67 protein-coding genes and 1 tRNA gene (3 of these 68 running past the window's edge) are annotated in these 53,748 nt (G+C 66.0%); 50 read left to right on the top strand and 18 right to left on the bottom strand.

From position 1 onward, the window contains the following. Positions 1–3, top strand: the 3' end of a protein-coding gene (locus ASE58_RS15865; protein WP_235513650.1) for a glutathione S-transferase family protein. It extends 663 nt beyond the left edge of the window; only the last 3 of its 666 coding nucleotides appear in the window; its start codon lies beyond the left edge, outside the window; the stop codon is at positions 1–3. Beyond that, positions 1–950 carry the 3' portion of a diaminopimelate epimerase gene (gene dapF, locus ASE58_RS15860; protein ID WP_055823384.1) on the top strand. It extends 1 nt beyond the left edge of the window, so the window shows 950 of its 951 coding nt (coding positions 2–951); its start codon straddles the left edge of the window (only 2 of its three bases are visible, at positions 1–2); its stop codon occupies positions 948–950. The genes ASE58_RS15865 and dapF overlap by 4 nt, the downstream gene beginning before the upstream one ends. A 70-nt stretch (positions 951–1,020) precedes the next feature. On the opposite strand, the gene ASE58_RS15855 is transcribed toward dapF, so the two are convergent. Together ASE58_RS15855 and ASE58_RS18235 are read right to left on the bottom strand one after the other, a co-directional pair. Next, on the bottom strand, positions 1,021–1,359 hold the full coding sequence (locus ASE58_RS15855) for a hypothetical protein (protein WP_235511920.1): 339 nt from the start codon (positions 1,357–1,359) through the stop codon (positions 1,021–1,023). Then, positions 1,356–1,526: a hypothetical protein gene (locus ASE58_RS18235; protein WP_200909385.1), complete on the bottom strand. Its 171-nt coding sequence runs from the start codon at positions 1,524–1,526 to the stop codon at positions 1,356–1,358. Before ASE58_RS18235 ends, ASE58_RS15855 begins: the two co-directional genes overlap by 4 nt. 259 nt (positions 1,527–1,785) lie before the next feature. Between ASE58_RS18235 and ASE58_RS15850 the strand changes: the two genes are divergently transcribed. The 3 genes from ASE58_RS15850 (at position 1,786) to ASE58_RS15840 (ending at position 5,030) form a co-directional block, all read left to right on the top strand. Continuing rightward, the gene (locus ASE58_RS15850; RefSeq protein WP_055823380.1) at positions 1,786–2,274 is read left to right on the top strand and encodes a hypothetical protein; all 489 of its coding nucleotides are present in this window, start codon (positions 1,786–1,788) and stop codon (positions 2,272–2,274) included. Then, a complete protein-coding gene (locus ASE58_RS15845) occupies positions 2,271–3,578 on the top strand; it encodes a DNA-packaging protein (RefSeq protein ID WP_055823377.1) in 1,308 nt (435 codons plus the stop codon). The genes ASE58_RS15850 and ASE58_RS15845 overlap by 4 nt, the downstream gene beginning before the upstream one ends. A 330-nt stretch (positions 3,579–3,908) precedes the next feature. Beyond that, positions 3,909–5,030 (top strand): phage portal protein, encoded by a 1,122-nt coding sequence (locus ASE58_RS15840; RefSeq protein ID WP_055762715.1) that lies wholly within the window; start codon positions 3,909–3,911, stop codon positions 5,028–5,030. Between the two features lie 129 nt (positions 5,031–5,159). Here ASE58_RS15840 and ASE58_RS18035 read toward each other — a convergent pair whose 3' ends face one another. Beyond that, positions 5,160–5,312, bottom strand: a complete 153-nt coding sequence (locus ASE58_RS18035) for a hypothetical protein (RefSeq protein WP_156347778.1) — start codon at positions 5,310–5,312, stop codon at positions 5,160–5,162. Positions 5,313–5,351: 39 nt separating this feature from the next. Between ASE58_RS18035 and ASE58_RS15835 the strand changes: the two genes are divergently transcribed. From ASE58_RS15835 to ASE58_RS15755, 16 genes are all read left to right on the top strand, one after another. Continuing rightward, entirely contained in the window at positions 5,352–5,660 is a 309-nt protein-coding gene (locus tag ASE58_RS15835) for a DUF6127 family protein (RefSeq protein ID WP_055762712.1), read from the top strand. Next, positions 5,648–6,025 carry an HK97 family phage prohead protease gene (locus ASE58_RS15830; RefSeq protein WP_200909384.1) on the top strand — a complete coding sequence of 126 codons (378 nt, stop codon included), beginning with the start codon at positions 5,648–5,650 and terminating at the stop codon, positions 6,023–6,025. The genes ASE58_RS15835 and ASE58_RS15830 overlap by 13 nt, the downstream gene beginning before the upstream one ends. Positions 6,026–6,104: 79 nt before the next feature. Next, positions 6,105–7,136: a phage major capsid protein gene (locus ASE58_RS15825; RefSeq protein WP_200909383.1), complete on the top strand. Its 1,032-nt coding sequence runs from the start codon at positions 6,105–6,107 to the stop codon at positions 7,134–7,136. Positions 7,137–7,192: 56 nt separating this feature from the next. Further along, positions 7,193–7,687, top strand: a complete 495-nt coding sequence (locus tag ASE58_RS15820) for a hypothetical protein (RefSeq protein ID WP_055823374.1) — start codon at positions 7,193–7,195, stop codon at positions 7,685–7,687. Continuing rightward, positions 7,684–7,887 (top strand): hypothetical protein, encoded by a 204-nt coding sequence (locus ASE58_RS15815; RefSeq protein ID WP_055823369.1) that lies wholly within the window; start codon positions 7,684–7,686, stop codon positions 7,885–7,887. Before ASE58_RS15820 ends, ASE58_RS15815 begins: the two co-directional genes overlap by 4 nt. Then, entirely contained in the window at positions 7,884–8,264 is a 381-nt protein-coding gene (locus ASE58_RS15810) for a DUF3168 domain-containing protein (protein ID WP_235513654.1), read from the top strand. Before ASE58_RS15815 ends, ASE58_RS15810 begins: the two co-directional genes overlap by 4 nt. A gap of 79 nt (positions 8,265–8,343) precedes the next feature. After that, positions 8,344–8,751 (top strand): phage major tail protein, TP901-1 family, encoded by a 408-nt coding sequence (locus tag ASE58_RS15805; RefSeq protein WP_055823364.1) that lies wholly within the window; start codon positions 8,344–8,346, stop codon positions 8,749–8,751. Next, positions 8,748–9,053: a gene transfer agent family protein gene (locus tag ASE58_RS15800; protein WP_055823361.1), complete on the top strand. Its 306-nt coding sequence runs from the start codon at positions 8,748–8,750 to the stop codon at positions 9,051–9,053. The genes ASE58_RS15805 and ASE58_RS15800 overlap by 4 nt, the downstream gene beginning before the upstream one ends. Next, a complete protein-coding gene (locus tag ASE58_RS15795; protein ID WP_055762693.1) occupies positions 9,050–9,241 on the top strand; it encodes a phage tail assembly chaperone in 192 nt (63 codons plus the stop codon). The genes ASE58_RS15800 and ASE58_RS15795 overlap by 4 nt, the downstream gene beginning before the upstream one ends. Beyond that, positions 9,234–9,779 (top strand): hypothetical protein, encoded by a 546-nt coding sequence (locus tag ASE58_RS15790; RefSeq protein ID WP_055762691.1) that lies wholly within the window; start codon positions 9,234–9,236, stop codon positions 9,777–9,779. Before ASE58_RS15795 ends, ASE58_RS15790 begins: the two co-directional genes overlap by 8 nt. Positions 9,780–9,782: 3 nt before the next feature. After that, positions 9,783–12,071, top strand: coding sequence for a DUF2460 domain-containing protein (locus tag ASE58_RS15785; RefSeq protein ID WP_055823358.1), 2,289 nt, complete (start codon positions 9,783–9,785; stop codon positions 12,069–12,071). Beyond that, positions 12,068–12,850 (top strand): DUF2163 domain-containing protein, encoded by a 783-nt coding sequence (locus tag ASE58_RS15780; protein WP_055762685.1) that lies wholly within the window; start codon positions 12,068–12,070, stop codon positions 12,848–12,850. Before ASE58_RS15785 ends, ASE58_RS15780 begins: the two co-directional genes overlap by 4 nt. Positions 12,851–13,213: 363 nt before the next feature. Next, entirely contained in the window at positions 13,214–15,340 is a 2,127-nt protein-coding gene (locus ASE58_RS15770; RefSeq protein ID WP_055823355.1) for a GTA baseplate fiber-binding domain-containing protein, read from the top strand. Then, a complete protein-coding gene (locus ASE58_RS15765; protein WP_055823352.1) occupies positions 15,337–15,837 on the top strand; it encodes a DUF2793 domain-containing protein in 501 nt (166 codons plus the stop codon). The genes ASE58_RS15770 and ASE58_RS15765 overlap by 4 nt, the downstream gene beginning before the upstream one ends. Before the next feature lie 107 nt (positions 15,838–15,944). Then, positions 15,945–17,063, top strand: a complete 1,119-nt coding sequence (locus ASE58_RS15760; RefSeq protein ID WP_055823349.1) for an OmpA family protein — start codon at positions 15,945–15,947, stop codon at positions 17,061–17,063. A gap of 104 nt (positions 17,064–17,167) precedes the next feature. Beyond that, complete coding sequence (locus tag ASE58_RS15755) at positions 17,168–17,983, top strand: APH(3')-I family aminoglycoside O-phosphotransferase (protein ID WP_055823613.1); 816 nt, start codon at positions 17,168–17,170, stop codon at positions 17,981–17,983. A gap of 51 nt (positions 17,984–18,034) precedes the next feature. On the opposite strand, the gene ASE58_RS15750 is transcribed toward ASE58_RS15755, so the two are convergent. Then, positions 18,035–18,127 (bottom strand) — tRNA-Ser (locus tag ASE58_RS15750). A gap of 165 nt (positions 18,128–18,292) precedes the next feature. Between ASE58_RS15750 and ASE58_RS15745 the strand changes: the two genes are divergently transcribed. Continuing rightward, a complete protein-coding gene (locus ASE58_RS15745; RefSeq protein WP_082468127.1) occupies positions 18,293–19,021 on the top strand; it encodes a DUF1134 domain-containing protein in 729 nt (242 codons plus the stop codon). A gap of 159 nt (positions 19,022–19,180) precedes the next feature. Here the strand turns inward: ASE58_RS15745 and ASE58_RS15740 are convergent, their stop codons facing one another. After that, positions 19,181–20,512, bottom strand: a complete 1,332-nt coding sequence (locus tag ASE58_RS15740) for a dihydroorotase (RefSeq protein WP_055823344.1) — start codon at positions 20,510–20,512, stop codon at positions 19,181–19,183. Positions 20,513–20,557: 45 nt separating this feature from the next. Here ASE58_RS15740 and ygfZ point away from each other — a divergent pair, with 45 nt between their 5' ends. From ygfZ to ASE58_RS15700, 8 genes are all read left to right on the top strand, one after another. Then, positions 20,558–21,301, top strand: a complete 744-nt coding sequence (ygfZ, locus tag ASE58_RS15735; RefSeq protein WP_055823341.1) for a CAF17-like 4Fe-4S cluster assembly/insertion protein YgfZ — start codon at positions 20,558–20,560, stop codon at positions 21,299–21,301. Between the two features lie 44 nt (positions 21,302–21,345). Next, on the top strand, positions 21,346–22,569 hold the full coding sequence (locus ASE58_RS15730) for a threonine synthase (RefSeq protein WP_055823338.1): 1,224 nt from the start codon (positions 21,346–21,348) through the stop codon (positions 22,567–22,569). A 115-nt stretch (positions 22,570–22,684) separates the two neighbouring features. Then, positions 22,685–24,025: a GntT/GntP/DsdX family permease gene (locus ASE58_RS15725; RefSeq protein WP_055823335.1), complete on the top strand. Its 1,341-nt coding sequence runs from the start codon at positions 22,685–22,687 to the stop codon at positions 24,023–24,025. After that, positions 24,022–25,296: an MFS transporter gene (locus tag ASE58_RS15720; protein WP_055823331.1), complete on the top strand. Its 1,275-nt coding sequence runs from the start codon at positions 24,022–24,024 to the stop codon at positions 25,294–25,296. Before ASE58_RS15725 ends, ASE58_RS15720 begins: the two co-directional genes overlap by 4 nt. Before the next feature lie 29 nt (positions 25,297–25,325). Next, positions 25,326–26,375 carry a LacI family DNA-binding transcriptional regulator gene (locus ASE58_RS15715; protein ID WP_162233536.1) on the top strand — a complete coding sequence of 350 codons (1,050 nt, stop codon included), beginning with the start codon at positions 25,326–25,328 and terminating at the stop codon, positions 26,373–26,375. 192 nt (positions 26,376–26,567) lie between these two features. Further along, entirely contained in the window at positions 26,568–29,054 is a 2,487-nt protein-coding gene (locus ASE58_RS15710) for a TonB-dependent siderophore receptor (protein WP_082468119.1), read from the top strand. Then, the gene (locus ASE58_RS15705; RefSeq protein WP_055823321.1) at positions 29,054–31,063 is read left to right on the top strand and encodes a glycoside hydrolase family 97 protein; all 2,010 of its coding nucleotides are present in this window, start codon (positions 29,054–29,056) and stop codon (positions 31,061–31,063) included. Before ASE58_RS15710 ends, ASE58_RS15705 begins: the two co-directional genes overlap by 1 nt. A gap of 116 nt (positions 31,064–31,179) precedes the next feature. Next, the gene (locus ASE58_RS15700) at positions 31,180–32,262 is read left to right on the top strand and encodes a hypothetical protein (RefSeq protein WP_156347775.1); all 1,083 of its coding nucleotides are present in this window, start codon (positions 31,180–31,182) and stop codon (positions 32,260–32,262) included. Positions 32,263–32,287: 25 nt separating this feature from the next. Here the strand turns inward: ASE58_RS15700 and ASE58_RS15695 are convergent, their stop codons facing one another. Both ASE58_RS15695 and ASE58_RS17625 read right to left on the bottom strand, forming a co-directional pair. Then, positions 32,288–32,578, bottom strand: coding sequence for a hypothetical protein (locus tag ASE58_RS15695; RefSeq protein WP_055823315.1), 291 nt, complete (start codon positions 32,576–32,578; stop codon positions 32,288–32,290). Between the two features lie 346 nt (positions 32,579–32,924). Next, the gene (locus ASE58_RS17625) at positions 32,925–34,445 is read right to left on the bottom strand and encodes a DUF6538 domain-containing protein (RefSeq protein ID WP_082468920.1); all 1,521 of its coding nucleotides are present in this window, start codon (positions 34,443–34,445) and stop codon (positions 32,925–32,927) included. 140 nt (positions 34,446–34,585) lie between these two features. Between ASE58_RS17625 and ASE58_RS15690 the strand changes: the two genes are divergently transcribed. The 8 genes from ASE58_RS15690 (at position 34,586) to ASE58_RS15665 (ending at position 40,331) form a co-directional block, all read left to right on the top strand. Next, on the top strand, positions 34,586–35,812 hold the full coding sequence (locus tag ASE58_RS15690) for a tyrosine-type recombinase/integrase (protein ID WP_055823311.1): 1,227 nt from the start codon (positions 34,586–34,588) through the stop codon (positions 35,810–35,812). Further along, positions 35,809–36,564 carry a hypothetical protein gene (locus tag ASE58_RS18025; RefSeq protein ID WP_156347774.1) on the top strand — a complete coding sequence of 252 codons (756 nt, stop codon included), beginning with the start codon at positions 35,809–35,811 and terminating at the stop codon, positions 36,562–36,564. Before ASE58_RS15690 ends, ASE58_RS18025 begins: the two co-directional genes overlap by 4 nt. A gap of 95 nt (positions 36,565–36,659) precedes the next feature. Continuing rightward, entirely contained in the window at positions 36,660–36,830 is a 171-nt protein-coding gene (locus ASE58_RS18155; protein ID WP_162233534.1) for a helix-turn-helix domain-containing protein, read from the top strand. Between the two features lie 203 nt (positions 36,831–37,033). Continuing rightward, a complete protein-coding gene (locus ASE58_RS15685; RefSeq protein ID WP_055823308.1) occupies positions 37,034–37,228 on the top strand; it encodes a hypothetical protein in 195 nt (64 codons plus the stop codon). An 80-nt stretch (positions 37,229–37,308) separates the two neighbouring features. Further along, positions 37,309–37,554: a hypothetical protein gene (locus tag ASE58_RS15680; RefSeq protein ID WP_235513647.1), complete on the top strand. Its 246-nt coding sequence runs from the start codon at positions 37,309–37,311 to the stop codon at positions 37,552–37,554. Beyond that, positions 37,551–38,081, top strand: a complete 531-nt coding sequence (locus ASE58_RS15675; RefSeq protein ID WP_055823301.1) for a hypothetical protein — start codon at positions 37,551–37,553, stop codon at positions 38,079–38,081. Before ASE58_RS15680 ends, ASE58_RS15675 begins: the two co-directional genes overlap by 4 nt. Then, positions 38,071–39,063, top strand: a complete 993-nt coding sequence (locus tag ASE58_RS15670; protein WP_055823298.1) for a DUF7146 domain-containing protein — start codon at positions 38,071–38,073, stop codon at positions 39,061–39,063. Before ASE58_RS15675 ends, ASE58_RS15670 begins: the two co-directional genes overlap by 11 nt. Further along, positions 39,060–40,331, top strand: coding sequence for an AAA family ATPase (locus tag ASE58_RS15665; RefSeq protein WP_055823295.1), 1,272 nt, complete (start codon positions 39,060–39,062; stop codon positions 40,329–40,331). Before ASE58_RS15670 ends, ASE58_RS15665 begins: the two co-directional genes overlap by 4 nt. A gap of 506 nt (positions 40,332–40,837) precedes the next feature. Here ASE58_RS15665 and ASE58_RS18595 read toward each other — a convergent pair. Continuing rightward, positions 40,838–41,134, bottom strand: a complete 297-nt coding sequence (locus ASE58_RS18595) for a hypothetical protein (protein WP_443024675.1) — start codon at positions 41,132–41,134, stop codon at positions 40,838–40,840. Between the two features lie 4 nt (positions 41,135–41,138). Between ASE58_RS18595 and ASE58_RS18590 the strand changes: the two genes are divergently transcribed. Together ASE58_RS18590 and ASE58_RS18015 are read left to right on the top strand one after the other, a co-directional pair. Then, the gene (locus ASE58_RS18590) at positions 41,139–41,396 is read left to right on the top strand and encodes an HGGxSTG domain-containing protein (protein WP_082468115.1); all 258 of its coding nucleotides are present in this window, start codon (positions 41,139–41,141) and stop codon (positions 41,394–41,396) included. 159 nt (positions 41,397–41,555) lie between these two features. Then, positions 41,556–41,840, top strand: a complete 285-nt coding sequence (locus ASE58_RS18015; RefSeq protein WP_156347773.1) for a hypothetical protein — start codon at positions 41,556–41,558, stop codon at positions 41,838–41,840. Positions 41,841–41,888: 48 nt separating this feature from the next. On the opposite strand, the gene ASE58_RS15655 is transcribed toward ASE58_RS18015, so the two are convergent. Continuing rightward, positions 41,889–42,161, bottom strand: a complete 273-nt coding sequence (locus ASE58_RS15655; RefSeq protein ID WP_055823289.1) for a DUF1488 family protein — start codon at positions 42,159–42,161, stop codon at positions 41,889–41,891. Positions 42,162–42,429: 268 nt separating this feature from the next. Between ASE58_RS15655 and ASE58_RS15650 the strand changes: the two genes are divergently transcribed. Both ASE58_RS15650 and ASE58_RS15645 read left to right on the top strand, forming a co-directional pair. Then, entirely contained in the window at positions 42,430–43,548 is a 1,119-nt protein-coding gene (locus ASE58_RS15650) for an alpha/beta hydrolase (protein ID WP_055823286.1), read from the top strand. A gap of 107 nt (positions 43,549–43,655) precedes the next feature. Beyond that, the gene (locus ASE58_RS15645; protein ID WP_055823284.1) at positions 43,656–44,282 is read left to right on the top strand and encodes an SOS response-associated peptidase family protein; all 627 of its coding nucleotides are present in this window, start codon (positions 43,656–43,658) and stop codon (positions 44,280–44,282) included. Between the two features lie 26 nt (positions 44,283–44,308). On the opposite strand, the gene ASE58_RS15640 is transcribed toward ASE58_RS15645, so the two are convergent. The 6 genes from ASE58_RS15640 to ASE58_RS15630 form a co-directional block, all read right to left on the bottom strand. Further along, positions 44,309–44,797 (bottom strand): ImmA/IrrE family metallo-endopeptidase, encoded by a 489-nt coding sequence (locus ASE58_RS15640; RefSeq protein ID WP_055823282.1) that lies wholly within the window; start codon positions 44,795–44,797, stop codon positions 44,309–44,311. Beyond that, the gene (locus ASE58_RS18010; protein ID WP_156347771.1) at positions 44,784–45,095 is read right to left on the bottom strand and encodes a hypothetical protein; all 312 of its coding nucleotides are present in this window, start codon (positions 45,093–45,095) and stop codon (positions 44,784–44,786) included. The genes ASE58_RS15640 and ASE58_RS18010 overlap by 14 nt, the downstream gene beginning before the upstream one ends. Before the next feature lie 226 nt (positions 45,096–45,321). After that, positions 45,322–45,462 carry a hypothetical protein gene (locus ASE58_RS18005; protein WP_156347770.1) on the bottom strand — a complete coding sequence of 47 codons (141 nt, stop codon included), beginning with the start codon at positions 45,460–45,462 and terminating at the stop codon, positions 45,322–45,324. Beyond that, on the bottom strand, positions 45,459–46,187 hold the full coding sequence (locus ASE58_RS15635) for a Crp/Fnr family transcriptional regulator (protein WP_235513646.1): 729 nt from the start codon (positions 46,185–46,187) through the stop codon (positions 45,459–45,461). Before ASE58_RS15635 ends, ASE58_RS18005 begins: the two co-directional genes overlap by 4 nt. Before the next feature lie 147 nt (positions 46,188–46,334). Beyond that, positions 46,335–46,628, bottom strand: coding sequence for a hypothetical protein (locus ASE58_RS18000; RefSeq protein ID WP_156347769.1), 294 nt, complete (start codon positions 46,626–46,628; stop codon positions 46,335–46,337). Then, complete coding sequence (locus tag ASE58_RS15630) at positions 46,625–46,834, bottom strand: hypothetical protein (RefSeq protein ID WP_055823280.1); 210 nt, start codon at positions 46,832–46,834, stop codon at positions 46,625–46,627. The genes ASE58_RS18000 and ASE58_RS15630 overlap by 4 nt, the downstream gene beginning before the upstream one ends. A 158-nt stretch (positions 46,835–46,992) precedes the next feature. Between ASE58_RS15630 and ASE58_RS15625 the strand changes: the two genes are divergently transcribed. The 3 genes from ASE58_RS15625 (at position 46,993) to ASE58_RS15615 (ending at position 48,840) form a co-directional block, all read left to right on the top strand. Next, the gene (locus ASE58_RS15625; protein WP_156347768.1) at positions 46,993–47,418 is read left to right on the top strand and encodes a hypothetical protein; all 426 of its coding nucleotides are present in this window, start codon (positions 46,993–46,995) and stop codon (positions 47,416–47,418) included. Between the two features lie 191 nt (positions 47,419–47,609). After that, the gene (locus ASE58_RS15620) at positions 47,610–48,179 is read left to right on the top strand and encodes a sigma-70 family RNA polymerase sigma factor (RefSeq protein WP_055823273.1); all 570 of its coding nucleotides are present in this window, start codon (positions 47,610–47,612) and stop codon (positions 48,177–48,179) included. Continuing rightward, the gene (locus ASE58_RS15615) at positions 48,169–48,840 is read left to right on the top strand and encodes an anti-sigma factor (protein WP_156347767.1); all 672 of its coding nucleotides are present in this window, start codon (positions 48,169–48,171) and stop codon (positions 48,838–48,840) included. The genes ASE58_RS15620 and ASE58_RS15615 overlap by 11 nt, the downstream gene beginning before the upstream one ends. A 141-nt stretch (positions 48,841–48,981) precedes the next feature. Here the strand turns inward: ASE58_RS15615 and ASE58_RS15610 are convergent, their stop codons facing one another. Beyond that, entirely contained in the window at positions 48,982–49,608 is a 627-nt protein-coding gene (locus ASE58_RS15610; protein ID WP_055823266.1) for a PAS-domain containing protein, read from the bottom strand. A gap of 303 nt (positions 49,609–49,911) precedes the next feature. Next, entirely contained in the window at positions 49,912–50,295 is a 384-nt protein-coding gene (locus ASE58_RS15605; RefSeq protein ID WP_199860592.1) for a VOC family protein, read from the bottom strand. Between the two features lie 324 nt (positions 50,296–50,619). On the opposite strand from ASE58_RS15605, the gene ASE58_RS18230 reads away from it, so the two are divergent. Next, positions 50,620–50,958: a hypothetical protein gene (locus ASE58_RS18230; RefSeq protein WP_055823264.1), complete on the top strand. Its 339-nt coding sequence runs from the start codon at positions 50,620–50,622 to the stop codon at positions 50,956–50,958. Here ASE58_RS18230 and ASE58_RS15595 read toward each other — a convergent pair. Then, the gene (locus ASE58_RS15595) at positions 50,955–51,446 is read right to left on the bottom strand and encodes a response regulator (RefSeq protein WP_235513645.1); all 492 of its coding nucleotides are present in this window, start codon (positions 51,444–51,446) and stop codon (positions 50,955–50,957) included. The genes ASE58_RS18230 and ASE58_RS15595 overlap by 4 nt on opposite strands. A gap of 62 nt (positions 51,447–51,508) precedes the next feature. Between ASE58_RS15595 and ASE58_RS18225 the strand changes: the two genes are divergently transcribed. The 4 genes from ASE58_RS18225 to ASE58_RS15580 all read left to right on the top strand — a co-directional run. Further along, the gene (locus ASE58_RS18225) at positions 51,509–51,679 is read left to right on the top strand and encodes a hypothetical protein (RefSeq protein ID WP_200909382.1); all 171 of its coding nucleotides are present in this window, start codon (positions 51,509–51,511) and stop codon (positions 51,677–51,679) included. 984 nt (positions 51,680–52,663) lie between these two features. Next, on the top strand, positions 52,664–53,245 hold the full coding sequence (locus tag ASE58_RS15590) for a GTA-gp10 family protein (RefSeq protein WP_055823257.1): 582 nt from the start codon (positions 52,664–52,666) through the stop codon (positions 53,243–53,245). A 17-nt stretch (positions 53,246–53,262) separates the two neighbouring features. Beyond that, positions 53,263–53,640, top strand: coding sequence for an HK97 gp10 family phage protein (locus ASE58_RS15585; RefSeq protein WP_162233533.1), 378 nt, complete (start codon positions 53,263–53,265; stop codon positions 53,638–53,640). Positions 53,641–53,643: 3 nt separating this feature from the next. Then, on the top strand, positions 53,644–53,748 hold the 5' end (the start) of the coding sequence (locus ASE58_RS15580; protein ID WP_055823251.1) for a tape measure protein. The gene runs 2,727 nt beyond the window's last position; 105 of the gene's 2,832 nt are visible here — the first part of the coding sequence; it begins with the start codon at positions 53,644–53,646; its stop codon lies off the right edge, out of view.

Genomic DNA, 53,748 nt, shown 5'->3' with positions numbered 1-53,748 from the left:
TGAAACTGTCTTTTGTGAAGTGTCATGGGTCGGGGAACGACTTTCCGCTGATCGATGCGCGGGCGATCGCGCTGGACGATGCGGCGTGGGCGCGGGTTGCGCGGGTGCTGGCGGATCGGGCGGGGGATGTCGGTGGCGATGGGCTTTTACTGCTAACTGCTTCAGATGCCGAGAATATTTTCGGGATGCGGATGTTCAATCCCGATGGGTCGGAGGCGGAGACGTGCCTGAATGGGCTGCGCTGTACCGCGCGGTTGGGGTTCGAGGTGACCGGGACCGCGCAGGGGCAGGTGCGGTTGAAGACCAGCGTCGCGCAGGCGCGGGTGGTGGCCGAAATCGCCGCCGGCGTCGCCACGATCGAGACGAAGGTCGGGCCGGTGTCGCTCGATCCCGGCGATGTCGGGCTGACCGTTGGCGACGCGCCGTTCGTCGAGGCGGTGATCCCCGGTCTGCCGAGCGAGCGGCGCTTTACCGCGGTCGCGATGCCCAACCCGCATCTGGTCGCGTTCGTGGAGGCAGTGGACGAGGGCGAGCTGGTGCGGCTGGGCGACTGGTGCGAGAGCGCGCCGGCGCTGATCCCGACGCGGGCGAATGTCAGCTTCGTCGAGCTGCGCGAGGCGGATCATGCGCCCGCGCTGTTCGTGCGGACCTATGAACGCGGCGTCGGGCTGACCAACAGCTGCGGCAGCGCGATGGCGGCGTCGACCCATGCGGCGGCGCGGACGGGGCGGATCGGCTGGGGCGTGGAGACGCGGGTCTTCAATCGCGGCGGCATGGTGCGGGCGAAGGCCGACGCCGATGGCGTGGTGACCATCGCCGGCAACGCCACGTTCGAATGGGATGGCGAGATCGAGGTCGATCCGGCGACCGGCGTTGCGGGTCCGCTGCGGATCGTGGGGCGGCGCGACGGGGAAGTCGCGGCGTGGGAGGCGATGCTGGCAGGGTTGTGAGGTTCGCGTCTGTCGGGAACGGGTGGGTTCTCGACAGACGCTTGATGGCCGGCTCAAGGTCGGGGGAGCGTTACTTCCCCCGTGCGACCATCGCCGCCTCGACCAGCGCCAGTCCTTCGGCACTGGCGATCGCCAGGTCGAGCGGGCGGCCGCCGAGGGTTTCGTCGTGGTCGTTGAGGAACGCCATCGCCGCGTCGCGCCCGCCGAAGTGGCGGAAGGCGCCGGTCGCGACCTGTCCCTGGCGGGTGGCCTGATCCGGGGTGAGGCGGACGGTCGTGTATTTGCGGCGGAACTTCATCGCGCCGGGGCGCGCGGCGGGTTCGGCCGGGGCGGCGGCGGGCGTCGCATCGCCATCGTTCGCCACGCCATCGACCATGTCGTCGGCCACGGGTGCGAGAGCGGCGGTCATGCCGCCACCATCCGGCCCGAGGCGCCGAGCAGGTCGCGCAGCGACGCAATCTGGCGTTCATAGCCGCGCGCCATGCCGCCGTGCGAATGGGCGGCCTCGACCGATTTGGCATGGGCGGCGCGCATCAGCGAAACCTGATGGCGGTGAAGAAGATCGTTGAGGTCCATGGTTTGACGCTCCCAACAGCGTAAGCGGAAGCGCGTGCGTCTCCCGGTCGCTGGCGCCTACGGACCATCTGCCAACGATGCCCCTTATGTGGGGATGCGGGGGGCAATCCGCCATGGCTGCGGTGAAACGAACCAAATGGGAACATTTTGGTTGACAGCGCGACGCTCTTATGGCACAAAACAGGAACATCGGGAAGTGTGGGGATCGGGGCCGGGCGGAAACGTCGTCGGCCCCGACGTGCGTCTGGGGGGATGGGGCATGAGCAAGGAAGAGGTGCTGGCCGAGGGGTGCAGTCGACCGGTGCAGTTGCGTCGGGCCACGAAGGGATGGACGCAAGGCCGGCGCGAACAGTTCCTCGATCATGTTGCGGCGACCTGCAACGTACGCGCCGCAGCCGAGGCAATCGGCCTGTCGCAGAACAGCGTATATGCCCTGCGCCGCCGCGATCCTGCCTTTGCCGCGCAATGGCGCATGGCGTTGCTGGCCGGGTACGACCGGTTGGAAGAGATGCTGCTGGCCAAGGCGATCGCGGTGCTGGACGGGGTCGCGGTCGGCGATCCGGATCGGGTCGTGACGGGGGCGATCAGCGTCGAACAGGCGATCAAGCTGCTCGACCGGCACCGGTCGATCGTCAAGGGCGGCAGCGGGCATCGCGAGCAGCGGTTCCGCGCGACGCAGGCAGAGACGGATGCCGTGCTGATCGCCCGGATCAAGGCGATGCGCGGCCGGCAGGAAACGCGGGCATGAGCGGTCTCGATCCGCTGGTCGCGGCAATGACCGAACTGAACGACGTGCAGCTCGAACGCTTTCTGCTGCGGGTCACGCCGCACCGCCGCAGCGAATTGACGACTCGGTTCAAGCTGTGGGCGCACGATGGGCAGACGATCGCCGATCAGGATTGGACGGTGTGGCTGATCCAGGCGGGGCGGGGGTTCGGCAAGACCCGCGCCGGATCGGAATGGGTGTGCGCGCAGGCGGCGGAACGGCGCGATCTGCGCATCGCGCTGGTCGGGGCGACGCGGCGCGATGTGGAAAGCGTGATGGTGCGCGGCCCCGCCGGCCTGCTGGCGATCGGGCGGCATTACGGGCCGGTCACGTGGCGTCCGTCGCGCGGCGTCGTCGAGTTCGGATCGGGGGCGGAGGCGCATGTCTATGCCGCCGAAAGCCCGGAGGGGCTGCGCGGGCCGGAGCATCATGTCGCGTGGTGCGACGAACTGGCCAAATGGCGCAATGCCGATGCGACGTGGGACAACCTGATGATGGGGATGCGGATGGGCGAGCGGCCGCAGACGCTGGTCACGACCACGCCGCGCGTCATCCCGCTGCTGCGCCGTATCCGGGCGATGCCGGGCGTGCGGATCAGCGGCGGGCGGTCGCGCGACAACCGGCACCTGTCGGAGAGCTATTTCGCGCAGATCGAGGGGGCCTATGCCGGCACGCGGCTGGGCCGGCAGGAGCTGGACGGCGAGCTGATCGAGGATGTCGCGGGCGCGCTGTGGGAGCGGGCGGTGATCGAGGCGCGGCGGGTGGTCCGCGCGCCGGCGCTGGTGCGGGTGGTGGTCGGGGTCGATCCGCCCGCCGGGATCGGCGGCGATGCGTGCGGCATCGTCGCGGTGGGCAAGGGGGCGGACGGCTTTGCCTATGTGCTGGAGGATGCGAGCGTTTCCGGCCTGTCGCCCGAGGGCTGGGCGGCGGCGGTCGCGGCATGTGCCGCGCGCCACAGCGCCGACCGGGTGGTGGCGGAAGCGAACCAGGGCGGGGCGATGGTGGCGAGCGTGCTGCGCGCGGCGGATGCCGGGTTGCCGGTGCGGCTGGTCCATGCGTCGCGCGGCAAGGTCGCGCGGGCGGAGCCGGTGGCGGCGCTCTATACCGGTGCGCGGGCGTTTCATGTCGGGGCGTTTCCCGCGCTGGAGGACGAGCTGTGCGGGCTGGTCACCGGCGGGGGGTATGAGGGGCCGGGGCGGTCGCCGGATCGCGCCGATGCGCTGGTGTGGGCGATGTTCGAGCTGATGTTGAGCGGGCGGGGGGAGGCGGTGGTTCGGGTGTTGTGATGGGGGGCGGTGGGTTTTCGGCCAATGCTTCTCGCCTTCTCCCTCCCCGTTTGCTTCGAGCTTGTCGAGAACCGTAGTCGAGAAGGGCGTGCCGTGCGTGCGCCGTTTCGACCGGAGAAGAAGAAGCGGGACCCCGGATCAAGTCCGGGGTGACGTGGTGGGGGGCGTGGTTCGCCTCGTCTTTGGCCGTATCCCCGCGGAGGCGGGGACCCAGGGCCGCGGGCGGTGGCGTTCGTGGCTCTGGACCCCCGCCTTCGCGGGGGTACGTCCACCCTTGTGGCAGGGCCATCGCAACGAAACCGGGCACGGCCCGATAACAGGAGAACATGCATGAAATGGTTCGGACGCAGGTCCGGGCGCGATGGCGCGCGTCCGGTGTTGGCGCGCGGTGGCGCGACCTTGTGGCGGGATGGCAGCGGGCCGGCGGCGGGGGATTGGGCGCAAGGGTATGAGGCGCAGTTGCGCGAGGCGTATCTGGGCAATCCGATCGCGCAGCGCGCGGTCAGGATCGTGGCGGAGGGGCTGGCGTCGTTGCCGGTGAAGGGCGATCCCCAGGCGGTGGCGCTGGTTGCGGCGCGATCGGCCGGGCAGGATTTGCTGGAGAGCGTGGGCGCGCAGCTGTTGCTGCATGGCAATGCCTATATCCAGATCCTCGACGATGGCGCGGGCGGGATCGGCGAGCTCTATGCGCTCAGGCCCGAGCGGGTGACGGTCGAGGCAGATGCGGGCGGTTGGCCGGTCGCGTACCGGTACCGCGTCGGCGAGCGGGTGCTGCGGATCGCCGCCGAGGGCGAGGGCGGCCGGCCGGGGCTGATCCATCTGCGCGGCTTTCATCCGCTGGACGATCATTATGGGCTGGGGTGCCTGGGCGTGGCGGCGGGGGCGGTGGCGATCCATAACCAGGCGGCGCGGTGGAACAAGGCGCTGCTGGACAATGCGGCGCGGCCGTCGGGCGCGCTGGTCCATGATCCGGGCGATGGCGGCGTGTTGTCGGGCGAGCAGTTCGACCGGCTGCGCGCGCAGATGGACGATGCCTTTGCCGGGGCGGCCAATGCCGGGCGGCCGATGCTGCTCGACGGGGGGCTCAAATGGCAGGCGATGAGCCTGACCCCGGCGGACATGGATTTCGTGGGGCTGAAAGCGCAGGCGGCGCGCGAGATCGCGCTGGCGTTCGGGGTGCCGCCGATGCTGCTGGGGCTGCCGGGCGACAATACCTTTGCCAATTACCGCGAGGCGAACCGGGCGCTGTGGCGACAGACGATCGTGCCGCTGGGCACGCGCGTGCTGGGCGCGATCGGGCAGGGGATCGATGGCTGGCTGGGGACGGGCGCGCTGGAGATCGAGGTCGAGGCGATCCCGGCGCTGAGCGACGAGCGCGATCAGTTGTGGGCGCGGGTCGCGGGGGCGGATTTCCTGACGCCGGAGGAGAAGCGGGGGTTGGTGGGGATGTAGCCCATTGCCGTTCGTTCCAAGGTGCGCTGCGCTTGTCGAAGCGGCGTATCGAAGGACCGTGGCGGGTGCTTCGATACGGGCCTTCGACTTCGCTCAGTCCCTACTCAGCACGAACGGATTTGAGCCATTTCATCTTTTCGCCGGGGTGCAGATCAGCGTCGTGCGGTCGAAACTGCCGCCGGCGTCGAGGCAGCGTTTCCCCTTCAGGAACGGCAGCGCGAAGGTGAAGGCGAGCAGGGCCGCGCCGAAGGCGGCGGCGATGATGCGGAGGCGCGGTCTCACCTGCGTGGGGCTAGCGCGGCGACAGGCGGGAGACAAGAGATGGGCGATACGGGGCTGCTGGCGCAGCTGATGGGGCAGGCGGCCGACGATGGTGCTGACCTGCAGACGCTGCGCGCGATTGCGGAGGAGGCGGGCGAGCTGGGCGCGAGCCGGGCGATGGCGCGGATCGGGCTCTCGGATGCGGCGGCGGCTACCGATGTGCAGGAGCTGCGCGAGCTGTTGAAGGCGTGGCGCGATGCCAAACGGTCGGCGGTGCGCGCGGCCTTTGCCTGGGTGATGCGGATGGCGTTCGCGCTGCTGCTGGTCGGGATCGCGGTCAAGACCGGGTGGCCCGAATGGGCGCGGTGAGGTTCGCGGGCTACGCGGCGATCTTCGGTCGGGCGGATCGGGGCGGCGATGTCGTGCTGCGCGGTGCGCTGGTCGCGGGCGGGGTGGTGCCGCTGTTGTGGCAGCATCGGGGCGATCCGATCGGGACGGTCGAGTGGCTGGGCGAGGATGCGCGGGGCCTCAGGGTGATCGGGCGGATCGAGGAGCCGCAAGCGGCGCGGCTGGTGCGCGCCGGGGCGATCGACGGGCTGTCGTTCGGGTACCGGGCGCGCGTCGTGCGGCAGGGGGCGTGGCGGACGATCGCCGCCGCCGAGCTGATCGAGGTGAGCGTGGTGGCGCAGCCGATGCAGGTGCTGGCGCGCATCCATGCGGTCGAGGACGGGTGAGCTGCCGCTCGATCCAGCAACTTTTCTAACGGGGGTGTCGCGAGGCTGCGGCGCCCCTTTTTTCATGGGGACGACGAGTATGACGATCGAGACGCTGGCGGGGAGCTTTTCGGGTGTGGCGGCGGGTGCGAGCCGGCCGATGCTGAGTGCTGAGGTGCAGGGCGGCGGTTTCGGCGCGTTCGTGCGCAGCGGCATGACGGTCGAGACGAAGGCGGTGGCGGGGACCAGCGATGCGGGCGGCGGCTATGCCGTGCCGCGCGAGATCGACGCGATGATCGGCGGGGTGCTGAAGAATGCCAGCCCGATCCGCGCGATCGCCAACGTGGTGAGCGGGGGGTCGGCGGGGTATCGCAAGCTGGTGACCAGCGGTGCGACGCCTTCGGGCTGGGCGAGCGAGGTGGGCGCGCGGCCGGAGACGGCGACGCCGACCTTCAACGAAATCGCGCCGCCGATGGGCGAGCTGTACGCCAATCCGGCGGCAAGCCAGGCGATGCTGGACGATGCCGCGTTCGATGTCGAGGCGTGGCTGGCCGGCGAGATCGCGGGCGAGTTCGCGCGGGCCGAGGGGCAGGCGTTCGTCAATGGCACCGGCGTCGGGCGGCCGCGCGGGTTCCTGACCTACCCCACCACCGCGGCCGGCGATGCGGTGCGGCCGTTCGGGACGCTGCAGCATTTGCCGTCGGGCGCTGCGGCGGATTTCGGGAGCGAGCCGGAGAACCGGCTGATCGACCTGGTCCATGCCCTGCGCGGCAGTTATCGGCAGGGCGCGTGCTGGGTGATGAATGCGCAGACGGCGGCGCGCATCCGCAAGTTCAAGACGGCGGAGGGCGCGTTCCTGTGGACGCCGGGGCTGGCGCAGGGGCAGGCGAATACGCTACTCGGCTATCCGGTGGTCGAGGCGGAGGACATGCCCGACATTGCGGCCGGCAACCTGCCGATCGCGTTCGGCAACTTCAAGGCGGGGTACCTGATCGCCGAGCGGGCCGAGACGCAGATTTTGCGCGATCCCTATTCGAACAAGCCGTTCGTCCACTTCTACGCCACCAAGCGCGTCGGTGGGGCGGTGATGAATTCGGAGGCGATCAAGCTGCTGAAGATCGCGGCGGCGTGATGGGTGGGGGCGGGGGAAACCCCGCCCCTTTTCCGTTCTCACATCGGGAGGAGTTTATGACCACAGCGCCCTTTCCGGCGGCGGTGATCGCGGGGGTGCGCGTGGCGGCGCGCGACCATTTGCGGGTCACCGGGACCGCCGAGGACATGGTGATCGACCGGCTGGCGGAAAGCGCGCTGGCGCTGGCCGAGGCCTATACCGGCAGCGCGATCGTCGCGCGGCCGCATGAGGCGATGATGGCGGCGGCGAGCGCGTGGCGGCCGTTGCCGGTCGCGCCGGTGACCGCGATCACCGCCGTCACACCCGTAACGGCGATCGATATCGACGCGACGGGTACCGGATGGGTGCGGATGGCGGCGGCGGGGCCGGTGCGCTTCGTCGCGGGGCTGGCGGCAAGCTGGGAGGCGGTGCCGGCTCCGGTCGCGCAGGGGATCGTGCTGCTGGTCGCGCATCTGTTCGACGCACGCACGGCATCCGCCGCGCCGCCGGCGGCGGTGGGCGCGCTGTGGCGGCCATGGCGGCGGATGCGGCTGGTGGGAGACGCGCGATGATCGCGGCGGTCGAGCGGGCCGATGCGATGGCCGCGCGGTGGGCGGATGCGGTGCGTGAGCGGGTGGTCGCGGCGGCGCGCGAGGTGCCGGGGGTCGCGGCGGAGGTCGTCGGCGACGGCGTGGTGCTGTCGGGGCGGGGGCTGGTGCGGCGGACGATCTCCGATCCCCGGTTGCAGGATGTGGCGGGGTGGGGGCGATGATCGCGGGGACGGTGTTGCAGGCGATGCTGGTCGCGCGGCTGCGTAGCGTCCTGACGACCGCCAGCGTGTTCGATGCGCCGCCGGTGCGGGCCGCCCGGCCCTACGTGGTCATCGATACGCCGGTGCTGACCGACTGGGGCACCAAGGACGCCGCCGGGCGCGAGGGGCGGGTCGTCGTGCAGCTGTTCGACGGGGGCGAGGTGCCGGTGCGGCTGCGGGACTTGGCGGCGGCGGCGGAGGGGGCGGTGTTGTCGGCGCCGTCCGGGCTGGCGGGGTGGCGGGTGGTGAGCCTGTCGTTCGTGCGCAGCCGGGTGGTGCGCGAGGGCGATGGCTGGGTCGGGGCGCTGGAGTTTCGGGTGCGGATGCTGGCGGGGTGAGGGGTCGCCCTCACCCTTCCGCGGCTGCGCCGCTCCCTCCCTCTCCCGTCGGGAGAGGGATTTTATCAGGAGAAGATTGATGGCGGCAGAGAAGGGTAGTGCGTTCCTGTTGAAGATCGGGAACGGGGCGGTGCCGGTGGCCTATGCGACGGTTGCCGGCCTCAGGACCACGCAATTGTCGGTCAATGGCGAGGCGGTGGCGATCACCAGCAAGGATTCGGGCGGGTGGCGCGAATTGCTGTCGGGGGCGGGGGTGCGGTCGGTCAGCGTCAGCGGGGCGGGCGTGTTTACGGGCTCGGCGGCGGAAGTGCGGCTGCGCGGCAATGCGCTGTCGGGGGTGATCGACGAGTATCGGCTGAGCTTCGAGAGCGGCGAGACGATGACCGGGCGGTTCCTGGTCACGCGGCTGGACTATGCCGGCGATTATAATGGCGAGCGCAATTATACGCTGGCGCTGGAATCGTCCGGCGCGGTGGTGTCGGCATGAGCGCCAATCCGGTGCGGGGCGAGGCGAGCGTTCGCGTCGCCGGTGAGACATTGGTGCTGCGGCCGAGCTTTGCCGCGCTGGTCGCGGCGGAGGGCGAGGTCGGGTCGCTGTTCGCGCTGGTCGAGCGCGCGGCGGCGGGGCGGTTGACGCTCGGCGAGCTGGTCGCGTTGCTGTGGCACTGCCTGCGCGATCCGGCGCCGATGGGGCGCGATGCCTTTGCCGAAGGGGTGACGGCGGGCGGGCTGGCGGCGGCGACCCCGGCACTGAAAATCCTGATCGCGCAGATTCTGGGCGGGCGGTGAGCTTTGCCGAGGCGGCTGCGCGTGCAGCCGGGCTGGCGGGGGTGGCGTTCGGCTGGGGGCCGGACGCCTTTTGGCGGGCGACGCCGGCCGAGCTGGGCGCGCTGGTGCAGGCGATGCGGGGCGATGCGCCCGACCCCTGCGACCGGACCACGATCGATCGATTGAAGGAGCGTTTTCCCGATGGATGAGGAAATCGAACGGCTGGTCGTGCGCGTGCGCGCCGACACCGCCGGGTTCGCGCAGGATGTGGCGACGATGCAGGCGAGCCTGGACGGGCCGTTTGCGGGCGGCGTGGATCGCGCGGGGCGGGCGGTGGAGACGACGCTGGCGCGGGCGATCCGCACCGGCAAGCTGGGCTTCGACGACCTGCGCGATACCGCGCTGAAGGTGCTGGGGGAGATTGCCGCGGCGGCGGTGGTCGGCGCGGTGACGCCGGGGGGCGGGGGCGGGCTGATCGGGCTGCTGGGGCAGTTGATCGGCGGGGCGCCGGGGCGGGCGACGGGCGGCCCGGTCAGCCCGGCGCGGCCGTACTGGGTCGGTGAGCGCGGGCCGGAATTGTTCGTGCCGACCAGCAGTGGGCAGGTCGTGCCGGCGCAGGGCGGCGGGGGGCGCGAGGTGCGGGTGGCGATCACCGTCAATGCCGGCGGCGGCGATGCGCCGCGCGCGCTGCAACAGTCGAGCCGGCAGGTCGCGCGGGCGGTGCGTGCCGCGCTGATGGAGGCGTGAACGATGGGATATTGGCTGGCGGACAAGCGCACGGTGCAGGAGGCGGGCGTGCTGTCGCGCTTCGATCCTGCCTATTGGACGGTCGATTTTCCGCGTCCGATGATGGCGTCGGTGGTGACGACCAGCGCGGATGCGTTGCGGGTGACATGTGTCTTCTACCGACAGGATGATCTGGCGGGGCTGATCTGGGCATCGGAGGATGTCCATGACCACCCGCTGCTGCGGTACGACACGGTGCGCGATTATCGCGATTGCTCCTTGCGGTTTCGCTGGCGGTCGGGGGGTATCCGGCCGCTGGATGCGCGGCATGGGCCGGTGCTGACGATCGAGGGGCGCGATGCGGCGGGCACGCCACGCGCCTGGTATGTGCGGTTGTGGAATTATGCGACCGGCAGCCCCGAGGATGCCGAGGTCGTCATCGATTTCGCGAGCGTCGTCGGGGGCTACAAGTTCCCCGAGGACGGCGTGCCGGTGTGGGCGGGCGATGTCGACCGGATGTTCGTGTCGCTGGTGCCGCCGGATTATGCCGAGGGCGGCGGGTTGCTGGCCGCACCGGTCGAGGGCTGGGCCGAGATGTCGGCGATCCGGTGCGACGGGCCGGGATCGGTGCTGGGCGTGGGCGATGTGGTGCTGCCCGAACATGGGCTGCGCATCGCGAGCGGCTATGACGACAGCTATCACCTGACGCCGGAGCGGTTGCTGCACAATGCGCTGCGGCTGGGGTATCGCGGTGCCCTCGTCCACTATGTCGGCATGAGCCATTATTTCCGGCTCGAGCGGTCGGGCGACGGGTTGTTCGTATCGCTGGCCGGGGGTGTGCTGAATGTAGCGTGCGCGGCGTGGCACCGCGACTTCGCGGTGCGTGCCGGGGCGCTGGGCTATGATCCGATCTGGTCGCTCAGTTATGAACTATTCGATGCGCATTGCTGGGGCGACTGGAAGCAGCGGGCGGCGGATGGATCGCCGGCGTTGACCGGGTGGGTGCCGCCGTCGACGCTGTTGTCGCCGGCGCATGTGGGGGCGATGGCTTATTTGCAGGCGGTGGCGCGGGCGTTCGTTGCGATCGCGCGGGCGGCGGGCGGGCGCGGGCGGTTTCAGGTGGGCGAGCCGTGGTGGTGGGTGACGGTCGACCATCGCATCTGCCTGTATGACGATGCGGCGCGGGTGGCGCTGGGTGGGAATCCGCCGGCGATCGACGATGTGCGCGGGAGGCTCGACGCGCCGAAGCGGGCGTTGCTCGACCGGGCGGGGGCGTTGCTGGCCGCATCGACGGCGGCGTTGGTCGCGGCCGCGCGCAGTGCAGGGGCGGAGGAAGCGTTGCTGCTGGCCTATCTGCCGACGATCCTGAATGTCGACAGCCCGGAGGTCGGCCGGGCGAACCTGCCGGTCGGCTGGGCGCGGCCGGCGTTCGATGTGCTGCAGCTGGAGGATTATGACTGGGCGGCGACCGGCAATGTCGGCGCTACCGTGCGCGGCGTGGCGGCGGCGGGGGTGCGGCTCGGCTATCCTGCGCACGAACAGCATTATTTCTCGGGCTTTGTCCTGCGGCGCGAGGATCGCGGGCAGTGGCGGGCGATTGCCGATGCTGCCGATGTGGCGCGGGCGCGGGGGGTGGCCGAGACCTTTGTCTGGGCGCTGCCGCAGGTGTTGCGCGACGGGTTCACCTATTTCGAGGAGGAGGGGGCGATGGAGGCGTTCGATGACGTGCGCTTTCCGCTGGCGCTGGGCGCGGAAGCCGAAGTGATGCCCGAGACGTCGACCGCGATCGTGGTGGCGGCGGGCGGGCATGAGGCGCGCAATGTCGACTGGGCGGAACCGCGCACCCGTTATGACGTGGGGCCGGGGGTGCGGTCGCAGGCGGATGTGGCGGTGTTGCTCGATTTCTTTCGGGCACGGCTGGGGCCGGCGCGGGCGTTCCGGTTGCAGGACCCGTTCGACCATTCGACGGCGGCGGTGCCGGGGTTCGGCGATGTGGTGATTGGGACCGGCGACGGGGTGACGACGCGGTTCGCGCTGGTGAAACGCTATGGGCAGATGGTGCGGCGGATTACCCGGCCAGTGGCGGGTAGTGTGCGCGTCGGTGTGGGGGGCGTCGCGACGCAGGGCTTTGGCGTAGGGGCGGGCGGCGTGGTGCTGCTCGATGTGGCGCCGGCCATGGGCGTTGCGGTGACGGCGGGGTTCGCCTTCGATGTGGCCGTCCGCTTTGCCGAGGACCGGTTGCAGGTGGCGCGGGCGACCCATGGCGCGGGCGTCGCGGCCAGCGTGCCGTTGATCGAGGTGCGCGAGGCATGAGCGCGGTGACGGCGCTGGCGCTGTGCTGGCGGATCGAGCGGCGCGACGGGGTGACGATCGGGCTGACCGCGCATGATCGCGATCTGGTGGTGGATGGCCTTACCTATCGCGCGGCGCCGGGGATGACGCCTTCGGCGATCGTGCGCGACGATACGCTGGAGGCACCGGCGATGACGGTCGAGGGGGCGCTCAGCCATGCCGCGATTGCCGGGCGGGACCTGCGCGCCGGGCGCTATGACGGCGCGCGGGTAGCGGTGTTTGCGGTCGATTGGGAACGGCCGGGGGTGCCGGTGCCGGTGGCCAGCGGGCGGATCGGCGCGGTCGAGACGGGGCGCGGGACGTTCGCCGCCGAACTGCTGGGGGGCGAGGTGCGGCTGGAGGCGCCGGCGGTCGAGGCGACCTCGCCCGGATGCCGCGCGACGCTCGGCGACCGGAGGTGTCGGGTAGCGATGCGCGGGCGGCGGCGGGTCGGGCGGGTGACGCATGTCGACGGCGAGCGGCTGGTGATGGCGGCGGGGGCGCAGTTTGCGCGCGGGCGGCTGCGCTGGATCGGGGGTGCCAATGGCGGGTTGTCGGCGTTCGTCGTTGCGGCGGATGCGGCGGGCGTGACGCTGGAGGCCCCGCCCGCGTTCGACGGGGCGGGGGCGTTGGTCGAGCTGAGCGAGGGATGCGACGGGACGCTCCCTACCTGTCGCGACCGGTTCGGCAACGTGGCGAACTTTCGCGGGGAACCGCATCTACCCGGCATCGACCTGCTGACGCGCTATCCGGGGGCATGAGCGCTCTCGGGCGCGCACGCGGTGCGCTGGGCTGTCGGTTCCGGCGGCAGGGGCGGAGTCCCGAGGAGGGGTTCGATTGCGTCGGGCTGGTCGGGTGGGCGCATGGGGTGGCGGTGCCGGCGGACTATCCGGCGCACAGTGGCGATGCGGCGCGGGCGGCGGCGGTGCTGGGGCAGGCGTTCCGCGCGGTCGAACGCGTCGCGGCGGGGGATGTGCTGCTGATCGCGACGGGCCCCGGACAATTGCACCTGGCGATCGCGACCGCGGCGGGCGTGATCCACGCCGATGCGGTGGCGCGGGCGGTGGTCGAACGGCCGGGGCCGCTGCCGTGGCCGATACTCGGCATCTGGCGAAAACGGGAGGATGACGATGGCGACGATGGTGCTGACGACGCTGGGCGGTGCGGTGGCGGGGCCGGTCGGGGCGGCGCTGGGGCGTGTGGCGGGCGGGGCGATCGACGGGGCGGTGTTCGGTGGCCCGGCGCGGCAGGGGCCACGGCTGCGCGAGCTGCAGGTGCAGCTGTCGAGCTATGGCGCGCAGATTCCGAAGCTGTTCGGGACGATCCGGGTGGCGGGCACGGTGATCTGGGCGACCGACCTGCGCGAGGCGGCGGCAACCAGCGGCAAGGGCGCGGCGCGAACGACCCGCTATAGCTACACCGCGTCGTTCGCGGTCGCGCTTTCGGGGCGGCCGATCCGGGGCATCCGCCGCATCTGGGCCGAGGGCAAGTTGCTGCGTGGGGTAGCGGGCGACTGGAAGGCGCGCACCGGCTTTCGCTGGTATCCGGGCGACGAGGCGCAGCTGCCTGATCCGTTGATCGCCAGCCTGGTCGGGATCGGCAACGCGCCGGCGTATCGCGGGCTGGCCTATGCGGTGTTCGAGGATCTGGCGCTGGCCGATTTCGGCAACCGTATCCCCTCGCTCACCTTCGAGGTGGAGGCTGATGCCGCGCCGGTGCCGGTCGGCACGATCGTCGAGGCGCTGGGTGGCGGGGCGATCCGGGCGGCGACGGCGGGACCGGTCTTTGCCGGCTATGCCGCCAGCGGCGAGCGGGTGCGCGACGCGGTGGAGGCGATCGTCGCGCCGCTGGGCGGATGGTATGCCGCCGAAGGGGACGCGACCGTGCTGCGGATCGGTGCGGGGCCGGCGCGGGCGTTGCCAGGTGTCGCCCTGCCGATCGATGCGCCGGCGTGGCGCCGGCCGCCGGCCGCGCCCAGCGACGTCGCCATCGCCTATCACGACGTCACCCGCGATTATCAGGCGGGGGTGCAGCAGGTGCTGCGTCCCGGCGGCGCAGGGCGGATGCTGCGGATCGAGCTGCCCGCCGCGCTGGAGGCGGCGACGGCGGCCGGGATCGCCGCCGATATCGCGGCGCGCGAGGGGGTGGCGCGTGATGTGCGGACGGTGGCGCTCGATTGGCAGGCGATCGATATCGCGCCGGGCGACCGGGTGACGCTATCCGACGAAGCCGGCCTGTGGCGGGCGCGCCGGGTGCGGATCGAGGCGATGCGGATCACGCTGGAGCTGGTGCGGATCACAGGAGTGGTGCCCGCCGGAGCCGCGGCGACGGGTGCGCCGCGACTGGCCGCCGACGTGACAGCCGGGCGTACGGTGCTGCATCTGGTGGAGCTGCCCGGCGACGATGCCGGCGCAGTGCCGTGGATCGGCGTCGTGGCGGCTGGCACGGCACCCGGCTGGCGCCGCGCCACCGTGTCGCTGGGGAGCGATGCGGACGGCTGGACCGAGATCGGCGATACTGCCGCTGCCGGCATCGTCGGGACGGTAACGGTGCCGCCCGGCCCCGGCAGCGCGCTGGTCGAGGATCGCGTTTCGGTGATCGAGGTCACGCTGCTCCACGACGCGATGGTGCTGGAAAGCATCGACGCGGCGGCGATGGATCGTGGCGGCAATGCCGCGATGATCGGCGGGGAGATCGTCCAGTTCGGATCGGCGGTGCGGATCGGTGGCGCCCGCTGGCGGCTGTCGTGCCTGTGGCGTGGACGGCGCGCAACCGAGGGGGCGATGGCCGGGCATCGGCCAGGCGAGCGATTTGTGCTGCTCGACCCCGCGACGCTGCGGCGCGTCGATGGCGCGGTCGGTGTGCCGGTCGGGATCATGGCGGTCGGGCTGGCGGAGGAAGACGTGGCGAATGCGAGCGTCACGCCGGAGGGCCGCTGGCTGGTCCCGCCCGCGCCGGTGCAGCTGTCGCTGCAGCGCGACGCGCAGGGGCCGGTGCTGCGCTGGAACCGTCGGGCGCGCCTGTTCACGCCGTGGCGCGATGGCATCGACATGCCGCTGGTCGAGGAACGCGAGGCGTATCGCCTGAGCGTGATCGATGCGGCCGGAACATCGCGCGCGGTCGAGCTGGGCGAGCCGCAATGGCGCCCGGTCGACGTGACCGGCGCGGTCACGATCGAGGTGCGCCAGATCGGCACGAACGGCCTGTCGCCCCCGGCAACCCTGTCCTACTCCCCGGAGACGTCACGATGAACGAGCTGACCCACCGCCTGGCCCTGCCGCTGTTGCATAGTGCGCAGGTGCACAAGGAAATGGTGCATAACGAGGCGCTTATGCTGATCGACCTGCTGTTGCACGGATGCGTCGCCGGCGTTGCGCAGGACGCGCCGCCCGCCGCGCCGACCCCTGGCCAATGCTGGATCGTCGGTGCCGCGCCAGCCGGCGACTGGGCCGGACGCAGTGGCCAGATCGCGGGGATGACCGAGGGGGGCTGGCGGTTCGTCACCCCGCGTGAAGGGATGCGGCTCTGGTGGTCCGGTGGCGAAACGACCGTGGAGTTCCGCGGCGGTCAGTGGCTCCGCGGCGAGGTGCGGGCCCGCCGGGTGCTGATCGACGGGACGCCGGTGGTGGGCGCGCAGCAGCCCGCGATCGCGACGCCGCAAGGCGGTACGACCCGCGACGAAGAGGCGCGGACGGCGGTGTCGGCGATCGTGGCGGCGTTGCGGGCGCACGGGCTGATTGCCGGCTAAAACCGTGTCTTTCCTGCAACAGCGCAGAATTTGTGCGCTTGCGTGGAAACTAACGCTTCGGTACTTGGTTTGCGCTGTCCGTAGGACAACTGTGAAAGGGGACTAGAATGCGGAAGCTTGCCGTCACACTGGCGCTCGCGACCACTGCGCTCGCAACTCCCGCCCTCGCCCGCGACAACGCGTGGTATGTGGGTGTGGAAGGCGGCGCGATGATCGTCGAAGACATCGATTACGATCTGACCACGCCGGCCGGTGGCGTCACCACCGTCGATAGCAACTATGGCTACGACGTTGGCGGCACCGTTGGTTACGACTTCGGCGCCCTGCGCGTTGAAGCCGAAGTTGCGTACAAGAGCGCAACCGTCGACGAACTGCGCACGACCGGTTCGATCGCAACCGGCCCGACCACTGCGGTCGGTGCAGGCACCTACAGCGGCGGTGGCCGCACCTCGGCGCTGTCGTTCATGGCGAATGCCCTGCTCGACTTCGGCGATGACGATGCCATCAGCGGCTTCGTCGGCGGTGGTGCCGGTGTCGCTCGCGTCAAGGCGCACGACTATCGCGTGAACAACGCCTTCGCGGCGCTCGACGATTCGGACACCGTGTTCGCATGGCAGGCACTGGCGGGTATCCGCGCGCCGCTGAGCGAGAACGTTGACGTTTCGCTGAAGTATCGCTTCTTCAACGCCGACGACGTTCGCCTCGTGAACGTTCGTGGCGTCGGCTATGACGGTCGTTTCCGGTCGCACAGCCTCATGGGCGGCCTGACCTTCAACTTCGGCGCACCGACCCCGCCGCCGCCGCCGCCGGCTCCGGAGCCGATCGCTCCGCCGCCGCCGCCGCCGGTCGAAGCACCGCCGGCTCCGGTCGTGACCTGCACGCCTGGACCGTACATCGTGTTCTTCGAATGGGATAAGTCGGATATCACGCCGGAAGCGGCTGGCATTCTCGACAACGCCATCTCGAACTACCAGTCGTGCGGCAACGCCAACGTCATGCTGGCCGGCCACGCCGACCGCTCGGGTTCGGCTTCGTACAACGTCGGTCTGTCGCAGCGTCGCGCTGATGCAGTCCGTGCGTACATGGAAGGCCGTGGCATCTCGGGTGGCGTGATCTCGACCGAAGCGTTCGGTGAAGGCCGTCCGCGCGTCGAAACCGCCGACGGTGTTCGCGAACTGCAGAACCGTCGCGTGGAAATCACGTACGGTCCGGGTTCGGGCATGTAATTCCACTTCCTCGGAAGTTGAATTTCGGAAGGGAGGTCGGGCAACCGGCCTCCCTTTTCGTTTGTCCGCAGTCCGGGCGACCGGATTTGGCGGCGATTGCCGGGGTGACGATGATGGAACGTGACATTCTCTGCGTCCCGGCCGCCGTGCCGGCGGGGCTGGCCGACGCGGTGGCCGGCTATCGCTGGGCACGGGATCAGGTCGGCGAATCCGGCGGTGCGGTTTATCGCCTGTCGGGCAAGGCGGATGCGCCGGACCTGTTCCTGAAACAGGGGCAAGGCAGCGTCGCCGACGATATCGTCGACGAAATGGTGCGGTTGCGATGGCTGGCGGGCAAGGTGCCGGTGCCGCGTCTGGTCGGTTTCGTCGCGACGGCGGACGATGCCTGGCTGTTGACGACGGCGCTGGCGGGGGAAACCGCCTGGCAGTTGCTCGACCGTGCTCCGGAGCAGCGCGAACCGGTGGTCGATGCGCTTGCCGCACTGTTGCAGCAGCTGCATGCCTTGCCGGTTGCAGCATGTCCGTTCGACAGCGGGTTCGAACGGCGGCTGCGGCTCGCTCGGCAGCGGATCGATGCGGGATTGGTCGATGCGGATGATTTCGACGAACAGCGCGCGGGCTGGAGCGCCGAACAGGTGTGGGACGCGCTGCAACGCCATCGGCCGCTGACGCCCGACCCGGTGGTCACTCATGGCGACTTTTCGCTCGACAACATCCTGTTGCGCGAGGGGCGGGTCACGGGCTGCATAGACCTTGGCCGCGTCGGCGTTGCCGATCGCTATCAGGACCTGGCGATCCTGTCCGCCAATCTGGCGGAGTTTGACGACGCGCTGCCGCAACGGCTGTTCGCCCGCTACGGCATCGACACGATCGATACGGCAAAGGTCGAGGCGCACCTGTTGCTCGACGAGCTGTTCTAGCGGCCGGTACGGGTTGAGCCCGTTTCGATTTTTCGGAGAAGCCGCCGGCACTGGCGGAGACGGAGGGATTCGAACCCTCGGTAGGAGTAATCCCCCTACGGCGGTTTAGCAAACCGCTGGTTTCAGCCACTCACCCACGTCTCCCAAGCGCGCGATGCTGCCTGGAGAGCGGGCCTATAGCGGGGGAATGGGGATCGATCAACACCCTACATTGATCGTAATTCGACGCCGATCGACCGCGCGTTCATTGCAGGGACAGCTAGTGGACGACTATCGTGGGTCGACGGGCATGATTGCGGGGAATGAGTGATGAAACGGCTGATCGGGTGGATGGCGCCGCTCATGGTGCTGGCAGTGCCGGCGCAGGCGCAGGTGCGAACCGTCGACCCCAACGATGCGATCGATGGCGACCTGACCCCGCAGCAGCGGACCCCGGCGCCCACGCCGCGATCGAGCGTGCCGCCGGCCTATCAGTCGCCACCGGTCGAGCCGCAGCAGCAGACGCCGCCGCCCGTGCAGCAATCGCCCAGCACGACCGCGACGTCGGCGGCGAACGAGACGTTCGAGCGCGAGGACCTGATCGGTGCGGCCGAGGGCGTGTTCGGGCGCGGTGCCGAGGGGCTGGCCGGCATCATCGAGAATATCCTGAAGGACCAGGGCAAGCCCAACGCCTATATCGCCGGGCGCGAGGCGGCGGGCGCGTTCGTCGTCGGGCTGCGCTATGGTTCGGGGGTGATGAACCACAAGGTCGAGGGGCAGCGGCCGGTCTATTGGACCGGGCCGTCGGTCGGCTTCGACGTGGGTGGCGACGCGACCAAGGTCTTCGTGCTGGTCTACAATCTGTATGACTCGCAGGAGCTGTACAAGCGGTTCCCGGCGGCCGAGGGGCGGGCCTATTTCGTCGGGGGGTTCTCAGCGAGCTATCTGCGGCGCGGGGATGTGGTGCTGATCCCGGTGCGACTGGGCGTCGGCTGGCGGCTGGGCGCGAATGTCGGGTATATGCGGTTCAGCGAGAAGCAGAGGTGGCTGCCGTTTTAAGGCGCAGGGCGGCCCGCTCCTGCGGGACACGCCCCAGCCCGGCCGGCGGGCAGCGCCCGACCGACGACGCGGGCTTTGCCCGCGGCGCTGGCGCGATCGGTTCGCGCTAGAAGAAAGAAGCGGGACCCCGGATCAAGTCCGGGGTGACGCAACTCCGGTTCAGCCCCCCGGAAACGCGGTCGATTCGAACCGCACCGGCTCACCCTGTGCCTCGCCGACCAGTTGCGTTTCCCACATCGCGGTTTTTCCGCGCACGATCGTCCCGATCGGACGGCCGGTCAGCGTATCGCCGGTAAAGGGCGACCAGCCCGCGCGCGACGCGAGCCAGCTTTCCTCGACGGTCCAGCGTTGCTTCAGGTCGACGACGGTGAAGTCGGCGTCGTAACCGAACGCGATCCGCCCCTTGCCGGCCAGCCCGAAGATGCGCTGCGCCCCGGCACTGGTCAGGTCGATCAACCGCTGGAGCGTCAGCCGCCCCTCCGCCACATGGTTCAGCAGCAGCGGGAGCAGCGTCTGCACGCCGGGCATGCCGCTGGGCGTGGCAGGATAGGTCTTGGCCTTTTCCTCGATCGTGTGCGGTGCGTGGTCGGAGCCGATGACGTCGGGCACGCCCTGGTTCAGCCAGTGCCAGAGGCCATCGCGATGCGCGCCCGACCGGATCGGCGGGTTCATCTGAGCATAGGTGCCAAGGCGCGGATAGGCCTCTTCGCCGGCCAGCGTCAGATGCTGCGGCGTGACCTCGCACGAGGCGATGTCCTTGTTCGTCCCAAGGATCTCCAGCTCGGCCGGCGTGGTGACGTGGAGGACGTGGACGCGGCGACCGGCCTCGCGCGCCAGGCGCAGGATGCGGCGGGTGGCGATCAGCGCGCTTTCGTCGTCGCGCCAGACGGGGTGCGAGGCGGGATCGCCGCTTACCCGTTCGCCTTCGCGGGCGATCATCCGCATCTCGTCCTCGGCATGGATCGCGACGCGGCGATGGCCGGAGCGCAGGACGTGCAGCAGGTCGGCATCCTCGGACACCAGCAGGTCGCCGGTCGACGATCCCATGAAGACCTTGACCCCCGCCGTGCCGGGCAGGCGCTCCAGTTCGGCGAGATGGTGCGCGTTGCGTGCGGTCGCGCCGACGTAGAAGGCGTGGTCGCAATACATGCGGCCCTTGGCGCGGGCGAGCTTGTCGGCGATCGCGTCCTCGGTATCGGTCGCGGGCTTGGTGTTCGGCATTTCGAACACGGCGGTCACGCCGCCCATGACCGCCGCGATCGATCCGGTGGCGAGGTCTTCCTTGTGCTCCAGCCCCGGCTCGCGGAAATGGACCTGGGTGTCGATGACGCCGGGCAGGATGTCGAGGCCGGTGCAGTCGATCGTCTCGCCCGCGTCGCCGCTCACGCCGATGCCGGCGATGCGGCCGTTGGTGACGCCGATATCGACGCGCGCCGGGCCGGAGGGAAGGTGGACGGTGCCACCGGTGAGCTTGGTATCGAAGGTCGCCATTGCCGCCTCTTGTAGCCAGGGGGTGGGCCGTCCTACCTGTTGGCCATGACCATGAACACCCCCGAAACCCGCCCCGGGTCCTGGCTGTCCGACCGGGCGGTGCTGCGCATCGGCGGTGCGGAAGCACGCCCGTTCCTGCAGGGACTGGTGACGCAGGACATGGGGGCGGTGACGCCGGAGACGCCCAAATGGGCGGCGCTGCTGAGCGCGCAGGGCAAGGCGCTATTCGATTTCATCCTGTGGGCCGAGGGCGACGATATCCTGATCGACTGCGAGGGCGAGGTCGCCGATGCGCTGGCCAAGCGGCTGACGCTCTATCGCCTGCGCCGCGCGGTTACGATCGAGCGGACCGACATCGGCGTGCACTGGTCGGCGGAAGGTGACGAGGGCGTGGCCGACCCGCGGTTGGCGGCACTCGGGCGGCGGTGGCTGGCGCCGGCGGGCGAAGCGGCGAGCGGCTGGTGCGCACACCGGCTGCACCACGGCGTGACCGAGGGCCGGGCGGAGCTGGGCGACGGGCAGACGCTGTGGCTGGAATGCAATGCGCGCGAGCTGCACGGGGTGAGCTTCACCAAGGGCTGCTATGTCGGGCAGGAGAACACCGCGCGGATGAACTATCGCTCGACGGTCAACCGCCGGCTGGTGGTGGTGCCGACCGATGTGGCGGGGCCGCGTACGCGGATCGTCTATCCGGAGCTGGGGCTGGCGGTGGAACATCGCCGGGTTGACGATCTGGGTGAGGCACTGCGGCCTGACTGGCTGGCGGCGGCACTGGTCGAATCGGCCTGAGCGGGGCGCTGGACCGGGGCGAGCGTTGCGCTACAAGGTTGGTTATGCATGATAATCTGACCGCCGATCGCCCGACCTTCGTCACCCATCTCGAATGCTCGATGACCGGCGAGCGTTATGCCGCCGACACGCTGCACAACCTGTCGAAGGCCGGCCGGCCGCTGCTGGTCCGCTATGACCTGCCGGCGGTTGGCGAGGCACTGTCGCGCGACACGCTGTCGGCGCGCGATACCGATCTGTGGCGCTGGCGCGAATTGCTGCCGGTACGCCGGGCCAAAAACATCGTCAGCCTGGGCGAGATCGAGACGCCTCTGATCCCCATCCCGAAATCGGGCGGTGCCCGCGTGCTGGTGAAGGATGAAGGGCGCCTGCCGACCGGCAGCTTCAAGGCGCGCGGGCTGGTGATGGCGGTCGCGATGGCAAAGGAACTGGGCGTGCGGCGCATCGCGATGCCGACCAACGGCAATGCCGGCGCGGCGCTGGCCGCCTATGCCGCGCGCTGCGGGATCGAGACGATCGTGTTCTGTCCCGAAGACACGCCCGAGGTAAATGTCCGCGAGATCGCGGCGCAGGGCAGCCGGGTATGGCGGGTCAACGGCCTGATCGACGATTGCGGCGCGATCGTCGCGAAGGGCGCGGCGGAGGGGCGCTGGTTCGATTTCTCGACGTTGAAGGAGCCGTACCGGATCGAGGGCAAGAAGACGATGGGCCTCGAACTGGCGGCGCAGCTTGGCTGGCGCGTGCCCGATGCAATTTTCTACCCGACCGGTGGCGGCACCGGGCTGATCGGCATGTGGAAGGCGTTCGACGAGCTGGAGGCGCTCGGCTGGATCGGGTCGAAGCGGCCGCGCATGTATGCGGTGCAGGCGTCGGGCTGCGCGCCGATCGTGCGCGCGTTCGAAGCCGGGCAGGAACATGCCGACCGCTGGGAGGATGCACATACCGTCGCCGCGGGCATCCGCGTGCCGCGTGCGGTCGGCGATTTCCTGATCCTGCGCGCGGTGCGCGAGAGCGGGGGCAAGGCGCTGGCGGTCGGCGATCCGGCGATCCTGAAGGCGGTGGACGATTGCGCCCGGCGCGACGGATTGCTGCTGTGTCCGGAGGGCGGCGCGACACTTGCCGCCTATACCCAGGCGCTGCGCGATGGCGAGGTGGATGCGGACGAGGAGGTCGTCCTGTTCAACTGCGCCACCGGCCTCAAATATCCGATGCCGCACGCAACCGCGACGCTGGACCGGCACGCCGCCATCGATTTCGACGCGCTGTAGCAGCAGGCGCCCGCCGATCGCCGGTTGACCGGCCCGCCCCACCGTCTAGCGTTGTCAAAACGACAGGCGCGATGGCGCGGGTGGGGAGCGGACGGATGAGACAGGCGATCGCGCGATGATCGAACCATGGCGCACGCTGCTGATCGTCGGCCTGTCGATCGGCGCGGTCATCCTGCTGGTGCTTCGGCTACGGTTGCCGGCGTTCCTCGTGTTGTTGATCGTGGCGCTGGCGACCGGGCTGGCGTTCGGTGCCGAACCGGCGCGGGTGCTGGCGGCGGTGCGAAAGGGGTCGGGCGAGGCGCTGGGCTTCGTCGCGGTGGTCATCGGTCTGGGCGCGATGCTGGGCGGATTGCTGGAGGCATCGGGCGGGGTCGCGACGCTGGCCAACCGGCTGCTCGACCGGTTCGGCGAACGCCGCGCGCCGTGGGCGCTGACCGCGATCGGCATCATCGTCGGCATTCCGCTGTTCTTCGATGTCGCCTTTATCATTCTGGTCCCCTTGCTCGCGACGCTGTCGATCCGCGCAGGGCGGCGGGTGATCTATTTCGCGCTGCCGGTGCTGGCGGGTCTGATGACGATGCACGCGCTGTTGCCGCCGCATCCCGGCCCTGTCGCGGTCGCCGAGCTGCTGGGCGCCGATTACGGCCTGTTGGCGCTGTACGGGCTGATGTGCGGCATTCCGGCGGCGATCCTTGCCGGGCCGGTCTTTGCGCGGATGGCGCATGGTGCGCCGGGCTGGGGTGGTCACGCCGTGCCGCCGACCAATGACGAAGGGGTGCCGCGCCTGTCGCCGCTCGGCTTTGGCTGGGCGCTGGTCGGGATGCTGGTGCCGCTGGTCCTGATCCTGACGGCAGCGGTCGCCGGGGTCGTGCTGCCGGCCGGTGGGCTGCGCGAGGGAATCGCGTTCATCGGCCATCCCTTCGTCGCGCTGGTACTGGCCTGCCTGCTGGTGACTGCCGTGCTGGTGCGGGGCGGTACGCCGATGCAGCTGGCCGCCGATGTGATGACCCGCGCGCTGGCGCCGGCCGGGTTGATGGTCCTCGTCGTCGGTGCGGGCGCGGCGTACAAGGAAGTGCTGATCGAATCCGGTGCCGGGCAACAGGTGTCCGACATGGTCGCGACCGCGCAGCTGCCGATCCTGTTGTTCGCGTTCCTGATCGCCGGCTTCGTGCGGGTGGCGCAGGGGTCGGCGACGGTGGCGATGGTGACCGCCGCCGGGCTGTGCGCGCCAATCATCACCGCCGCCCAGCTGTCGCCCGGCCGGATCGCGCTGGTCACGATCGCGATCGGCGGCGGCGCGTCGATCGCCAGCCATGTCAACGACACCGGATTCTGGCTGGTGAAGCAATATCTGGGACTGACCGAGGCGCAGACCTTTCGCAGCTGGACCATCGCATCGACCATCGCCGGCACCGCGATCTTTGCCATGGCCGCCATGCTATGGTCGTTCGTGTGAGGCGACCGCGCCGGCGGCTCAAGGGGTTCGACCTCAGCGTCGGCTATTTCGGGTTGCAGATCGCGTTCGGGATTCAGAGCGCCAGCCTCAGCCGCGTCTTTCAGGGGCTGGGCGCATCGGTCGATCAGCTGGCGATCCTGTGGCTGGCAGGGCCGGTGACCGGTTTGCTGGTGCAGCCGGTGGTCGGCGCGCTCAGCGACCGGGCATCCACGCGGTTCGGGCGGCGGCGGCCCTATATCCTGCTGTCGGCGCTGGTGGTGATCGCCGCGCTCGCCGCGCTGCCGCTTGCGCAATCGCTGGTGGTGGCGGTGGCGGCGATCTGGCTGCTGGAGGCGGCGATGAACGCGCTCCATGCCCCCTATCGCGCGCTGGTCGCCGACACGCTCCCGCCCGAGGATCATGCCGGCGGCTATGCGATGCAGACCGTCTTCATCGGGCTGGGCGCGCTGGCCGGGGCGTGCGCGCCGATCCTGCTCGCGTGGGGCGGATGGTCCAATATCGCGCAGCCGGGGGAGACCGCGCCGTCGATCCGGGTCGCGTTCCTGTCGGCGGCGATCGCGGTCGCGCTGTCGGTCGGGTGGACGGTGGCGCGGGTGCGCGAGCCTGCCGCGCCGGTGCCGGCGGCGCAGGCGTCCGTCGATCGCCGCGCCGCGTTCGCCGCGCTGTGGCGTGCGCTGCGTCCGGTCGCCGCCATCCAGTTTCTCAGCTGGTTCGGCCTCTATCTGCTGTGGGTCTATGCGACGCCGGTGATCGCGGCGGAGCTGTATGGCGCGACCTCCCCCTACGACGCTGCCTATGCGCGGGGGGCGGATTTCGTCGGGGTGCTGTTCGGCACCTATAACGGCGTCGCGGGGCTGTTCGCGTTTCTGTTGCCCGGCTTGTTCCGACGGTTCGGGGTCACCCGCGTGCATGCGGTGGCGTTGGTGGCAGGCGCGCTAGGGCTGGGCGGGCTGGTGCTGATCGCGCATCCGGTCGCACTGGTCGGTTGCGCGGTGCTGATCGGCATCGCCTATGCATCGATCCTCAGCGCGCCGTTCGTACTGGCCGGGCGGGCGGTGTCGAGCGCGACGGCGGGCACCTTCATCGGCGTGATGAATATCTTCATCGTCGTGCCGCAGCTTGTCGCCGGGCTGAGCATGGGCTGGATCATCGCGCATGTCCTTCGCGGGGTGGCGTGGCCGGTCCTGCCATGGGCGGGGCTGATGATGCTGGCCGGGGCGATCCTCTGCCTGTGCCTGCCGACGCTGGACGACGATGCCGTCGCGCTTTAGTGCAAGGAAATGCAAAGATCGGGCAGACCATGGCACGGGTGAAGCGGGGCGGGCCGACGCTGGGCGGGATCGCGGCGGACACCGGCGTGTCGGTCGCGACGGTATCGCGGGTGCTGACCGGGCATAGCGCGATCAGCGAAGAGACGCGCGACCGGGTGCTGAGCGCTGCCGATCGGCTGGGCTATGTTCATGTCCCGCAACGCGTGCGCCGCGCCGCCCCGGCATTGTCCGAACAGATCTGCCTCGTGGTGCCGGTCGCAACCGCGCATGGCAGCCAGCTGGCCAATCCGTTCGAACTGGCGCTGATCGGCGGGGTCGGCACCGCGCTGCGCGAGCGGCGGCGCGACGTGTCGATCGTGTGGCAGACGCCGTATGACGATGCGACGCTGGCGCAATTCCTCGACCAGAGCAGTTATGCCGGCACGATCTTCCTCGGCCAGTCGCAATTCCACGATACGCTCGACCGGTTTGCGGCGGCGGGCACGCCGCTGGTCGCGTGGGGTGTCGAGGTCGCCGGGCAGCGCTATTGCTCGATCGGCAGCGACAATCATGAAGGCGGGTTTCAGGCGACGGCGCATCTGTTGCGCAAAGGACGACGGCGGATCGCCTTCATCGGCGCGATGCCGCCGATCGCCGCCGCGCGCACCCCGTTTTCGCAGATCGCGATCCGGCTGGACGGCTATCGCGCGGCGCTGGCGGCGCATGGCGTCGCGTTCGATCCCGCCATGGTCCAGACGCCGACCGCCGGGCGGTTCGAAGGGGCGGAGGCGGTCGACAATCTGCTCGAGCGGGGCATCGCCTTCGACGCGATCGTCGCCGCGTCGGACCTGGTGGCGCTGGGCGCGATCCAGACGCTGCGCCAGCGCGGGGTGCGCGTGCCGGAGGATGTCGCGGTCATCGGTTACGACGATATCGACGCCGCCGCACTGTCGGCGCCGGGGCTGACCACGATCCGGCAGGATGTCATCAAGGCGGGCAATCTGCTGGTGTCGAAGCTGCTGCGCATCATCGATGGCCACCGTGCACCGTCGGAACGGTTGCCGACCGATCTTGTGATTCGCGAATCCTGCGGGCGATAACGTGACGCCATTCGTGCAAAGTAATCGTACCGGCTGACGGTAAGTGACTATCAAAAAAGCAGAAAGCATCTGACCACAGCGCGCATCTATGTAAATTGCAATCGATTGCAAAATATCGTTGCATAAGATTACAGCGTGGCGCACCTTCGATCCATCGGATGACCGCCCGACAGAGGCGTCTTGGAGGGGATTATGATGCGCGCAGGTCGTTACATGTTCTTGGCATCGGTTGCGGCGATGGTGCCGCTGGCGCCGGCAATGGGGCAAACGGCCCCGGTCACCGCCGCGACACCGGCCGATCCCGCCGCCGATGCGCCGCAGGACAGCAGCCTGGGGCTGGACGAGATCATCGTTACCGGCACCCGCACCGGCGTCCGCAAGTTCGAGACGTCCTATGCCATCACCACCATCGATCCGCTGGCGATCGCGCAAAAGGCGCCGTTGGGCATCGCCGACCTGATCGCGTCGACGCCGGGCATATATGTCGAAAGCTCGGGCGGCGAAGTCGGCAACAACGTCTATTCGCGCGGGCTTCCCGCCGACAATTACCGCTATCTCCCGCTACTGGAGGATGGCCTGCCGGTCTGGGAAGAGGGGGCGGGCGCCTTCACCAATGCCGATGAATTCTTCCGCGTCGACGGTACGATCGATTCGCTGCAGATCGTGCGCGGCGGTTCGGCGTCGATCACCGCGTCCAACGCGCCGGGCGGTGTCGTCAACGTCCTGACCAAGCGTCCGACCCGCACGCTGAAGGGCATGGTGAAGGGTGAGGTCGGCGATTGGGACCATTATCGGCTGGACGCCAATGTCTCGGGGCCTTTGACCGATCGGCTGTCGTTCACGATCGGCGGTTTCTACCGCGAGGATAACGGTCTGCGGAACCCCGGCTTCACCGGAAATCAGGGCGGGCAGTTCCGCGCCGGCCTGCAATATGACTTCGCCGACAGCGGTTCGCTGTTCGTCAGCTATCGCAAGCTGGACGACAAGAACATCTTCTACACCGCCATCCCGCTTGCCAGCCCCAGCAAGGGGTTGCCGGGCCTGGACGCCGGCACCGGCACGCTGGTCAACACCGATTTCGCGCGGCTGACCGTGCCCGACGGCAATGGCGTGTTCGGCAAGCGGGTCGATCTGACCCAGGGCATCCATACCGATACCGACACCTTCACCGCGATCCTGAACAAGCCGCTGGGCAATGGGTGGGAGGTCAATAACCGTACGCGCTACACGACCGGCCTGGTCGATTTCAACGGGCTGTTCAGTTCGGGCGTGGCCACGTCGCAGCAATTCCTGAACGATGGGTTCAACCGCATCCTCGCTGTGCGTCCCGACACGACCCGCGCCGTCTATCGCAACGTTCTGACCGGGGAGACGGTGGCGGCATCGGCGCTCGGCAACCAGCTCGCGCTGACGCAAAGCATCTTCAACACCGTGGTCGATGTCGAAAACATCATCAACGACCTGAGCGTCACCAAGAAGCTCGACACCGGCATCGGCCGCCACACGCTGACCGGCGGTTATTATTTCAGCCAGTTCCACCAGACGCAGAACTGGAACTGGAACGACATCGTCGTGGAGGCGATCAACCGCCCGCGCTATTTCGATGTGGTCGGGTTGAACGCGGCGGGGCAGCAGACGGTCACGCTGACGAAGAACGGGCTGCTCAACCTGCACAGCAACCTGCAACGCTTCCGCGACGATGTGACGATCAACGCCTTCTACCTGACCGATGCGTGGCAGGTGACCGACGCGCTGCGCATCGACCTGGGCGCGCGCTATCATCATGTCGCGAAGCAGGGCACGATCGCACAGACGACGCGCGCCAATCTGGGCGATGCGACGACCATCGCCGACGACAATGTGCTGGTCTTTACCGGCGCCGACACGCCCTATCGATTCAAGACCGGGCAATGGGCGTTTTCGGCGGGCGCGAACTATGAATTCGACAAGCGCGTCGCCGCTTTCGCCCGCTACAGCCGCAGCTTCCGCGTGACGCCGGAATTCGTCCAGTGGTTCGGCGGGGTACCGGTCGAAAACCGCATCGACCTGATCGAAGGGGGCGTGAAATATTCGACGCGGCCTTTCTCGGCCTTCGTCACGCTCTTCTACAACAAATTCCCCAACATCGCCTTCCAGACGATCGTCGCCGGCCCCAATGGACAGGCGCAGACGATCAACCAGACGGCGGCGGCGGAATCGAAGGGGATCGAGGTCGAATTGTCGCTGCGCCCGGCCGACGTCTTCGAACTGGCGGCGAGCGGCAATTACCAGAAGATCAACTATACCAGCTTCGCCGGACAGGATGCGAGCGGTGCGTTCGATTTCAGCGGCAACCAGATCGTGCGCCAGCCGCTGGTGCAATTCTCGATCCGTCCGACGCTGCATCTGCTCGACGACCGGGTGAACGTGTTCGGCGAGGCGGCCTATACCGGCAAGCGTTATGTCGACGTCGCCAACACCATCGTGCTGCCGAACTATACCGAGGTACGGCTGGGCGCGAACTGGAAGATCAGTGACGCGCTCCAGGCGCAGGTGGTCGCGACCAATTTGTTCAACGAAGTCGGCCTGACCGAAGGCAATCCGCGCGCCGGATCGATCATCGGGGTGCAGGAAACCGCGTTCCAGGGCCGCCCGATCTTTGGTCGTCGCGTCCGCGCCAGCCTGACCTTCACCTTCTGATGCGCACGCGGTTGGGCATGATCGTCGGGCTCGCGGCACTGATCGCGGCGACCCCGGCGCTGGGGCAGGCGTGGCAGACGGTGACCTCGCCCGATGGCCGGATCGCGGTCGATTGGGCCGTCGACAGGGGCGAGGCGGTGTACCGCGCGCGCTATGACGGGAAACCGATCCTCGACCGGTCGCGGCTGGGTTTCCGGTTCAGGGATGCCGCACCACTCGACACCGGGCTGACGCTGGTCGCCAGCCGCCCGACCGCGCTCGATCGCCCCTGGACCCAGCCATGGGGCGAGCGGCGGGAGATGCGCGAGCATTATCGCGGACTGGTCGCAACGCTCGCCGCCGCCGATGGCCGCAAGCTCGGCGTCGAGTTTCGCGTGTTCGATGACGGCTTCGGTTTTCGCTACACGCTGCCCGGCACTGCGCAGCAGCCTTTGGTCGTGACCGACGAGGCGACCGAATTTCACTTCGCGCAGAATTACCGCGCCTGGTCGATCCCGGCGTATCGCGAGAAATATAGCGAATATGAATATAGCCGCTCCGCGCTGTCGGCGATCCAGACCGCGCAGACCCCGCTGACGCTGGAAGGCGACGGCGTGGCGATGGCGGTGCATGAGGCGGCGCTGGTCGACTTTCCGTCGATGAACCTGCGCATGCCCGAAGAAAACAGCCGCACGCTGAAGGCCGACCTGTCGCCCTGGTCCAATGGCGACCGGGCGCGGACGCACGGTGGGGCGGTAACGCCGTGGCGGGTGGTGATGGTCGCGCCCAACGCCGCGCATCTGGCGGATTCGACCATCGTCCTGAACCTCAACGATCCCAACCGGCTGGGCGACGTGTCGTGGGTGAAGCCGGAAAAATATATCGGCATCTTCTGGGCGATGCACACCGGCCTGCTGACCTGGGAGCCGGGGCCGAAGCTGGGCGCGACCACTGCCCGCGCCAAATCCTATATCGACTGGGCGGCGAAGCACGGCATCAAGGGCGTGCTGGTCGAGGGGTGGAATGTCGGCTGGGACGTCCCCGAATGGTGGAAGAACGGCCACTCGCGCTTCGTCCTCGACCGCGCCCAGCCCGCTTTCGACATGGCCGAGGTGTCGGCCTATGCCCGCGCGAAGGGCGTCGACCTGATCGGGCATCATGAAACCGGCGGGCAGGTGAAGGACTATCTGCGCCAGCTCGAACCCGCACTCGACTATTACAACCGCTACGGCGTGCGATCGATCAAGCTCGGTTATGTCGGCACCCGGCTGGACGAGACCGAATGGCCCGACAGCCAATATGCGGTTCAGAGCCTGCAAACCGTGGTCGAGGCGGCGGCGCGGCATCGCATCGCGCTGTTCCCGCACGAACCGGTCAAGGACACCGGGCTGCGCCGCACCTGGCCCAATCTGATGAGCCGGGAGGGCGCACGGGGGCAGGAATATAATGGCGGCAGCCCGGACGGTGGCAATGCGCCCGATCATACCACCATCCTGCCCTTCACCCGGCTGTTGTCGGGGCCGCTCGACTATACGCCGGGCGTCGTCCGGTTCGATTACCGCGCGACCCGGCCGGACAATCGCGTCCCCTCCACCATCGCCAACCAGCTGGCGCTGTACGTCGTGCTCTACAGCCCGGTGCAGATGGCGGTCGATTTGCCCGAACATTATGACGAGCATGCCGATGCGTTCCGCTTCATCCGCGACGTGCCGACCGACTGGGAGGAAAGCCGCACGCTGCAGGGGGCGATCGGCGACTATGCCGTCGTCGCGCGGCGCGATCGTAATGGCCCCGACTGGTATCTGGGCGCGATCACCAACGACACCGCACGCACGTTGAGCGTGCCGCTCGATTTTCTGGACAAGGGCGCGCGGTACGAGGCCACGATCTATGCCGATGGCCCCGGTGCCGACTGGCGCACTGCACCCGAGCGGCTGGCGATCCGGACGCAGGCGGTGACGGCGGGGGATCGTCTGTCGATCGATCTGGCACGGGGTGGGGGGCAGGCGATCCGCTTTCGCCGGCTGTAATCGCGTCCTGGCGGTTGCCGCGCGGCACCGCTTTCCGGCAGGGTCGGCATTGGGGCAAGGCCCCCGATGCGGGAGATCGACGGATGCGGCGTGGCGGGTTGGCGATTCTGGTCTGGATGCTTCCCCTGTTTGCCTCGCCGGCGGATGCGCAGACGCCGCGCGCGCCGGCCGCCGAAGCCGCGCCGTCGGCTGAGATCGGCGGGGCGGATGCGGCGCTGGCCGGGCATTATTACCTGTCGGGCGTGATGGAAACGGGGTCGGAACTGCTGCTCAAGCCCGATGGCCGGTTCGAATGGTTCATCAGCTATGGCGCGGTCGATCAGGTCGCGAAGGGGCGCTGGGGCCGCACCGGCCAGACGGTGACGCTGGTCGCCGATCGCGCGTCGCCCGACACGCCGCTCGTCCGTGCGGACCAGGTGCTGCCATGGGATGCGGAGGTCGAGCGCCGCCTGCACGATGCCGCCCGGTCGGACGCGGCGGAGCGGATCGCGGCGCGGTGCCCGTGGGGCGCGGACGAGGCGACGACGGCGATGATCCCCTCCGCTCCCGGCTCCGGCGGGGGAACGGCGGCGGCACGGGCCGAGGCTACAAAGCGCACCGCCGAACAGGCGCGCGACGCGGCGACCCGTGCGATCGCCGCCGCCGTCAAGCTGCCGGACGATGGCGCAAAGCGCAGCGCCGCCGATGCCGCGATGGAGGCATGGTATCGCGCGCGCTTCGCCATGGAACAGGCGTTTCAGGCGGCGGGCGTGCCGGTGCCGGCGATGGCTGCGCCCGCCCTGCCGCCCGAATGCCAGCCGCCGCCGCGCGAGGACGGCGCCGCGCTTGCCCCGGCGCAGTGGCAACGGGCGGTCGCCGTGCTGGTGGGCGATCCGGCGCGCGACCTGCGGCTGTCGAACGTCGGCGTGACCTTCGTCTTCAGCGATGGCCAGCGCGATCAGGCGGAGACCGGCCGTGGCGGCTGGGCCTTCGCACCGCGCCGCGCCGGGGCGGCGGTCGACCGGCTGGTCGTTGCCGTGCCGCACCCAGGCGTCAGTCCCGTCACCCTGCCGATCAAGCCGCTGGCCGAGGGGGTGCAGACCATCATCGTCGATACGGGCCAGCTGACCGGCGCACCGTTCGACCGCCTGCGCCTGACCGTGACCGGCGACGATCTGCTGCCCGAAGCGATGCCGCAGGGGCGCTATGCGCGGCACTGACGTTCATCGGTTGGCGCGTCGTCCCCTATGCGCGCCCAGCGGGGCGAACGCGGGCCGGGGCGTGCTTGCGGACGCACAGGGTCACGGCGGGAAAGCGACCGATCCGATCCGTCCCGCACCGGACATAGCCCTCCTGCGCCAGCCGCTGTTCCGTCCAGGCCTGCAACGCCCATGATCCGATAAGGACGGCTGGCAAGGCCACGATCGCGGCGATTGCGATCCCGTTGCCGATCCGGTGCAGCGCGCGGCCCTCCCGAAACACAGCGATCGCTCCCCACGCCGTCAACGCCACGAAAACGGGCATCAGCACGAGCATGCCGACATCGCCGCCCGAAACCCGAACCTCCGCAGTGCCACGCTGCTACGCGGTCAGCGACGTGCGAATCGAACTTGTCAGCAACCAGCCGCACAGCAGTGACAGCGTCAGGCCAATGCCTGCCATGACCATCGCGGCGCGGCGCCTTTCGCTGGTCATGGCAGTGCCTTGTCCATTCTCGACGGTTGCAAGCCAGAGACCAGTACGCTTCCTGTAAGCGGCACCACTCTCCCCAAACACTGGCTGATTGTCGCACACGAGTGTCACACAACGCCTGTTCCGATGATGGACTAAGCCTCTCAAATCGCTCTCGAAATGGGGGAGCGGGATGTCGCGGGTTGACTGGTCAACCCTTGCTTGTCTCAACATAGAGGTGCGACAGATCGAGACCGGGATAAGCTATTTTTGAGATGGCATCATTAAGTGCCGAGGAACGATAACCCCGCCCATAAGCATCAGCGACCCCGCCCCCACTACTCCCGGAAGAGGTGGTCCAGCCGCCCAGTGTGAGGGCAATATCGCGGTCAATCCGTGCCTCCCGCAACGCGTCTCGAAAGGAGTGCCGAAAACCATGAAAGCATGCACCCGGCGCAGCAGCACTTGTTGAGGCGAGAAAGCGAGCAAGCCACTTCGCGAACTTTCCTGAGTAAAGTCCCAGTGAGTCCAAGCTAAGGTCGGGAAAGAGACGGCAATCTCCCGATCGACGCCGCTCGCTCACATAGAGCGCGAAGCCAATCCTTAAAAGCTCAGGATGCACTGGAACCAACCGTCTGCTGGCCGCCGTCTTGAGTCTCTTGCCGTCGCCATCGACATCCGAGACTACAAAACACAGCACATTTTCGATCAGCCTCACGTCCCCCGTGAGCAACTGACAAATCTCCGATTGTCGCATCCCCGACCAGAGCGCGATAAGTGGAATCCAGAAGCGTCCACGCCGTGGGCGATTGGAGCCGACGACTGCGTAGCCTGAACCATCATCTCTACATCCCGTATAGAGAGGAGCCGTGAAAATGGCCCGTAGTTGCGGCAAGGTGAATGGATCACGTTTCTCGCGCGCCAGCCTCCGGTCAGCGACCCGTAGGCCTCGCGCCGGATTTCGATCAATCATCTCTTCTCGGACAGCCCAATTCAAGAGGCTGGAAAGCTTATTCATATACTCGTTGCAGTTCGCGGTGCTCATCGGTGCCACACCGCGCTGGTGAGCGTCCGCAGCAACATCGACGGGAGATATACCCGGCCACCTTTTGCGGGAATTCGGGGGAAGCGCTTGAAGCACGCTCAATACTTGGCGACACCCATCACGAGAAATTGATTTGATGGGCGTATCGCTGCCCAGAATGGCGCAGACGGTCGCGAACGTCGTTCGATAAACGATCTGGCTCTTTGGAGAACGGCAGATGGTTGCGTCCGTCAGATAGCGTTCGACGACAATTCCGAGAGTCAGTCCATGATCCGCGATCGTTGAAGGCACACTAACCTCCGCAGCTTGTAGCGGGGGCAGCGCTGACGCAGCTTTCCATGCGCCAGATTTCCGCGCTTCTTCGAAGCTTCGATCGATCTGATAGGCCATCGCCTTTGCCGATCGGCGGGCAACGGCCAGCGAGGCTGTCCCTAACGACCTGTTGATATGGCTCGATCCAAGGACTTGCCTCAGATCGGCGGGCACCCGCACCCGATACTGATACATTGCCCCTCGACGCCAGACGCCAGAAGGCGATCTGTGCGACACCTGTGTGCGACATCCCGCTCCCCCATTTCGAGAGCGACAGGCGTTGTGTGACACTCGTGTGCGACAATCAGCCAGTGACTGTTGCTTATACGACTGTTTTTCAACGATTTTGGGGAGAGTGGTGCCGCTTACAGGCATCTAACTAACTGTTCGCAGTTATTCGCTCCCGTTCGCTTTCTCCTCCTATATCGAAACAGGTATGGAACGTATGTTCCGTAGTTGTTCGTTGACGTTCGCCGCCAGCCGCGCCAAAGTGAGGGAACGCATAGGGGAGCCATTTGCCGAAACTCACTGCCCTGACCGTCAAGAGTGCCAAGCCCGGCCGCCACGCAGATGGCGACGGCTTGTACCTGCTCGTCAAACCGTCTGGCGCAAAAGCATGGCTGTTGCGGGTGCAGGTCGATGGCCGGCGCCGCGACATAGGGCTCGGCACAGCCGACACATCGTCACGGGCGACAGGGAAGGGGGAGGCGTCTCCCATCGTCATCCCGATCCTGCAGCGAAAGATCCTGACCCTTGCCGAAGCGCGTGACAAGGCGGCTATGCTCCGCGTCGCGGCCAAGTCGGGGCTCGACCCGATCGCAGAGCGTGACCGCGAACGGCTCAAAATCCCCAAGTTCCGTGATGCTGCCAAAGCGGCCCACTTGGCTCTGAAGTCCGGCTGGTCGGAGAAGGGCGCCGCGACATTCATCAAGTCCCTCGAGAACCATGCGTTCAAGACGATCGGTGACATCCGCGTCGACGCCATCACCGCCGCCGACATCTCGAACGTGCTCATCCCAATCTGGACGACCAAAGCCGACATGGCGCGGAAGGTGCGCCAGCGGATTGGGACCGTGCTGAACTTCGCGCACGGGAAGGGATGGCGTGCGACCGAAGCACCGGGTCGATCGGTAACGGTTGGACTGCCGCGTCAGCCCAAGGGGGGAAACTATCAGGCGATGCCGTACGTCGACGTATCGGCGTTCGTTGCTGGGTTGGTTGCCCAGCCCGCTACGACCGGTCGATCTGCGTTGCTGTTCCAGATTTATACTGCGGCCCGCCCGGGCGAAGTCCGCGGCGCTCGTTGGGGGCAGATCGATTTGGATAAGCGCGAGTGGAATCGGCCGGCGTCGCTGATGAAAGGCAACGACGCTTCGGCACACACCGTCACGCTCAACGGCGCTGCCGTTGCCCTGCTTAAGCAGATCAAGGGCGATGCGACCCCGAAGCCCGACCAGTTGGTGTTCCCAGGGCAGAGGGGTGGGATGCTCTCCGACATGACGATGAACAAGGTGCTACGTAATGCGGGCCAGCCTTACGATGCGCATGGCTTCCGCAGCTCGTTCCGCGATTGGGCGGCTGAGAAGATGCCGGATATACCAGATCCGGTCGCTGAGGCAGCGTTGGCGCACATCGTGCCTGACAAGGTCGTGCGAGCATATAAGCGGACGACGTTTGTGGAGATGCGACGGAAGCTTTTGGACGGGTGGGGTCAACATACGACATCGATTGTTCAACGATGATAGATGACGGTTTTCTTGTTCCCGATAGCGTGAGGCTTATTGACGCTGCGTCTGAGTTGCGATCTGTCTTCGAGATCAGCGGTTTGACGGAAAGTGATCGAAGCCATCCCGCATATGCGTTCTATGCTTCTTTGTCGTTGCATCATCTTGACGAGCACACAAAAAGTGATTGGCTAAAGCGGACTGTCGCTGGTGCGTTATCGGAAAAGGCCCTTGAACGCGCGCTGGTTCGCGGAACGCTTCAAATCTGGACGGCCGACGCCGCCGACGGGCGTCCGCGAGACTCGCAGGTCTTATTTGCGCCCAACAGCTGCAAATGGCACGATACATTTGTAACTGGTCGCTTTATTCCAGTTCAATCCCCTTTCAAAGAGCCGGCCTATTTTCGCCAGCGCTTGTTTATTAAAATGGCTGAATGGATACCTTGGCGGGACGACATAATCGTCAGTCGAGGCGGTATCGCGCAAGAGTTGCTTACGGCCATCACCGCCCGTCCTAACGTCAGTCAAGGTAATCAGCCAAGGAATGTCCAATTATTGGGTTGCCTGCCATCGAACGCTACAGCGGCGAACAGGCGCGATGAGCCGTACGCGCACACCGCTGCTAAACTGGTAAGAAGTGGCAAGGGTTTGGCTGAAGCAATTCGTTGTGTTGCACCCGAAGACCCGACACGAGAGAAAACTAGCGTTGAGTCCGCAATCAGGAGAACGTTCGCGCTGATGTATGCTCGGGACGGTAGCCCGCTGCCATAAAAATTGATCAAAATAGATCAAAAGACATGCCGCTAAACCTGTCAGTAAGTCCGTAGTCGCCCGCTGGCGTTCGGCCAGCATGAAGGAGGCGACGAATGCAAGCTGTGCTCCACCCTATCAGCCGCTTCTGTGATTTGTACGGTGTCGGCCGAACCAAGGCCTATGAGCTGATCAATGCCGGTACGGTCGATACGGTCAAGGTCGGCCGCAAGCGTCTGGTCGTCGATGCAAGCGCGCGTCGCGCGCTGCTGGGCGAGGCAGCGTGATCGGCTATGGCAACCTTCCGTGGGGTCGCCCATAAACGAGAAAGCCGCCCGGCGCTGACCGAGCGGCTCCCGATGATTTGTCTGCTTGGCGGCGACAATCAGAAGGATACCACCGAGCTTCTGCGGAGGCAACGGCTCGTGCCGTTTGGCCTGTCGAAAACTCGTTCCGCACTTGTTGCCGAACTAGCGTGGGGAGCGCTCGCATGACGCCGGTCGCTACCGCAGCGTTGGAGCTTCTTCGCGCCAACAACCCGCCGATGACCAGAAAGGCTGGGTCGTTTCTTGGGCAACTGGTGGTCGACGCCACACCCATGACGGAGAAGCAAGCTGACTGGCTTGCGACGCTGCTCGACCGCGCCGGTCTGCCTCCTCTGTCGGAGGAGGATACCGGGCGATGACTGATTATCCCAACGTAGCAGGTTCGAAGGGACCGGCCGAGACAAGCGGCGAAGCAGCGTGCGAGGTGGATTGTGCTCGGTTGCAGCGCATGGTTCTGCGGACGATCCGACGCGCCAAGAAGGCCGGCCGGACAGCGGAGGAATGCGCCATTGCGCTGCGCCTGCCCCGCGTGTCCGCCCAGCCGAGAACCAGCGAATTGAAGGCGAAGGGTCTCATCCTCGACAGCGGCAAGCGTCGCATCAATCGCAGCAGCGGCAAGCGCGCGGTGGTGTGGGTCGCTAAGGAATATTCGCAGTCGGTCGCGGCGGAAGGGGGTGGACAATGACCCCCGATTCCCGCGCATTCGTCATCGTGGAGCAGGTCGCGCACGGGCAATGGCATTGCCTGACCCCCGACGACGCGCTTGCCCCTGTCGTGAATTATGCCAGCGCGCTTAGCGCCGGGCTGCTGGCCGCATCGGCCGGCGGCTGGGGCCTCGCCTGCACGAACTCTGAAGGAACAACGGTGCTGGTAGCTTTCCCCGATGGCGTGCGTCGTCGCGCCCTTGTCATCCGCCAAGAGAGCCGCACGGAATGGGTTGTGGTCGTCCGGCACTACTCGACCGCGCACGGCAAGCGACCGGCTTTCACGCCTCCAGCCGAACACCTGCGCACCTATGCCAGCGCGATCTCGGAGGCACACCGGATTTTCCGGCAATCGGGCTTGCCTGTCCTGATCGAGCCGGAGGGCGAAGAAGCGCGGTTCCTTTCGACGGCCGAACAGCGCGCCTTTCGCAACAGCTACACGCCAAGCTATCCGACCTATCCAACCCTTGGCGATATGCTGGACGGAGGGCCGGGCAATGGACGCTAATCTGCGCGCGGCGCTCGATCGCATTCGCAACGACTTCTCCCTTTCGGCGGTCGCTGAGCGCGCGGGGGTGAAGCTGCGGCGGGTCGGCGAGGAATGGAAAGCCTGCTGCCCTTTCCACACGGAGAAAACGCCCTCTTTCACGATCTACGCAGGCGACCGACGGTTCATGTGCTTCGGCTGCAATACGCAGGGCGACGTGCTGGACTTCATGAAGCATGCCTACGGCGTCGGTCTGATCGAAGCGGCCCGGTTGCTCGATAGCGGCGCGCTAGGAACGATCGCGACGCCAGCCGCCGCCGAACGACCCCGGAAAGACTGGTCGCGTCTGGTGGCCCGTATTTGGAGCGCTGCGCAGCCGATCACCGGCACGCCAGCCGCGCGCTATCTGCGCAACCGCGGGATCGACATGGATTTGCCCGACTGTCTCCGGTTTGCACGGCTGGCGCCGCCTACAATCGAGGGGAACGGGTTGCTGGCAGCGAACGGTCCCGATCCCCTGCCGGCGCTGGTCGCCGCGGTAACGGGGCCGGACGGGTCACTAGTCGCCATCCAACGAACCTATCTGACCGAGGACGGGCAAAAGGCAGCGGTGATCGCCACCGAACAGGACCGCAAGCCCACGGTGAAATACAGCCTTGGCAACGTCCGTACCGGCGCGATCCGGCTGGGGCCGGTGTCTGGTTCCATGATCGTCGCGGAGGGGCTGGAGGATAGCTTGACGTTGATGCAGGCGCTCGGGCGCGCGGTATGGGTGGCGGCTGGAACGTCGATGCTGCCGCACATGGTGTTCCCCGACGTCGTTCGCGCCGTCGTCATCGGTGCGGATGGCGACGCGCCCGGACGGGTGGCCGCAGAGAAGGCAGCAACCGCCTATGCGGCGCGAGAACTGGCCGTGCGGATCATGTATCCGGGAGCTGGTTACAAGGACTTCAACGCCGAACTCGACGCGCAAATAACCGCCCGAAAGGCGGCGATGGCATGAACGCCGCTACCGACATGCAGGCGCGCTTTGATGCCGCTCCACCGTTCGAGGGCTACCCGTATGCGGAGCCAGCCGCCAGCCGTCGCGCGGTTCGGGGGGTGCTCGAAGCCAAGCCGGTCAAGATCAGCGCCACCCCGTTCAATTGGCGAGATCCTCGCACCATCCCAACGCGCCCGTGGGTCTTCGGCCGCTGGCTGCTGCGTGGCACCGTGACGGCGGTCGTGGCGCCGGGTGGCGTCGGCAAGTCATCGTTCATGGCCTCACTCGTGCTTTCACTCACGACTGGGCGCGCGCTGCTCGGCAAGTCCGTTTGGGGCGGTTCGCAGCGCGCCTGGTACTGGAACCTTGAAGATGACAGCGAAGAGCTGGAACGCCAGGTGCAGGCTGCTGCGATTCATTACAAGGTTTGTGAGGACGAGTGTGGCGATCGGCTGTTCATCGACAGCGGCATGGAGGAACAGCACGAACTCTGCACGGCGGTAAATGGCCCGGAAGGATTCATGATCCTGAAGCCTGTGATCGCCGGACTGGAAGCCGAGTTGAAGACCCGTGGCATCGATGTGCTGATCGTCGACCCATTCGTCTCGAGCCATTCGATCGAGGAAAACGACAACAACGCCATCGATGCGATCGTGAAGGAATGGGCGCGGCTGGCGAAGCGGGTCGGATGCTCGATCGTGCTGGTTCACCACAGCAAGAAGCTGGGCGGCACGAAAGTCACGGCGGAAGCGTCGCGTGGTGCGTCATCACTGGTTGCTGCTGCTCGGTCCACCTTGGTCCTGAACCGGATGGACGATCAGGAGGCCGAGCGCTTCATGATCGACGGCGACGATGAAAAGCGCCGCCTTTTCACCGTCCAAGACGACAAGCACAATCGCGCCCCAGCCGAGAAGGCCGAATGGTATCGCATGGCGTCGGTCGACCTCGGCAACTTCGACGGCGAGCATAGCGATAACGTCGGCGTGGTGACGCAGTGGACACCGCCGGATGCCTTCGCAGGCGTGACACCGGATCACCTTCGTCGGGTCCAGGGGATCATTGCCGGTAGCGAGTTCCGTGAAAGCTCGCAGGCCGGGAATTGGGCGGGCAATGCTGTCGCGACCGTGCTGGGGCTGAGCGCCGAGAAGCACGCCAAGGCCGATCGGCAACGTATCTCTAATATCCTGCGCGAATGGCTCGCCAACGGCGCGCTGCGTGTCGAGCGCCGAGCCGACCCGACGAAGGGTCGTGACGTGCCCTACGTGGTCGTTGGGGACGTGGTCGAATGACCTTCCCCACTTCGACAGGTGGGGAGGATCAAGTGGGGAAAGTGGGGAACCACAATCACCCCACCACCACCTCCCCTTTTATAAGGGGAGGTGGGGTGGGGGTGGTTCCAGGCCCATTCCAAGTGGGGTGGTGAGGTGGGGTGGAGCGCCCCGAACTGAGCAACGATAGCGAGGGACCGACGATGGAAACCGAACAGGACAACAGGGAACCACCCAACGAAAAGGAACAGGCACGCATCGCGACGGCCCGCGAGCGCTGGATTGCTCGCGTCCCGCCGGTCGAAGCCGCAGTAACCGACGACAACGGGATCGGCCCGCATCACAACGATCCCAGCGGCTGGACAATGCGGATCGGTGACACGCTCGGCACCCGGTCGCCCGACTTCATGCGGCAATCCCTTACGATGCTGAACAGGGCTTCACGGAGCCGGGGGAAGGCAAACGCGACTGAGCAGGAGTTGAACGCCAGTCTGGCGCTGGTCGCCGCGATCAAGCCGGAGGACGAACTAGAGGCTGCGCTGGCGATCCAGATGGCGGCGAACCATGCGCTTACCACTGACGTCCTTAGTCGCGCCTGCAACACCGACAGTTTCGAATGGGTGCAGTTGTACGGCAACCTTGCCGTCAAGCTGCAAAGGACGTTCACGGCGCAGATCGAGGCGCTGGCGAAGCTGCGGGGCAAGGGGCAGCAAACGGTTCGCGTCGAGCATGTGACCGTTCATCCTGGCGGTCAGGCGATCGTCGGCGACGTGTACCACGGTCAGCCCGGGGCGGCGGGGGTCAATAAGGAAACGGCGGGTCAACCCTATGGAACGGACGGAAGAACCCAAGGCGCTCCGGGAAGCGCGCCGATGCTTAGCCAAGACGCGACGGGGCACGGCGTGCCAATCCCCGGCAATGCCGAACGGCCGCTGTCGCCTGCACGGCGGACTGTCACGCGGCGCGCCCGGCAACCAAAACGCTCTGAAGCACGGGATGTATAGTCAGGCGGCTATCGAGACGCGCCGGGAAGCCGCTGCGATCCGGCGTGAGTGGCGCGAGATGGAGCGGCTCGGTCGATGGTAACTGGCTTAGCCGAGGCGGATCGCATGACTGCCGCATTGGCAGAAATTGGCCGCTGAACATTGATAGCAATATTGGTTGGGACATGCCGAGTGGCGGCGACCGATGCGAAAGCTCAGTACTGTGCTCGTGCCTAAGCGGTCTTAAAGCCGCGCTGCCCGAATGAACATCAACGAGTCCCAACAGTTAGGCGTTCTCTATCAAAGCAGGAACGCCATGACCCACACCCCGCCAATCCCAGCCGCCAACCAAGCGCCGTATCCCCCGACTGCATCGCCAAGTGCGCCGGATGCCGACAAGGCAGCGCTCGTTGCACAGATGAAGTCCAACCGTGAGAAGCAGCAGGCGTCGGGCTCGGCACTGCCGATTGCGCTGCTGTTCGGCGCGGCGGCTGCGGGTGCCATCGGCTACGTCCTCTGGACTGACCGCGCCGGCACCGCGGAGTAGACGCCAGGTGGAGGAAGGCGGTTCGTTAGCCGCCTTCCCGCGAAAACCCTAAAGCAGGTCGCCTTCGCCGATCGTTACCAAGTCGCTGGCCTGTCCTCGCCCAAGCGCCTTGCCTGCTGCTTCGGCCAAGCGGGCCGTCTGGGCTTGAGCGACCGAAAGCGGATCATCCAACGTCTGTTCGCCAGCTAGCGCCTCGAGCGCGCTGTACTTCACAGCGAACTGCTGCTGCTCGTCGTCCACAGTTCCCGTGAACTCGACCTGATAGTCCGTCGGGTTGTCGGTGAAAGTGGCAGTGTCGATCGTCAGTCCGGTATTGGGCATGGGGCGCTCCTGGTTCGTGCCTTTCGGCGGTCGCGAAGTAAGCGCAACTGGATCGATGCTGTTCCTTTAAAGCGATGACGAGCGCCAAGGATGGGTCCGCTTGCAGCGCAGAATATATGGTCCCTGCAGAAACATGGTGGGGTAGATAGCGAAACTAGGCGACGCAAATGACGCGTAGACCCGTATCGGTTCGGCAGCTCTGCACTATCCCGTACAGAACCTTTCTCAACCTCCTGACTGTTCAAGCGGTACATTCCCAGGAGGTTTCATGCCAAACAAAACTACGCGTCGGCTGACGCAACTCATTGTCGCGTCCGCAATCGTTGCCACGTCAGCAGTCGTCGTCGCGCAGTCGCCCCGCTCGGTGGATGCGCCTCCGCCCCCGGTAACCGCGCAACCGGCAACGCAGCCGGCGAAAGCCGCACCCGATATGCAGCGGGTATTGGACGCGCTAGCGGGCCTTGGCGGCAAGCCAATTGAAGCGCTGACGCCTGCCCAAGCCCGCCGACAGCCGTCTGCAGCGGATGGCGCAAAGGCGGCCATGCAGCAGCAGGGCATGCCAACGGCACCCGATCCGTCTGTCGCCACGCAGGACGTGCCCTATGGCAGCGACGCCATGCAGTTCGCCCGCATTTACAAGCCTGCGAACGCGCCCTCGAACGGTCGACTGCCCGTCATCGTCTACTATCATGGCGGCGGCTGGGTGATTGCCAACGTTGAAACCTACGATGCCGCGCCCCGGGCGATGTCGAAGGCGCTGAACGCGATCGTGGTGTCCGTCGAATATCGTCATGCGCCGGAGTTCAAGTTCCCCGCGCAGCATGATGATGCGGCAGCCGCCTATCGTTGGGTGCTACAAAATGCGGCGAGCTGGGGCGGTGATCCGGCCAAGATCGCAGTGGCGGGTGAAAGCGCGGGCGGCAACCTCGCCGTAGCCACGGCAATCTACGCGCGCGATAATCGCCTGACCGTTCCACGCCATATCGTCTCGGTCTATCCGATCGCGAACAGCAGCATGAACCTGCCGTCGCGCCGGGACTCGGCCAATGCCAAGCCGCTCAACACGCCGATGCTCGGCTGGTTCGGCTACTATTACCAGAACAGCAGGGCTGACGCGCAGGATCCACGCCTGAACCTGGTCGCTGCCAACCTGCGCGGTCTGCCGCCGACAACGATCATTAACGCTCAGATCGATCCGCTGCGGTCCGACGGCGAAACGCTCGCTGCCGCGATGCGGAAGGCTGGTGTTCGTGTCGAACAACGCACCTATCCGGGCGTTACCCACGAGTTCTTCGGCATGGCCAAGGTCGTGCAGGGCGCGAAGGAAGCGAACGATCTTGCAATCGCGCGGCTTAAGGGAGCGTTTGCGGGGCCAGTCCGCAAGTAGGTGGCGCGGTAGCGATAAGCCTAATCGGTCATCCGAAATGGAAAGGGCGGCGTCACGCGGTGGCGTCGCCCTTTCCATATCCGGCCTTCGCCGCGTACCGTGAGGCTATGTGCAACCGAGCCCGCTTCGCCGGCGAACCTGCCGACCTGTTCGGATCAGCCGCAAAGCTGTTCCCCGAACGCCCCCGCGACAACCGGTTCAACCCCCATGAACTGCGGCCGAAGGGGCGCGCCTATGTGATCCGAGAGCAGGACGGCGAACGCGGCTGGGACATCATGTCCTGGGACGTGCTGGGCGGTCAGGCGGCGTGGCCAATGACCAACGTCCGCAACCTGAAGCTGCCGCAATGGCGCAAGCTGGCAGCGGACCCGGTGAACCGCTGCCTCGTGCCGTTGACTGAGTTTTGCGAATGGACGCCCGACAAGCACGATCTGGGCGACGGGAAGCCGGCGATCAAAGGCGAGATGTGGTTTCAGGTCACCGACCAGCCGACGTTCGCCGTAGCGGGGTTCTGGCAACAGACTGCCGAGGGCAACGGGTTCACGATGGTGACCTGCGACCCGAACGAACTGGTCGCGCCGATCCACCCCAAGGCGATGATAACTGTCCTGCGACTAGACGACATCGATACGTGGTTGCGTGGCAGCTATGACGAGGTGGTCGCGTTGCAACGGCCCTATCCTGCTGCCGCGATGACTGTGCGGGGCCCGGTGTTTCCGACGAGGGCTAGATAGGAGCCGCTTATGGTCGGATATTGTGGTTACGATAACCCCAAAGTTCTCAACCGAATTTCCATCGCCGGCTTCGATACGCCAAACTTAGATGCTAAATGTGCTACGTCTTGGCTCTTTGCGTATTCCTGTTCGACGAGCTTTTTAGGCATGATGATCTGAGCGGCAATTCGGTTAGCTTCGATCTCATGCGAACGGTTAAAGATGACGTCTCCCGGCTGGTCCCCCTGCGCGTAGAGAGTGTCGACGTGACGGTGCATCCTTTTCCCATCGCCCATCAGGTCGCGGTGCAATAAGTAATGCGCGAGCTCATGCGCGGCGGTGAATCGCTGACGGACTTTTGACTCAAGAGCATTCACATTCACGATGAAATTATCACCGTCGCGAGATATTGAGCCCGACGCCTCGTCCATCCAGATAGGCTCGTAGGCAATGCCCAGTTCGTCGAAAATAGCATCTAAATCGACGGGCGCTTTTGTCATATGGCGGGCTACGATGCTCATCTCACTTTTCTTCATTCTTGCCCTCCTTCCCGTCATTGCCAACTGCCGAAACCAAATCGGCTAAGTCATCTTCTGATATAGGACGTTCGCCCCGAAATGTCCGCAAAAACTCAGCGGCTTCCCGGGCTATCAACGGCGGAGCAACGTTCTGAAGCCATTCCTCGACCGCTGCCTTCGCCATATCTCGGGCTTCGTTTTCCGCGCGGGCAGTAACGATCTTGCCCCATGCGAATGCAGCGAAAACCGCGACCAATGCCAAAATTAATGAACCCCAAGCGAACGCATTGGAGAGTGAAGCGAACGAGTTCGCCATTGCATCCCAGTTAGGCGCGGCTGGTGCAGGGGGCGCCGCCACCGCCGGAGCGGTGCATGCCTTTGCTGTGGCCTCCGTTGCGGCTTGCACCATCTTGGTGCAAGCGCCCCAGGCCGTCGAAGGAATATCGTTAGGCACTGCGAAGCGAAACCTTAGTAGCGGAAGCGTTGTATGGCTCGGCGAAACCATACTTCCAACCAAATCCACGTTGTCCTTGCCTGAAAAATCACTTCACTGGCCACCGATCACACATCGGCCGCTGGATCGGGCATTCCTTGCCGCGCATCGACCGCGCTCGCGCAGCGGCAAGGTCGCGCTGATGCTGCTTGATCGCCTCATCGATGAACCGCCAGCTGGCGTAGGTCACCGCGCGGAAGGTAGCCAGCTCGGTTCGAACGCCGGGCACCGCAAGGGTAGTGGGGAAATGGCCCGCAGCGCCGCAATATCGAGCAGTTTCACATGATGATCGTAGCGCGCAATCCAGCCGTTCTTGTCGAAGGTGCGCAGCGTTCGGTTCATATGGACTGGCGTAATTCCCAACAAATCACCCATCTGTTCTTGAGTTAATGGAATATGAAAAGCATCCCCTTCAACGAAGCCGATCGTCTCAAGCCGTTGATATAGATCAAGTAGGAACTGTGCTAACCGTTCGCTCGAAGACGCGTTTTGCGAAGTGGCCAGCATATCGAGCAGTCTTAGACGCTCCATTTGAATCGCGACCGTGAACAGCGCCCCCAAACGCGGCAGGTCGACAAAAATCTGTCCGAACCGGGCAAATGGTACGAATGCGGTCGTTGCTTCAGTGATCGCGGTCAGGCTGTCCGCTGTCTTGGCAAGCACGGCATTCGGCGTACCGAGCATGTCTCCTGGCAAATGGACTTTCTGGATAAGGCGATCTCCATTGCGCAGGACGACCGACGAAATGATCCAACCGGCGATATGCAGGTAGAAGCCTTGAACGGACTCTCCTTCGCGCTGAAACGTTTCGCCCCTGTGGTGAACGACGGGCGGGTCGCCTAGTTCGAGCAACGCTTGCTCTTCCGCCAGCGTTAGATTTGCGAATGATCGATAGCGGTGAAGCGGATATACCATCTAACGCATCGTCTCCGGTATGTACGGTAGCGGTCAGTTCGTTACGCAACGCAAACCAATTCGGCATTAAAATGGATTAATAGCTGACCGGCTGATCGTGCCGGGGCTCAGTCTGCGCGGCTCAAATGCACTTTTTGCGGCAAGCGTTCACGGCACGACCAGTTCTGCCGGCACGGACGCACGCAGATCGGCGGCGCTGATGGACCAAGCACGGGCAAGAGCGTCTAACTCAGCCAACGAAACCCGGTCTTTTCGAGCAATCGTGTCGAGCCGCCGTTGAGGGATGCCGGTCAGCCGCGACAGCGCATGATGAAGCGTCGTCTTCTGCGCAACCCAAGCGTCGAACCACCAAGAGCCGGTAGCAATCGCACGGACCACCGGGTGCGTTTCTGACCATGTGTCGAGATACACCGGCAACCGACGTTCGCCCTTCCGCTTCATGGCATTACCGCCAACGTGAGCTGTTCGCCCTTCGCTGCCAGTACGCACCGCGCCTGCTGAGCAGCGTCGACCGCCTGCCGGTAATCGACAGTGCCGTAACGCTCGGTCTCGTCGAACCCGAACCGCGCCCAATCATCGGATGGATAGCAGGCGTCATAGATCGCGCGCGCAGCCGCACGCGGGGAGCTCAGGGCGTCGATCGGCATTCATGGCCTGAAGTTGGGCACCCGCATGATCAACAAGGTCGCGCGGCACCGTTGCTCGATGGCGCGGGCAGCGTGCTCGGGGTGATCAGCAGCGCGGACGGTGGTATGATCCGTGAGCTGATCGGGTGGATTATCGGAGGCCCGGAGAAGGGCAAGGCATGACAGACAGCTATGCCCATCGTCTGAAACGAGACCGCTGGACCGGATGGGCCGTTGCGCTGGCTGTGTTCGCCATCGTACCTCCGATGGTGGGCATCGCGATCCTGCTGGTGCCGGGTACGCATGCGGAAGCGAAGATCAATCCGCTCTATTGGGCCATTCTGGCAGTACCGGTCCCGTGGACATCTGCGTTGCTGAGCTACCGTCCCGGCCCGCTTCGTTGGTTGCGCGTGATGCTTCTGGCGATACCGGCACTGGCGTTCGCAGTGGCCGGTGCAGCCTGGGCCTTGGGGGTCGGGATGACGACGTACCTCTACATGATCGTAGCGACCGTGGTTCTGTGTCTGGCCGGCCTGTGGGCTTTTCCCCGCAGCATGTTGGCTCGTCACGGAGTGCCGGACGCGAATGGCGATCAGGTGGACTGACCGTCCAGATCGCGATCGAGTTTGTGTGGACCGGCATGGCGATTGACCGCACGCCGGTCAGGTTTGAGCGGAGCGGTCATGATCGCTATGGACGGACGCTCGCCGAGTACGCATCAACAGCGTCGACCTTTGCCAATACACAGCACAGTCCGGTATGGCGGTGAGGATGGCTCGATGGGAGTAGCACAAGGGTGAGCCGACCAATTGATCCCTATGACGCGCGTGTTCTCATTTGCGAATTGTTGCAACGGGTCGGAGCGACCGATCGAGCGGCACTGGGAGAGCTTTACGACCTGACGTCCTCGTCCCTGTTCGCCATATGCCTTCGGGTCTGCCGCGACCGGAGCGGCGCTGAAGACGTCCTTCAGGATGTTTTCCAGCTGATCTGGAAAAGAGCCGACAGTTACATTCCGACAGGGGCGCATCCAATGTCCTGGTTGGGTACGATCGCGCGCAATCGTTCGATTGACTGGGTGCGAAGTTACGAACGGCGGATGACCGGGCCGATCGAGGATGCCGGCCATATCGCGGACGATGTGCCGGACCAACTGGCGGTACTCGAGCGAACCGAAGAGGCGGAGCGGCTGTACTCGTGTCTCGAAACGTTGGAGCCGCGACAGCGCGAAACCTTGCGCACGGCCTTTTTCGAGGGCCTGACATATGCGCAAATGGCTAGAGCCAAGGGAGTCCCGGAAGTGAACGTGCGCAAATGGGCGCGTCGGGGCCTGTTGAAGCTGCGAGGTTGTGTAAGTGACGATTGAACCGGACATGACGGCGGCTGAACTGGCGCTCGGATTGCTCGAAGGCGACGAGCGCGCCCAGGCCCTGCGCAGGATGCTTTCCGAGCCAGAGTTTGCGCGCGAGGTTGAATGGTGGCGCGCGAAGTTCGCACTGATGTTCCCGGAATATGGCTCTGAGCCAGCGCCGGCCGGTTTGACCGACACCATCGGCGACGCGCCCGACATCAAGCCGCAGCGGATGTTCCGGTTCGCTCTTCCGGCAGGGTTGGCGGCGATTGCGGCGGTATTGCTCGTCATGGTCCTTCAGCCGGATAGGAGTATGCCGCCAGCAGGCAGTGGCCCGTCCAGCGGATCCCTCTTGGCAGCGCTACAGCCCACTGATGCGCAGACCGCTCCGATCAGCGCGGTGGTCGATCGTGAGGCAGGCCAAGTTCGCTTGGCGGCGACCGCTGTGGCCCCGGTCGGCAAGGTCGCGCAGCTCTGGATCATCCGCGATGGAGTGCCTCGCTCGATTGGATTGCTGGCCGTGACGGGCGCAACCCGCCTGGCGCTTCCGGCGGCAGAGCGAGCGGCGCTGCGGCCCGGCCTGGTCATGGCAATTTCGATTGAGCCGCCGGGCGGTTCGCCCAAGGAAACACCCACGGGACCGGTCGTTGCAACCGGGCCGCTGGTCGTTATCTGATGCGAGCGCCGGGGTAGGGGTATTGCCAGGGTACGATGCTTGCGAGACCCACGCACACGGCGCATTTTCAATTGCATTTGGCGATGACGGCGGATGGGGCACCCGCCCTGTAGCCCGACAACATCAACGGCGAGCCGTCTGTTAGATCGTTTCCAAGGTGGCGTCGATGATCCGGCTGACGTCACGAAGGACGTCGGACGTTTGTCGGGATAGGTCGCGAACCTCGTCAGCAACTACGGCCAAGCCGCGTCCCTCATGACCCATGCGGGCAGCTTCGATCCGGACGTTAAATGCGACGATGCGATTTTGCTGTGAGATGCTGGCGACCTTTTGCAGCATGAAGCCCGCTTCACGCGTCAATTCTTCGCGCCGATTAGCCGCTGCCGTGACACGTCGCTCGTGGCCGACATCGGAAAATGTCAGCAACGCTCCGCCGCCCGGCAGCGGATGAAAGCCAATTTCAACCACTTTTCCGTCGTCAAAGTTGTGATCGAAGCTCCGCAGCTCGCCTTGCGTTGCCCATGCCCGATGGTTCTCAAGAATGGCTTTGATCCGATCCTCGGGCCATCCGACTGCCGCACCGATCCGGTCCAGATACTCAGTAAGGGTCGACCCAACGCACACGGCCGAAGGTTCAAAGCCGAATATCTCGGCGATATGCGGATTGATCAGCATGATGCACTCATCGGCATCGTAGACGACCACGCCCTGACGTATGCGGCCCGCAACCAAGGCGAGCAACTCGGGCGATTCCATCGACGACATCATAAACGCCCTTTCGGGTTTGCGTCCTACCGGGGGCGTATTAACGCCACGTTCTCGAATAGGGCGATCCCCTTGCGCCAAGGGCATGGCAATGATGGTGACTTCCCTGCATCTCGTTGTTTTGCATCGGAAAATTTTGGTGAGCGTACGCCCCGTACTTGAGCGCAGTGACATGCCGTCGAGACCAATGCCGAGGGCGGAGGGAGCGCCCGCCCCGGCAATGTCTGCAGTTGGTCAGAAAGCACACATTGCCGGGATCGTATGGTCTAAGTCCGCAAGATTTGCAGCAGACCCTTCTCGGACGGATCAGGCAGGAAAATGAATTCCGCACAGTTTGTTGCCGTCAGGATCACGAAAGTAGGCCAGTTCGATAGTGCCCATCGAGGCAGTTTCGCGCGGGCCGGGCGGGGCTTCGATTGAGGTGCCGCCAGCGGCAACAGCTGTATCGTGAAGCTGCTTCACCTGCTCGGGTGAGTTGCAGGAAAAGGCGACGGTACTTCCGTTGGCAACGCTTGCCGGTTCGTCGTTGATCGGCTGGCTAACGATGAAATTGGTCCCGTTGCCGTTATTGTAGATCAGACGGGTATGCCCGCTATCGGCAATGTTGCGCGTCCCTTCGCCTGCGCCCAAGGTGCCGAGCACCGTGTCGTAAAAGCGCTTCGATCGCTCAATGTCGTTTGAGCCAACCATAGTATGGAAAAGCACGCTTTTTCTCCCAAAGACCAACGTCGAAATGCGGTCGTATGTTTGGGATAGCCGAATGAGGCGGACTGTCACGGTCATTAGACGAACCGTCCGGAATCGTGCTTTCGCGCGTCATCCTGTTCACCCTTGCGAACATCATCATGTCGCGACGCGGCAGGCACCGCAAATGGTCAGGCTCGAACCCGGACGAAAGTCAGCCCGACGCTAATTCAGGATCAGGGACCGCCATTGCCATCGGCGCACTGCTGGACGGCATACCAGAGTCCGTTGCGGTCGCCGTGAGCCTCCTCCAGCGGCGATGGGGTGAGCATGGTAACGGTAGCGGCATTGTTCCTCTCAAACGTCCCGGAAGGCCTCTCCAGCGCCGCTGGAATGAAGGCAGCGGGACATAGCGCACGGTACATTTTTGGTCTGTGGGGCGGTATCGCGGTTGCGTCTGCTATTGCTGCGATGATCGGCAACCTGGCGCTCGTAGGGAGTAGTCCGGACCTCATTGCCGGGGTTACGGCCGTAGCCGCAGGCGCCATCCTCGCGATGTTGGTTGATACGATGATCCCGGAGGCCACTGAAGCGACCCATGACTATTCTGGACTGATCGCAGTCTGCGGCTTTCTGGGAGCATTTATCTTGTCGAAAAGCGGAGGCTAGACCGCTTTTGCCAACGGTTCGGGTTTCTTTTCATCCGGCAGCATCTTAGCGAGGTGCTCATGCACAGTGCGCTTGTTAAACGGTTTTGAGATGAAGGTTGCGCGATCCGGCATATCGCCTTCCCCCGGCAACACATGGCCCGACGCAATTACGATCTCGATATGCGGCCAATGTCGGTCGACGTGACGCGCCAGTCCGAAACCGTTAGTTTCTCCCGGCATATCTACGTCTGAGAACAACAGGATGATGCTCTCCGAGTGCTCCGACAGCACGCTCTTCGCTTCCTCGCCGTCCATCGCCTCGTGAACGCGAAACCCTGCGTCTTCAAGGATGACGGTCGTATCCATAAGGATCATCGGATCATCGTCGACGACGAGGGCGAAAGGAACGGTTGATGCGGTCATTGAGTCTAAACCGCTGGTTCCAAAGCGAGTTTCTACTAAGCCGACATAAATGATCGGTCGATCCGCGCACTCCTGGATCGCCAAGTCTTGTGACTGGCGCCGTTAGATGCCAGCCTTTGCGGCAACCACGGTCGGGGGATCGCAATATGCCGAACGCAGTCAGAAACGGTGTTCCCATTATCGGGCTGATTTTTTTGGTGCTGGCGTTTTGCAATCTGGTGAAGGGCGACCCTTGGATCGTGTGGGCGATCCTCGGCTTCCTTTTCGGCGGGTTCAGCGTGTTCGGTAGGAAGCGAGATCGCAGAACCGACTTCTAGGCGGTTGGGAGTCCGCTGGATCGTGATTGCCTAGGGCCAGTCGCATACCGCGTCCCAACCGTCCCTATTCGAGAACTGCCTTAACGGGCGCATTGTAAACCGATTGGATCGTGCGACAATCTAGACGCGGTTGTCCTACCGTGGCCGACGGACGAGTTGCACTCCCTTGCAGTCCGTCGGCCCACCCGCGCGAGGTTGACGCAAACAGCGCACACTGCCCATGCCACCCGGTAACCCTTTGCATACGCTCAACGTGTATCCCGGTCGGGTTACCGCTCTGCAGTTGTCTGTTGTCCTACGGAACGACAGTGCGGCGGCACGCTTCTCCCAAGGGCGCCGAGCCTCGTCCGTCATACAGCAAGGCGGGCGGGGCTCGATTATTTCTGCGGTGCCGGGGAAACGGCAAACGCTTCGTCGCGGTGATGCCTGACTGCGGGGCGTCCCCGCTAGAGCGGGGGAGCAATCGCCGTTTCATCTCCGCCTACAGATCGTACGGACGATCCCCGCTGTAGCGAGGTAGTTGCTATTGCCACCGCTTAACCGCGGTAGCGCGCAATTGCATGTGATGTTGAAAAAGTGTGCGAACAGGTTCTAGACCCTGCATTCGATCTGTCCCATTTTACTAATACCGACCCTGTTTGAACGGTCGAACTGTTTCATGCAGCGTGTTTTCGCAGGGTAAACCCCAATCGGACAGCCCCGCGTTGGGCGGGCTCTGATGCACCTCGGAACCGTTGGTATAACCTGGGTGTCGGAAGGTTGGCCCTTGCACAGGGCACCGAGGATTAACATTCGTAGACATCGCAGTCTGAACTTTTTTGAAACGGTTCCCTTACGGGACCATAGGGTCGGCAGCCGATTGGCTTTCGCTATCCGCGGCCTTTCCCATGCTCTGTCGCCCGGTGGCGGCGGTATCACCCCTTACCCCCACCATTATTCTCTCCCCCAGCTGCACAACGGCTACGCAACGGCAGAGACGAGCACATGGCGACCACCGAGCCCCGCAAGATGCACACGGCGACGATGCCGGACGGCAAGACGTTCCGCTATCCCGCCGCCGACGTGAATGTCCGCATTGACGAATGGATCGAGGCCTTCGACGGGCATTACCGGTTTGCGCTTCCCATGGCGCAGATTGACGAACTGCAACGCAAGGTCGGTTGCAGCCTGTTCGAACTCTACGGGCGCGTGATGCGCGGTCGGTACGAGGCGGCGGGCGAGCCGATCGCTCTCGCTGTCGAAGGTGTCGCCAGTCCGCAAGAATGCTGGGAAACCATTCGGCTCGGGCTGATCGGCGGCGGCATGGCCTATGTCGATGACAAGCAAGTCCCGGTCGACGCAGTAACGGCTAAGCGGCTGGTCGAAAACTATGTGCAGCCCGGCCCAGTTGTCGATGCCTGGGGCCTTGCCGCTATCATCATTGACCGGCGCATTCACGGACGGCCGGCCCGCCCCGAAGAAGAGGGCGCGAGAGAGCCGGCAATCCCGCTGGACGCCCTGCCGGCGGGGTCGCGTGAAGCGTTCCTAGCAGCGCGTGCCAGCCGTGCCGCCGAGAAGGCCGAGTAATGCCACGGCCGGGGCGGATGGGATCGCTGCCAAACGCCATCATCCGCGAAATGGAGAAGGTGTTGCGGGAGGCGGGCGAGAACGTCCAAACGCGCGCGCAGCGGTCCATCACCGAGGGTTCGCAATCCGGCATGAACCACGTTGTTTCTGCGCCCGGCTCCCCTCCGAACAACGACAGCGGCGTTCTGGCAGACGGCATCGAGACTGTCCGCATGGGGCCGCTGCATCTGCGCGTGCAGTCGACAGCCGATTATGGCGCCGCGCTTGAACTGGGCACAAGCCGCATGGCCGCGCGCCCGTACATGGCACCCGCACGAGACGCCGAGCGCGTGCCCACGCGCCGTGATCTTGCCAAGGCCTTCAACCAAGCCGTTCGGCGGCATTTCAGGAAATAGAACATGCCCGCGCTCGACCCCCTGATTTTTGATTTGCAGGTCCGTTATCGCGACTTGGAGCAGAACACGCGGAACGCCAGCCGCCTCTTCACGACGGAAACCGACCGA

The sequence above is a fragment of the Sphingomonas sp. Leaf9 genome (assembly GCF_001421355.1).
Classification (GTDB): Bacteria; Pseudomonadota; Alphaproteobacteria; order Sphingomonadales; family Sphingomonadaceae; genus Sphingomonas.
Note: the sequence above shows the minus strand (reverse complement) of the source record. Positions and strands in the feature narration are given on the sequence as shown.

Coding starts and splice junctions, on each gene's coding strand:
- ASE58_RS15675 (WP_055823301.1), top strand. CDS start 37,551: ATGACCCCCGATTCCCGCGCATTCGTCATCGTGGAGCAGGTCGCGCAC.
- ASE58_RS15845 (WP_055823377.1), top strand. CDS start 2,271: ATGAGCGGTCTCGATCCGCTGGTCGCGGCAATGACCGAACTGAACGAC.
- ASE58_RS15710 (WP_082468119.1), top strand. CDS start 26,568: ATGATGCGCGCAGGTCGTTACATGTTCTTGGCATCGGTTGCGGCGATG.
- ASE58_RS15830 (WP_200909384.1), top strand. CDS start 5,648: ATGGGCGCGGTGAGGTTCGCGGGCTACGCGGCGATCTTCGGTCGGGCG.
- ASE58_RS15645 (WP_055823284.1), top strand. CDS start 43,656: ATGTGCAACCGAGCCCGCTTCGCCGGCGAACCTGCCGACCTGTTCGGA.
- ASE58_RS15835 (WP_055762712.1), top strand. CDS start 5,352: ATGGGCGATACGGGGCTGCTGGCGCAGCTGATGGGGCAGGCGGCCGAC.
- ASE58_RS15840 (WP_055762715.1), top strand. CDS start 3,909: ATGAAATGGTTCGGACGCAGGTCCGGGCGCGATGGCGCGCGTCCGGTG.
- ASE58_RS18155 (WP_162233534.1), top strand. CDS start 36,660: ATGCAAGCTGTGCTCCACCCTATCAGCCGCTTCTGTGATTTGTACGGT.
- ASE58_RS15635 (WP_235513646.1), bottom strand. CDS start 46,187: ATGGTATATCCGCTTCACCGCTATCGATCATTCGCAAATCTAACGCTG.
- ASE58_RS15730 (WP_055823338.1), top strand. CDS start 21,346: ATGCATGATAATCTGACCGCCGATCGCCCGACCTTCGTCACCCATCTC.
- ASE58_RS15760 (WP_055823349.1), top strand. CDS start 15,945: ATGCGGAAGCTTGCCGTCACACTGGCGCTCGCGACCACTGCGCTCGCA.
- ASE58_RS15765 (WP_055823352.1), top strand. CDS start 15,337: ATGAACGAGCTGACCCACCGCCTGGCCCTGCCGCTGTTGCATAGTGCG.
- ASE58_RS15780 (WP_055762685.1), top strand. CDS start 12,068: ATGAGCGCGGTGACGGCGCTGGCGCTGTGCTGGCGGATCGAGCGGCGC.
- ASE58_RS15790 (WP_055762691.1), top strand. CDS start 9,234: ATGGATGAGGAAATCGAACGGCTGGTCGTGCGCGTGCGCGCCGACACC.
- ASE58_RS15590 (WP_055823257.1), top strand. CDS start 52,664: ATGGCGACCACCGAGCCCCGCAAGATGCACACGGCGACGATGCCGGAC.
- ASE58_RS15770 (WP_055823355.1), top strand. CDS start 13,214: ATGACGATGGCGACGATGGTGCTGACGACGCTGGGCGGTGCGGTGGCG.
- ASE58_RS15670 (WP_055823298.1), top strand. CDS start 38,071: ATGGACGCTAATCTGCGCGCGGCGCTCGATCGCATTCGCAACGACTTC.
- ASE58_RS18015 (WP_156347773.1), top strand. CDS start 41,556: ATGAACATCAACGAGTCCCAACAGTTAGGCGTTCTCTATCAAAGCAGG.
- ASE58_RS15695 (WP_055823315.1), bottom strand. CDS start 32,578: ATGCTCGTGCTGATGCCCGTTTTCGTGGCGTTGACGGCGTGGGGAGCG.
- ASE58_RS15805 (WP_055823364.1), top strand. CDS start 8,344: ATGGCGGCAGAGAAGGGTAGTGCGTTCCTGTTGAAGATCGGGAACGGG.
- ASE58_RS18025 (WP_156347774.1), top strand. CDS start 35,809: ATGATAGATGACGGTTTTCTTGTTCCCGATAGCGTGAGGCTTATTGAC.
- ASE58_RS15705 (WP_055823321.1), top strand. CDS start 29,054: ATGCGCACGCGGTTGGGCATGATCGTCGGGCTCGCGGCACTGATCGCG.
- ASE58_RS15625 (WP_156347768.1), top strand. CDS start 46,993: ATGACAGACAGCTATGCCCATCGTCTGAAACGAGACCGCTGGACCGGA.
- ASE58_RS18235 (WP_200909385.1), bottom strand. CDS start 1,526: ATGGACCTCAACGATCTTCTTCACCGCCATCAGGTTTCGCTGATGCGC.
- ASE58_RS18010 (WP_156347771.1), bottom strand. CDS start 45,095: ATGGCGAACTCGTTCGCTTCACTCTCCAATGCGTTCGCTTGGGGTTCA.
- ASE58_RS18590 (WP_082468115.1), top strand. CDS start 41,139: ATGGAACGGACGGAAGAACCCAAGGCGCTCCGGGAAGCGCGCCGATGC.
- ASE58_RS15655 (WP_055823289.1), bottom strand. CDS start 42,161: ATGCCCAATACCGGACTGACGATCGACACTGCCACTTTCACCGACAAC.
- ASE58_RS15585 (WP_162233533.1), top strand. CDS start 53,263: ATGGGATCGCTGCCAAACGCCATCATCCGCGAAATGGAGAAGGTGTTG.
- ASE58_RS15800 (WP_055823361.1), top strand. CDS start 8,748: ATGAGCGCCAATCCGGTGCGGGGCGAGGCGAGCGTTCGCGTCGCCGGT.
- ASE58_RS15825 (WP_200909383.1), top strand. CDS start 6,105: ATGACGATCGAGACGCTGGCGGGGAGCTTTTCGGGTGTGGCGGCGGGT.
- ASE58_RS18225 (WP_200909382.1), top strand. CDS start 51,509: ATGCCGAACGCAGTCAGAAACGGTGTTCCCATTATCGGGCTGATTTTT.
- ASE58_RS15850 (WP_055823380.1), top strand. CDS start 1,786: ATGAGCAAGGAAGAGGTGCTGGCCGAGGGGTGCAGTCGACCGGTGCAG.
- ASE58_RS15605 (WP_199860592.1), bottom strand. CDS start 50,295: ATGGTTGGCTCAAACGACATTGAGCGATCGAAGCGCTTTTACGACACG.
- ASE58_RS15855 (WP_235511920.1), bottom strand. CDS start 1,359: ATGACCGCCGCTCTCGCACCCGTGGCCGACGACATGGTCGATGGCGTG.
- ygfZ (WP_055823341.1), top strand. CDS start 20,558: ATGACCATGAACACCCCCGAAACCCGCCCCGGGTCCTGGCTGTCCGAC.
- ASE58_RS15665 (WP_055823295.1), top strand. CDS start 39,060: ATGAACGCCGCTACCGACATGCAGGCGCGCTTTGATGCCGCTCCACCG.
- ASE58_RS15715 (WP_162233536.1), top strand. CDS start 25,326: ATGGCACGGGTGAAGCGGGGCGGGCCGACGCTGGGCGGGATCGCGGCG.
- ASE58_RS15820 (WP_055823374.1), top strand. CDS start 7,193: ATGACCACAGCGCCCTTTCCGGCGGCGGTGATCGCGGGGGTGCGCGTG.
- ASE58_RS15745 (WP_082468127.1), top strand. CDS start 18,293: ATGAAACGGCTGATCGGGTGGATGGCGCCGCTCATGGTGCTGGCAGTG.
- ASE58_RS15700 (WP_156347775.1), top strand. CDS start 31,180: ATGCTTCCCCTGTTTGCCTCGCCGGCGGATGCGCAGACGCCGCGCGCG.
- ASE58_RS18000 (WP_156347769.1), bottom strand. CDS start 46,628: ATGAAGCGGAAGGGCGAACGTCGGTTGCCGGTGTATCTCGACACATGG.
- ASE58_RS15810 (WP_235513654.1), top strand. CDS start 7,884: ATGATCGCGGGGACGGTGTTGCAGGCGATGCTGGTCGCGCGGCTGCGT.
- ASE58_RS15815 (WP_055823369.1), top strand. CDS start 7,684: ATGATCGCGGCGGTCGAGCGGGCCGATGCGATGGCCGCGCGGTGGGCG.
- ASE58_RS15785 (WP_055823358.1), top strand. CDS start 9,783: ATGGGATATTGGCTGGCGGACAAGCGCACGGTGCAGGAGGCGGGCGTG.
- ASE58_RS17625 (WP_082468920.1), bottom strand. CDS start 34,445: ATGCCTGTAAGCGGCACCACTCTCCCCAAAATCGTTGAAAAACAGTCG.
- ASE58_RS15740 (WP_055823344.1), bottom strand. CDS start 20,512: ATGGCGACCTTCGATACCAAGCTCACCGGTGGCACCGTCCACCTTCCC.
- ASE58_RS15640 (WP_055823282.1), bottom strand. CDS start 44,797: ATGAAGAAAAGTGAGATGAGCATCGTAGCCCGCCATATGACAAAAGCG.
- ASE58_RS15725 (WP_055823335.1), top strand. CDS start 22,685: ATGATCGAACCATGGCGCACGCTGCTGATCGTCGGCCTGTCGATCGGC.
- ASE58_RS18230 (WP_055823264.1), top strand. CDS start 50,620: ATGGTAACGGTAGCGGCATTGTTCCTCTCAAACGTCCCGGAAGGCCTC.
- ASE58_RS15685 (WP_055823308.1), top strand. CDS start 37,034: ATGACGCCGGTCGCTACCGCAGCGTTGGAGCTTCTTCGCGCCAACAAC.
- ASE58_RS15630 (WP_055823280.1), bottom strand. CDS start 46,834: ATGCCGATCGACGCCCTGAGCTCCCCGCGTGCGGCTGCGCGCGCGATC.
- ASE58_RS15610 (WP_055823266.1), bottom strand. CDS start 49,608: ATGATGTCGTCGATGGAATCGCCCGAGTTGCTCGCCTTGGTTGCGGGC.
- ASE58_RS15650 (WP_055823286.1), top strand. CDS start 42,430: ATGCCAAACAAAACTACGCGTCGGCTGACGCAACTCATTGTCGCGTCC.